The 41,922-nt window shown below is 54.7% G+C and carries 33 protein-coding genes and 1 tRNA gene (1 of these 34 cut by a window edge); 16 read left to right on the plus strand and 18 right to left on the minus strand.

The features are described from left to right. From RDV48_11700 to RDV48_11720, 5 genes are all read left to right on the plus strand, one after another. On the plus strand, positions 1–293 hold the 3' portion of the coding sequence (locus RDV48_11700; GenBank protein ID MDQ7823452.1) for a hypothetical protein. 190 nt of this gene lie to the left of the window's left edge; only the last 293 of its 483 coding nucleotides appear in the window; its start codon lies off the left edge, out of view; its stop codon occupies positions 291–293. Positions 294–395: 102 nt separating this feature from the next. Then, positions 396–1,214, plus strand: coding sequence for a nuclear transport factor 2 family protein (locus RDV48_11705; protein ID MDQ7823453.1), 819 nt, complete (start codon positions 396–398; stop codon positions 1,212–1,214). A gap of 278 nt (positions 1,215–1,492) precedes the next feature. Continuing rightward, on the plus strand, positions 1,493–2,554 hold the full coding sequence (locus RDV48_11710) for a hypothetical protein (GenBank protein ID MDQ7823454.1): 1,062 nt from the start codon (positions 1,493–1,495) through the stop codon (positions 2,552–2,554). 401 nt (positions 2,555–2,955) lie between these two features. Then, entirely contained in the window at positions 2,956–3,630 is a 675-nt protein-coding gene (locus tag RDV48_11715) for a hypothetical protein (GenBank protein ID MDQ7823455.1), read from the plus strand. 79 nt (positions 3,631–3,709) lie between these two features. Next, positions 3,710–5,344, plus strand: coding sequence for a hypothetical protein (locus RDV48_11720; protein MDQ7823456.1), 1,635 nt, complete (start codon positions 3,710–3,712; stop codon positions 5,342–5,344). A 405-nt stretch (positions 5,345–5,749) separates the two neighbouring features. On the opposite strand, the gene RDV48_11725 is transcribed toward RDV48_11720, so the two are convergent. Then, positions 5,750–6,049 (minus strand): CopG family antitoxin, encoded by a 300-nt coding sequence (locus RDV48_11725; protein MDQ7823457.1) that lies wholly within the window; start codon positions 6,047–6,049, stop codon positions 5,750–5,752. 2 nt (positions 6,050–6,051) lie between these two features. Continuing rightward, a complete protein-coding gene (locus RDV48_11730) occupies positions 6,052–6,333 on the minus strand; it encodes a BrnT family toxin (protein ID MDQ7823458.1) in 282 nt (93 codons plus the stop codon). 480 nt (positions 6,334–6,813) lie between these two features. Here RDV48_11730 and RDV48_11735 point away from each other — a divergent pair, with 480 nt between their 5' ends. From RDV48_11735 to RDV48_11745, 3 genes are all read left to right on the plus strand, one after another. Then, the gene (locus tag RDV48_11735; protein MDQ7823459.1) at positions 6,814–7,413 is read left to right on the plus strand and encodes a hypothetical protein; all 600 of its coding nucleotides are present in this window, start codon (positions 6,814–6,816) and stop codon (positions 7,411–7,413) included. 174 nt (positions 7,414–7,587) lie between these two features. Beyond that, positions 7,588–8,871: a transcription termination factor Rho gene (gene rho, locus RDV48_11740; protein MDQ7823460.1), complete on the plus strand. Its 1,284-nt coding sequence runs from the start codon at positions 7,588–7,590 to the stop codon at positions 8,869–8,871. Between the two features lie 2 nt (positions 8,872–8,873). Further along, entirely contained in the window at positions 8,874–10,136 is a 1,263-nt protein-coding gene (locus tag RDV48_11745) for a radical SAM protein (GenBank protein MDQ7823461.1), read from the plus strand. Here RDV48_11745 and RDV48_11750 read toward each other — a convergent pair. The 8 genes from RDV48_11750 to RDV48_11785 all read right to left on the minus strand — a co-directional run bounded on the left by RDV48_11750 (position 10,114) and on the right by RDV48_11785 (position 22,292). Continuing rightward, positions 10,114–12,264: a cyclic nucleotide-binding domain-containing protein gene (locus RDV48_11750; GenBank protein ID MDQ7823462.1), complete on the minus strand. Its 2,151-nt coding sequence runs from the start codon at positions 12,262–12,264 to the stop codon at positions 10,114–10,116. The genes RDV48_11745 and RDV48_11750 overlap by 23 nt on opposite strands. Before the next feature lie 51 nt (positions 12,265–12,315). Then, positions 12,316–13,560, minus strand: coding sequence for a PLP-dependent aminotransferase family protein (locus RDV48_11755; GenBank protein MDQ7823463.1), 1,245 nt, complete (start codon positions 13,558–13,560; stop codon positions 12,316–12,318). Between the two features lie 140 nt (positions 13,561–13,700). After that, a complete protein-coding gene (gene pelG / locus RDV48_11760; protein ID MDQ7823464.1) occupies positions 13,701–15,122 on the minus strand; it encodes an exopolysaccharide Pel transporter PelG in 1,422 nt (473 codons plus the stop codon). A 29-nt stretch (positions 15,123–15,151) separates the two neighbouring features. Beyond that, the gene (pelF, locus tag RDV48_11765) at positions 15,152–17,560 is read right to left on the minus strand and encodes a GT4 family glycosyltransferase PelF (GenBank protein MDQ7823465.1); all 2,409 of its coding nucleotides are present in this window, start codon (positions 17,558–17,560) and stop codon (positions 15,152–15,154) included. Then, on the minus strand, positions 17,550–18,590 hold the full coding sequence (locus tag RDV48_11770; protein ID MDQ7823466.1) for a tetratricopeptide repeat protein: 1,041 nt from the start codon (positions 18,588–18,590) through the stop codon (positions 17,550–17,552). The genes pelF and RDV48_11770 overlap by 11 nt, the downstream gene beginning before the upstream one ends. Positions 18,591–18,608: 18 nt before the next feature. Beyond that, on the minus strand, positions 18,609–20,012 hold the full coding sequence (locus tag RDV48_11775) for a GAF domain-containing protein (protein ID MDQ7823467.1): 1,404 nt from the start codon (positions 20,010–20,012) through the stop codon (positions 18,609–18,611). A gap of 6 nt (positions 20,013–20,018) precedes the next feature. Beyond that, positions 20,019–20,402 (minus strand): response regulator, encoded by a 384-nt coding sequence (locus RDV48_11780; protein MDQ7823468.1) that lies wholly within the window; start codon positions 20,400–20,402, stop codon positions 20,019–20,021. Positions 20,403–20,522: 120 nt separating this feature from the next. Continuing rightward, positions 20,523–22,292, minus strand: a complete 1,770-nt coding sequence (locus tag RDV48_11785) for an acetyl-CoA carboxylase carboxyltransferase subunit alpha (GenBank protein MDQ7823469.1) — start codon at positions 22,290–22,292, stop codon at positions 20,523–20,525. Between the two features lie 244 nt (positions 22,293–22,536). Between RDV48_11785 and RDV48_11790 the strand changes: the two genes are divergently transcribed. Continuing rightward, positions 22,537–23,799, plus strand: coding sequence for a VWA domain-containing protein (locus tag RDV48_11790; protein ID MDQ7823470.1), 1,263 nt, complete (start codon positions 22,537–22,539; stop codon positions 23,797–23,799). An 85-nt stretch (positions 23,800–23,884) separates the two neighbouring features. Here the strand turns inward: RDV48_11790 and selA are convergent, their stop codons facing one another. Further along, positions 23,885–25,324, minus strand: a complete 1,440-nt coding sequence (gene selA / locus RDV48_11795; protein ID MDQ7823471.1) for an L-seryl-tRNA(Sec) selenium transferase — start codon at positions 25,322–25,324, stop codon at positions 23,885–23,887. Positions 25,325–25,336: 12 nt separating this feature from the next. Further along, positions 25,337–25,627, minus strand: coding sequence for a hypothetical protein (locus RDV48_11800; GenBank protein MDQ7823472.1), 291 nt, complete (start codon positions 25,625–25,627; stop codon positions 25,337–25,339). Positions 25,628–25,887: 260 nt separating this feature from the next. Between RDV48_11800 and RDV48_11805 the strand changes: the two genes are divergently transcribed. Further along, positions 25,888–26,451: a hypothetical protein gene (locus RDV48_11805; protein MDQ7823473.1), complete on the plus strand. Its 564-nt coding sequence runs from the start codon at positions 25,888–25,890 to the stop codon at positions 26,449–26,451. Between the two features lie 3 nt (positions 26,452–26,454). On the opposite strand, the gene RDV48_11810 is transcribed toward RDV48_11805, so the two are convergent. Further along, complete coding sequence (locus tag RDV48_11810; GenBank protein MDQ7823474.1) at positions 26,455–26,772, minus strand: FHA domain-containing protein; 318 nt, start codon at positions 26,770–26,772, stop codon at positions 26,455–26,457. 19 nt (positions 26,773–26,791) lie between these two features. Further along, positions 26,792–30,211: a Clp protease N-terminal domain-containing protein gene (locus RDV48_11815; GenBank protein ID MDQ7823475.1), complete on the minus strand. Its 3,420-nt coding sequence runs from the start codon at positions 30,209–30,211 to the stop codon at positions 26,792–26,794. Between the two features lie 350 nt (positions 30,212–30,561). Between RDV48_11815 and RDV48_11820 the strand changes: the two genes are divergently transcribed. Next, a complete protein-coding gene (locus RDV48_11820) occupies positions 30,562–31,767 on the plus strand; it encodes a Fic family protein (GenBank protein MDQ7823476.1) in 1,206 nt (401 codons plus the stop codon). Between the two features lie 29 nt (positions 31,768–31,796). Here the strand turns inward: RDV48_11820 and RDV48_11825 are convergent, their stop codons facing one another. Both RDV48_11825 and metG read right to left on the minus strand, forming a co-directional pair. Continuing rightward, entirely contained in the window at positions 31,797–32,687 is an 891-nt protein-coding gene (locus tag RDV48_11825; GenBank protein ID MDQ7823477.1) for a metallophosphoesterase, read from the minus strand. Between the two features lie 119 nt (positions 32,688–32,806). Further along, on the minus strand, positions 32,807–34,831 hold the full coding sequence (gene metG, locus RDV48_11830) for a methionine--tRNA ligase (protein ID MDQ7823478.1): 2,025 nt from the start codon (positions 34,829–34,831) through the stop codon (positions 32,807–32,809). Between the two features lie 155 nt (positions 34,832–34,986). Between metG and RDV48_11835 the strand changes: the two genes are divergently transcribed. From RDV48_11835 to RDV48_11855, 5 genes are all read left to right on the plus strand, one after another. Continuing rightward, positions 34,987–35,139: a hypothetical protein gene (locus RDV48_11835; protein ID MDQ7823479.1), complete on the plus strand. Its 153-nt coding sequence runs from the start codon at positions 34,987–34,989 to the stop codon at positions 35,137–35,139. 3 nt (positions 35,140–35,142) lie between these two features. After that, the gene (locus RDV48_11840; protein MDQ7823480.1) at positions 35,143–36,180 is read left to right on the plus strand and encodes a lysylphosphatidylglycerol synthase transmembrane domain-containing protein; all 1,038 of its coding nucleotides are present in this window, start codon (positions 35,143–35,145) and stop codon (positions 36,178–36,180) included. Then, positions 36,146–37,372: a glycosyltransferase family 4 protein gene (locus tag RDV48_11845; protein ID MDQ7823481.1), complete on the plus strand. Its 1,227-nt coding sequence runs from the start codon at positions 36,146–36,148 to the stop codon at positions 37,370–37,372. Before RDV48_11840 ends, RDV48_11845 begins: the two co-directional genes overlap by 35 nt. Before the next feature lie 23 nt (positions 37,373–37,395). Then, on the plus strand, positions 37,396–38,346 hold the full coding sequence (locus RDV48_11850; protein MDQ7823482.1) for a DMT family transporter: 951 nt from the start codon (positions 37,396–37,398) through the stop codon (positions 38,344–38,346). A gap of 259 nt (positions 38,347–38,605) precedes the next feature. After that, the gene (locus tag RDV48_11855; GenBank protein MDQ7823483.1) at positions 38,606–39,892 is read left to right on the plus strand and encodes a double-cubane-cluster-containing anaerobic reductase; all 1,287 of its coding nucleotides are present in this window, start codon (positions 38,606–38,608) and stop codon (positions 39,890–39,892) included. Between the two features lie 61 nt (positions 39,893–39,953). On the opposite strand, the gene RDV48_11860 is transcribed toward RDV48_11855, so the two are convergent. Together RDV48_11860 and RDV48_11865 are read right to left on the minus strand one after the other, a co-directional pair. Next, positions 39,954–41,303, minus strand: a complete 1,350-nt coding sequence (locus tag RDV48_11860) for an MFS transporter (GenBank protein ID MDQ7823484.1) — start codon at positions 41,301–41,303, stop codon at positions 39,954–39,956. 173 nt (positions 41,304–41,476) lie between these two features. After that, positions 41,477–41,550: transfer RNA gene (locus RDV48_11865), tRNA-Met, on the minus strand. Between the last annotated feature and the right edge of the window lie 372 nt (positions 41,551–41,922).

Raw genomic sequence — 41,922 nt, forward strand, 5'->3', positions numbered from 1 at the left:
TTCACAGGAGCATGCTGACAGAAGACGGCAAGGACCTTGACAGGGACACCAAAGACTTCTCATATAAGAAAGCCTGTCAAAATGTCGGATTTTACCGATACCCCGCCGATATCAAAGAGGTCCACAAGGGAAATGTATATACCATCGGCTGGAAGGAGACCGCTGAAAAGGGAAGGACAGACAGATATTTCATCAGGAAAAAGCCGGGAGCGAGCGGCGTCCCCGCCCCTCTTTCAGTATTTCTCCCTGAAAACGGCGGTCCTCCAAAGATAGTTGATATGGGAAGCCTTTAGATCGCGCCTGGTTTCTTTCCTTCTGCCATATTCTGGAGCATCAATAAGCGGTCACGCGGAAAACAGGTACGCGGCATGAAAAGGTGAAAGGAGTATTTCGGCATGAGCAAGCGGACAGGCCTGTCTCTCTCAGTAGTTTTTGTGTGTATCCTCATTGGTTTCAGTCCGGTCAGGGGAGCTGAAATCATTGGCAGGGGAACACAGATCCGGGGCAGCGCGGGCAGCAATGCCCGTCTTGAAGGTAAAAGCTTTACCCTTCCCATGCAGTTGAGCATATTTTCTGCATCCTCCAGCGGGAAAGGTTTCTGGATAAGGGACGCTTCCAGCGGGTCGGTGGTGAAGAGCTTCTGGAGGGCGGAAGACGCAAAGGGAGTAATCATACCCGCGGGAACCTATCAAGTGTTTCCGAATCTGCAGGAGGGGCAGTTAAGAGCCGAAGTCACCGTGGTCTTCAGGTACGGCGGCCCATCTCCCGCACCATCTCCCTCAGCCGGGCCCGGCAAAGCCCCCTATTCGGTAACTTTCAGGAAGAATCAGAAGGTTCCCCCGGGCATTCAGCAGCTCTTTGAGCAGTACGGCAAAGCCTATGTGACCGGCGATGCAGGTATTGTCAGGGAGATTTTTTCTCCCGATGCGGCAGTAGAGATTATTGATACAAAAAACAAGGTGACCAGAAAAAATTATCTGCAGTATATGAACAGCTTTGACTATGCTTTCAGAACCTATGTCTATACCTCTGCCGAGTTTTATGACATGGAGGTGGCCCCTGGAGGTACTGCGGCCCGTATCGAAACGATGATGAGGCAGATATTCTCCACGGGCCGGGTTTATAACAGCCAATGCAGTTTTCTGCTGAAAAACGAGGGAGGAACATGGAAAATTTCCGAGGCCCGCTTTAAGGTGCTCCCGGAGGGAAGGTAGGCCGGGCTCAGCAGGGCGCGCTCCGGAAAAGAGGCGGCGGTCCCGTGGTGAATTCTCCTTTTGACAGGGTTAAAATAATAGTCTATAATATAGGAACTTTCATCAGACGGGCTTTTTTCTCAACAGTCCCGTCAAAATTCCAGCATTCCACCGGCTCTGGCGGATTGCCGGCCTTTCAATGAGCCTCAGAAACATGCGAAGATCGCTGATAAGGACCAAAGAATCCGGGAAGAGGGGGCTGGAAAAGGGCGAAATAATATGAAAGGACCTTCCTCAAGGTGAGAAAATTCTTTGCACGGTTTTCACAGGCATGCTTTTATCTCTGTGCGCTGCTCTTGAGCGGCACCATGCCCCTGCAGGCTCAGGGGTATCATCCTCCCTGGACTGCGGTGCTCAACCCCGCAGACGGCAGAGCCGTAGAAAGCTTCCGATTCGAGGAGCCCGGCGAAAAAAGCTCCCCTCTGGATCTGCCCTATGCTGATTGCACAAAATGGGAGATCCTGCCGGAGGAGAGAAGGCCTGATTCAAAGGCCATGAAGCTTCCTGCTGTGTACAAAGGAAAAAGCATCCATGCGGAACCCTGGCACATCGCTTCTGAGAACCGGGTCCTGGTGTTCCTCAGTGAAAAGCCCTTTTACGTGGAGTCGGTCCCTGGAAATGTCGATGGAGACTGGGTCGTGGTGGATCCGGCCACAGGGAGCATCGTATTCGATCTCAAGTTTCATGCGAGGAGTCTCACCGCGGGAAGAAGCCTGTCGTTCGAGCCGGGGATTTCTGCCTGGGGCCGTTACGCTGCTCTTGATATCGCGCAGAAAACCACGGAAATATACGACATCGCCGCAGGAAAAAAGCTCGCCTCTCTGCCGGTCCCGTTCAGGCCCTATGAATGCCACGGAATCTGGGCTGCCGGCGGATTCATCTATGTTCAGACGGGCCGGGGGCTCTCGAAAGCTGACCCTTCCACCGGCAGAATCCTCTGGTCCTATCCCCACGTAGGCAGAATCAGGGGAGTCCGCCTTCATTCCGACGGCCGCCTCTATGTCGCTTTTGATGAAGATCCGCACACGCTTCAGGAGTCCCTGAAGCGTGCCGCGTCGCAGCGCTTTCATGGCAAAGATTTTTACGCGGGCATCGTCCCCTATAAAAACAGCTACTTCGGCTCCACGCGCACAGGCGGCGGGGACAGCAGAAAAATCGCCGTATGGGAGCTGCTCCATGGAAAGTGGTCCTTTATCTTCGAGTATCAGGAAGATATGGCGGAATCGGAAAAAGACAGGCTATACGCAAAGAGCCGCTTCTCCTCAAAAATGCGCAGGCGGCTGGAATGGCAGGCTCCATAGATGACGAGCATCTCTCGTCAGGCGGTGCGTTCCGCTTACCCCGCATCGCTGAGATTCCCGCACAGGGGCATTTCCCATCTTATGCATGCGCGTGTATGAAAAGAAGATGCGATTCTTGCACCGGAAGGCCGGCGATTCAGATGAGTGAGAATTCTCCTGATTGCCGGAAAGCAGGTTAAGGCTGCACGGTAACAGAATTACTGGCAGGGGGCTTTCAAAGCCTGCAGAGGCTCCTTCGGGAGCTCATCAGCCTTTTGCAATAAATAGGAGAGTGCCATCATGAATTTTTTCTCCGCAGTCACCACCTGGGAGCGGTATGTGCGCTGATTTTTCTTCTAGGCCTGCCTCTTGAGGCATCGGCCCGGAACAGCGATGAGGACTTCAAGGGCATCTATGGGGAAGTGCTCAACAGGGAATACAGGGACACGCCAGAGGGAAGGCAGCAGCTTGTAAACGCCATAAAGGCGATAACGCTGGAGCGGGGGCTTCTGAAGTATTTCCCGGAGTTTGGAATAAGTGTCTCCACCCTGCAGGAGTTTACGGCCATCTCTGAGCGCTACCCGGCATTTGAGGCTTTAAGCGGCAGGGTGGATAAATTCGGCATATTCATGTCCGGCGCCGGGCTGCTCTTTGACCTTGCATCAGGCACGCGGAAAGACGTCGTGGTCATCAAAAGCTCTCTTCTGGTCATGGCCAACCTTCTCGGGAAAGCGGGAATGGGGGGGATAGGAGTCGCCCTCACGGCCGGGCAGCTTTTCATTGAGAGGGCCGGCAACGCGATGTATGACGCCTATGAGCAATGCTGGTATCAGTTTTATCGGTACTATTTTACTGAGGGGGAGGGGAAGCTGAAATACACCGAGTGGGCTGACAGGCTTGAGCAGAATGCTTATGGAGCCAATATGAACCAGTTCTGGGACCAGGATAACCTCATGGCCCTGTTCAGGGATTACCACGGCAAGGATACCAAGGGATTCGTCGGCGATGCGCTCGCGTTCTCCGACAAGACATACCGGGAAAAATTCATGGCGCGCTTTTTCTCCGAAGAGCTCAAAGGCCCGGTGTGCAATATATAGGGTCAGGACAGAAAAAAGGGCCCAGAGAGACCTGGAGGAAATCAGGGCGGAGCTCGAGCGCATCTCCAGGAGCGCCACATTGAGGGTGACCGTGGCGGAGTCCGGGACCGGCACGCCTGTCGAAGGCGCCTCCGTCAAGGCGGTTCTGGGTGACCCCGCCAGGGGGGCTCCTGCCGTCGAGCGGACTGCCGTCACTGGCAGCAAGGGGATAGCGGACCTTCAGATCCCCCCGGTGGCGTATATAACCCTCCAAGTGGCCCACAAAGACTACCACTCCTTTGTGACCGACCTGGGCAGGCTTGAAGTATCCCTGGACAGCGGGGGCAGGCCGGTTCCGACGACCGGAAGCGCCTTTCTCAGCAGGGACAGGGTCGCCCTTGATCTTCATGTGAAGAATGCCAGAGACGGGTCTGCGGTGAAGGGAGCGGCCGTCACCGTAAAGGCCGGCGGCTCCTCTGAGAGCGGGGTGACATCAGGCAGCGGGCGGGCTTCCCTCAAGGTGCTTCCCGGGAACGTGGAGGTCTCCGTCTCGATGGCCGACTACAAATCACAGAAGCTCTCAATGAATGTGCCGGCTTCAGGAGGGAGCAGGACCGTGGACCTTGAGCCCGGCCTTTCCGGTGGCAGGCTCACCGTGACCGTGAGGCACAAGGTCACGAAAGCGACTCTTGAAGGCGTCGCCGTGACGGCCGCCGCCGGGGGAGAGACTGCATCCGGTGTCACCAGGGGCGGCAAGGCCGAGCTCTCCTTCAGGGGGGTCGGCAAGGGAAGCGCCGCCCGCATCACTGCTTCCAAAGAGGGCTTCAGGTCCCTCACCGTTTCTGGAACATTCGAAGGGGCGGAAACTGCCTCGCAGCTCAGCGCCGCCGCCGCGCTTGAAATGGAGCCCGATCAGGCACGGCTCGAAGTCTTCGTGAAGGACAGGGACACCGACGCCCCCCTCGCCGGCGTCAAGGTCGCCGTGGCGGGAGTGGCTGACTGCGTCCTGACGGGCGTGGACGGCAAGGCAGCCATGGCGGTGCCCAATAAGGAAAAGGTTTCCGTGACCCTCTCAAAAGATGGTTATGCAGGCAGATCCGGGGAGCGGGAAGTCAGGGACGGGGTGGCAAAGGCGGCGATATATCTCCAGAAAAGCGGAGCAATTCTGGAGGTAAAGGTGGGAGATAAATCAAGCAAACGGCCCCTTGGCGGGGTGAAGGTAAAGGCTTCTGTCAATGGAGCTGAAACAACGGGAACAACCTCTACCGATGGAATTGCCGTTCTACAGATTCCCGCAGGTAAATCGGTTACTATTGCTCTTTCAAAACAGGGCTACGAATATGTACAAGTAACAAAGCCCATTATTGAAGTGGAAGCCTCTGCCAGCGGCGCTCTCTTACCGGTTGCAGAGCTGGCGATAACCATAAGGAACAAGGACACTCAGAAACCGGTGCGCGGAGCCCTGGTGAAAGCAGGCACGGCATCGGGCACGACCAATGCAGGCGGCGTGTGCGTGCTCAAAGTGCCCCCTGGAACCGAGGTGGAGGTGAAGGCCTCGGCAGAAGGGTACCTGCCGCGCCAGGCGCCCGGTTCAGAGAAAAGGGGGAAAGTGCGTCTGGTGCGGCGCCCCCGGGGGGAGGCACCAGACCAGCGTCTTCAGCCTCAAAGACTATGCACAAAATCCCGGAGAATGCCAGGCGATCAACCCTGCAGGCGCCGCCCGGGTAAGGCTTAGTGTACACGGCTGACGAGCCTGCCCCCGGCAGAGCACCGGGAGCTCAAGAGGAAAGGGGACGGGCGAGGAGGCCGCCCACAGAGACACGTAAAAGCGTTGCTGTCGCCCTGGTGGCGGCACTGTCACAAGGGGAGGGAGCGCAGGGTGTGATCCGGGAGAGTGGATCATTAGGGTGATCATGAAGGACGATTTTGGAGCATGGCAGGGAGTCTGGAGAGATTTTTCAAGGCAAGGGCGACCTTCTACCTTCTCCCCGGGACAGGGGAAAATCGGGCGAAATTTGAAGGGGCTTCGAAAATCCCTTGGCTATGGGCACCGATGGGGCGATGAGGGGGCTCGCCAAAAATGAAATTTGAGAAATTCTAAATTCCATTTCATTCTGTCGCAGCTATGTTCCTGTTGCCCTTATGATACCTTTTTTCTTTTTTGTGAATTTAAGCTGGGGATTTCTTGATCCGCCTTTTCTTTGATCCACATTTGGATTAAAGTCTGATAGCCTATCCCCTTTTTCTTCGCGACTGCTTTCACTAATTCTCTTAATTTGGGATCTATTCTTAACGAAATGAGTTCTTTTCTCGGCCGCGCATCTACTATTGGCTCTTCTACTTCCTTTGCTACATCCCATGCTTCAGCCGTACTATGTGTAAGCCAGTATTCTCTCTCTTCTTCTTCAGTTTTGAATTTTGGAATCTTTGCTTTGCCCATATTTATTTCCCTCCCCCTTTTTTTGCTTTCTTAAAGCGATGTTTTTCACTATCGTCCATCTCTCTTGCCATAATTACTCTTACTTTGCCTCCTGGTTTGCAAATAAAGACAATCGCAAGATGTTTGCCCGCGTCTGTGATGCCATATAAAATATATCGTTGGCCAATTTTCCTATAACTATTGGCATTGAAAAAGGCCTCTTCGGCTTCTGCGCTGGTAACGCCGTGTTTAGAATAATTCTTGAGTTCATTTCCTTCGTCCCATTCAAAATCTCTTATCTGCATCTCGGATTCCTTTTTATATATATACAATGCATATACATTATATATCTTTTCCTCCAATTTTGCAATAGGATTCTTTTCAGGGGCTTGAAATGGATGGCCATTCTCAAAACCGGGAGGGTTCTCGCAAACGAGAGTTTTTGAAACAAATTATTCCAGTTTGTTGGGCTTTAACCAGTTATAGTTTTTTTACGATGCTTTCTGCTATTTTCAGCGTATAGTTCTTACCTAAATTATGAGGGTTTACCTCTATCCTTACCAAAGCTTTTCCCTTCATGCACAATCGGTTAAGGAGAAAAAGCTGAGTTGAAAATTATTTTAAGAAACTTTATGTATGCGAGCAAAAAGGAGGATAAAACCATTTTACACAGAACTATATCTCCGTCGCCTCGATGAAAGGCGCACCGCCAGAAGTCACTGCTTATTGACATTCAGAAGATCGATAGGGTAAAATAAAGGAAAATCCCTCAAAGGAAGATAGCCTTGGTCATACTCACCTTCATCAGAAGGCTCTGCATGCTCGTCTGTATCATATTGTTCTTCGTCTTCTGCGTCATGTGGCTCCTCGCTGACGGCAAAAACTCGATGAACCATGATGATGACCTGGAGCTTGGCGCCCTCAAGATTTATACGAAATCAGACGACGAGAGCGGAAAGCTTCTGGAAACACTGAAGGGGACCGGTTACAAGACACAGGTCAAGAGTGAGGACGGCTCCAAGAACAAGCAGAAGGGCTATGTGGTCGTAGGAAGCTTCAAGACCGAGCTTGCAAAGTCTGTCGCCGAGTACCTGAAGGCAAACAACTACAAGTCAACCATCAAGCCTGCCGAGGAGCAGGATTACTCCCTGATCCAGATAGGGAATGAATATACCAGCAAGGCCCAGGCCGAGGTGGTAGTGAAAAAGCTCCAGAACGAGCTTTCAGTGAAGTTCAAGACGGAGCCAGTCTATGAAAAGGTAAAAACCCGTCTCCACTATCTTCTTATAGAAGAAGTTGACGAGAAAAAAGCCGAGGAGCTCAAGACTCAATTCAAGGCGAAACCTGAAGATATCAAATGGGAGGCTTACGCTGACAAGAAGTGAGCCCGCCACTCATTCATGATTCTCAGGCTGAAGCCCCTGCAAGCGAGTTCCTCATATTCTGAACACCGGGATGCCATCAAAGCAGCGTGCCGAGATACAATCATGTTTACTCGCCATGACTCGTCATGAAAGCAAAATAACGCCTGCACGGTGAATAGACGAAAGGAGCCCTCAATGGAAAACGTGGTGGAAAGCATAGCCGATCTTGACAACCTCACGAAGGTCGAACTTTCTGAAGTGGCAAAGGAGCTCGGGGTCACGGGCTACCAGCGGCTGAAAAAGCAGGAGCTTGTCTATAAGATCCTGGAGGTGAAGGCAGAAAAACAGGGTCTTCTTTTTGCCACGGGTATCCTGGAGATACTCCCGGAAGGGTACGGGTTCCTGCGCGGGAGGAGCTACCTGCCGGGAAATAACGATATCTACGTCTCCATGTCGCAGATAAAGAGGTTTGACCTGCGTATGGGCGACACTGTGTCGGGGCAGGTGAGGCCACCTAAAAACGGCGAAAAATATTACGGGCTCCTCAAGGTGCAGGCAGTGAACAACATGGATCCGGAGCTTGCAAGAAAACGTCCCCATTTCGGCGATCTCACCCCCATCTTCCCCAACGAGCGCTTTAACCTCGAAACCAAGCAGGATGATATTGCCACGCGCATCATTGATATCCTTTCTCCGATAGGGAAAGGGCAGCGCGGCCTCATCGTGGCCCCGCCCAAGGCAGGAAAAACGATCCTGCTCAAGCAGATCGCAAACGGCATCACCACCAACTTCCCCGATGTAGTCCTCATCGCTCTCCTCGTCGATGAGCGCCCCGAGGAAGTCACAGACATGGAGCGCTCAATTGAAGGCGAGGTGGTGAGCTCCACCTTCGATGAGCCGCCGGAGCAGCATGCCCACGTCACCGAGCTGGTGCTGGAAAAAGCCAAGCGTATCGTGGAGATGGGGAAAGACCTGGTGATTCTGCTGGACAGTATCACCCGCCTTGCCCGTGCCTATAACCTCATCACGCCTCCCACGGGAAGGACCCTCTCGGGCGGCCTTGACACGGCGGCGCTGAAAATGCCCAAGCGCTTTCTCGGCGCGGCGCGGAACCTCGAAAACGCGGGAAGCCTCACTATCATCGCCACAGCTCTCATAGAGACAGGGAGCAAGATGGACGATGTCATTTTTGAAGAATTCAAGGCCACCGGCAACATGGAGCTCGACCTCACCAGGAGGCTCGCCGAGCGCAGGATATTCCCCGCCATTGACATCAAGAAATCCGGAACGCGCCACGAGGAGCTGCTCATCCCCGAGGACGACCTCAAGAAATGCTGGGTTCTCAGGAGAGCCCTTGACATGTTCGGCACCGAGGAGATGACTGAAATCCTCATCGAGAGGATGAGGAAAACGAAAACCAACAGGGATTTCCTTGCCACCATCACCAAGGAAGCGCTCTCCTTCACGAAAGACATATAGCAGTGCCATTGAAGCAGCAGGAAGTTCTCTGGGCGCTTCAGGCAGATCGCCAGGGGGAGATCTGCGAAAGCACTTCATTCCGCGCAGTAGGCCGCTCAGGCACCGTTGTGCGGGAGCCCCTCGCTGGTGAAGTATCACCCGCACCATACGGGACGCTCTTCTTTTTCCTCCCCGGAAGGTTTCCTCTCGGCATCTGCCAGGGAAAAACCGCCCCCCTCTCCACGAAAAAAGGTGCGGTGACGGCAGTGAGCCTCATACCGCCGCCGGGCTATACAAGGACCCTTCTGCCCGCGTGGAACAAGTATTCCAAGGAAGCGCTCCCTTTCTATGCCTATTCAATGGGTGCCCTTCAAGAAGGGGAGTTCCGTATCGCCGCCATTGCCACCGAGAACTCCCACCGCTGGGATCCCACGCAGTACAACAGCCCCGACCTCAAGACAAAGATAAAGAAGAAACTGAAAGCATTCCCGCGCAACAGGCTCCTGTCCCACCTCTCCCACTGCGCCACTGAATACGGCTGTTACAATGCCCAGAATATCTTTTATGACCGGTGGGAGGGAGGGATTCCTGTCGCACCTTCCTGCAATGCCGACTGCGCAGGGTGCATCTCCAAGAAGAGGGCCAAGGCGCCGCCCTCGCCGCAGCAAAGGATAGCCTTTGTGCCCACCGCAGAGGAGATAACGGAGGTTGCCGTGGCGCACCTGAAGAACAGCCAGGCCATCGTGAGCTTCGGCCAGGGGTGCGAAGGCGAGCCCACGACTCAGGCGGGGCTCCTCATAAGGGCCATAACGCTCATAAGGGAGAGAACCTCAAGGGGAACCATCAATATCAATACCAATGGCTCCAAGCCCGAGGCATTGCGGGAGATGGCGAAAGCAGGGCTTGACAGCATAAGGGTGAGCCTTAACTCGGCACTGGAGAGCCGCTACGAGAGCTTTTTCAGGCCTTCCGGCTTTTCGTTCGCCACCGTCAGGGAGACTCTTGCCATGGCGAGGGGCGAGGGGCTTTTCATTTCTCTCAACCTCTTCATCATGCCGGGAGTCACTGACAACGAAGAGGAGGTCGAAGCCCTCTTCAGGCTCCTCAGGGAGCATCCCCCCCACAAGATACAGCTCAGAAACCTGAATATGGACCCCGATCTCTACTTTTCCACCATGCCGGCGCCCCGGGGCAGGGCCCTCACCATACCGGGCATGCTTGAGCTCATCAGGAAGGAGTTCCCCACGCTCACGCTGGGAAATTTCACTCCCTCTCTGAGAGAGTGACAAAATGCTTTCTGCGGCGCTCATCCGCGATGATTGTCAGGTTATAGAACACCGAGGGGACCTCGGTAATTATCCTGGAAAAATATTCCCGTGATATGATCACTACTTCGGTGGGCTCCCTGGCCGTCACCGTGGCGCTCCGTATCTTGCTCTCCGAAAGGAGGGCCATCTCTCCGAAAATATCGTCCTTCTCCAGTGTCCCCACGAGGATCTCCCTGTCGTGGCCTTTTTTCGTGACCGTGCACGATCCGCGCAGGATAAGGTATAGATGATCACCGATATCGCCTTCCCTTATGATCACCTCTCCTTTGTCAAAGAAACGCTGTCTGCTGTGGATGATAATCTCCTGGAGAAAGTTGTCGGGAGTATCGTTAAAGACCGTGGTATGGAAAAAATTCGGCCTCACCTGCATGATCCTGAGAAGGCTCCTCTTCACGTTCTCATCCTGGATGAAGCATCGGAAGACCTCCTGGGGGATGGCCAGGATCTTCACGCATGACTCGGAGATAATCGTGGCCGTCCTCTTGTGTGAGCCCAGAAAAATCATCTCGCCAAAATAGTCGCCTGAATAAATCCTCGCGACAAACTCCCCTGCCCGGATCACCTTGAGAGTGCCCTGGAGAAGGAAATAGAAGCACTCATCGCCGGTCGACTCGTCAATTATCACCTCGTGGGCTTTTCTCTCTATCACCTTTCCCTCGCTGCAGAACACCCTGAGCCAGTCATGGGGCGCTCCCCTCATCAGCGTTGACTCCGAGAGGGCCAGCACATCTTCAAAGTCCAGTTGCTCACGGGTTGCCTCCAGCGAAAAAATCTGCCCCGCCATCCCGAGGTTGACCCGGGAGCACAGAGCAGGCGGCAGCTCCGCCACGTGGGTGAGATACATCCTGCGGCGCACCTCGTCGGGAAGCTCAGCGAGCTCTTCAGGCTCAGGGTGGATTGGCCCGCCGCCGCCGTCGAAGAGAATGAGCTCCAGGCCTTCCCTGAAGGGCAGATTCATCAGAAAATCCCGGTACGACGGCTCAATGATCCCCTTCTCCACAAGGCCGTCAAGAGGCCTGCCCCAGAGCGTGTCACCCGAGATAAGAATCTTGCCGTTGATGATGACACCGATGGTGGGGATGGGATGAATGGTGTAGAAACAGGAGATCGTGTTGGAGTACCAGCTGTTTTTCTCGCCGGGACGGAGCTCGATAAAGTGAACGAGCTTCTCCACATCTTCCATGGGGATGCTCAGAATGCTCGAGGCCTTGACGAGAAAAGAGCGATAGATCAGATTTGTCGTCGCAATGCTCGAGCGGTAGCCGTTAATCATCATGTTGAAGATATTGGAGTGATCGTCATGGAGGTGGGTGACCACGAAAAGGCCGATTGAGCCGGGGTTGATGCCGTAAAGGTTGAGGCGCTCCCCCATCCATGGGGAGCCGTCAATGGAGATGCCCAGGTGCTTCGCGTAGATAATCACATTGGAGGTGTCGCCCCTGGGATCAAAGCCCGTTGAAGTGCCCAGCACGACGGCACCAAGCTTCATGGGCTTGATGAGCTCCACGGGAGCCTGATAAAGAGTGGGAGGAGAGATGACATGGGTGTGGGCGATGTCCACCTCGAGGGTTTCACTGCCTGAGGAGACACAGAAGCGATCTGCGCCGGTCCTTTTTATCCTGAGCCCTTCAATCTCCACTGAGCCGTCAGGCCCGAAGGGTACAAAGCTCACGATCTCGCCGAGCCTGGTAAAATCCTGCCTGAAATAGGAGCGCACCTTCCTGACAAAATCAGCCTCGCCGCAGGTGCTCCAGGTGAGGGCCTGCTCATCTGTCGGGCCCAGCACGGTCTGCTGCAGAATCGCCGATATCTGGCCGACCTGGCGCGCCATGCCGACTATGGTGAACTTTTCGCCGCGCTCCTTCGGGCCCTGGCTGAAAATATACTTGTAGAGAGGGAACTCGACGGACTGGGTCATCCCCCTCTCATAGAGCCTGTCGGGAAGCACGATGATATGGCCGAACTGCTTTTTCTGGAGGGCAAAGTACTTGACCACGTCAGCAGGAACGCCAAATACCACGACTCTTTCACCAAAAGTGACTACCTTGCATCCGGGAACGACCTCTTCTATCGATAAATGCTGCATTGATGGCCTTTCCTGCCCGCTATGGCCCCATGGCGACGTTTTACAAGGTCTCTAAGGCTGTGAAGAATTGACGGCGAAAGATTCCTTCTTGAGGCGGCCCTTGATTACCTCGGCAAGCCTCTTGATGCCCTCGTCAATCTCCTCTTCCGAGGGGAAAGAGAAATTCAGCCTGAAGGTGTTCTTTCCGCTCCCATCATGATGGAACGCCGAGCCTATCACATAGGCCACCTTCTTTTCAATGGCCTCATAGAACATCTGGTCGGCATCAATATATTCAGGGAGGCTCACCCAGAGGAAAAGGCCGCCCTGGGGTTTTGTCCATCTGAGGCCCTGCACCTGGGGCATGTATGACTCCAGTGCCTTGAGCATGACATCTCTCTTCTGACGGTACATGACTTTGATTTTTTCAATATGCGGCGCAAGAAGCCCCCTGCGCATGAACTCGGCGGCAATGGCCTGCGTGAAGTTGGGAGTGCACAGATCGACGGACTGCTTGGCCACGGCGATTTTCCTGATAATGTCCTCATGAGCCACGACCCACCCGATTCTCAGGCCGGGCACCAGTATCTTGGAAAAGGTGTGGAGCGATATTACATTGCCCGATCTGTCGAGGTTGTAAAGAGAAGGATGCTCTTCACCCTCGAAGCGGAGCTCCCTGTAAGGGGTATCTTCTATGACGATGACCTGATAGTCCTGGGCGATCTCAACAAGCCTTCTGCGGCGCTCCAGGCTGAGCGTGACGCCCGAGGGATTCTGAAAATCCGGGACTACATATATGAGCTTGTAATGCTCCCCCTCTCCCTTGAGGTCCAGGAGCTTCTTCTCAAGGATATCGATCCTGATTCCGTCATCATCGATGGGAACCCCGATCATATTGGCGCCATAGGAGGTGAGGGACTGGAGGCCTCCTACATAGCTCGGCATTTCAACTATCACAGGATCACTGGGATCGACAAATAATTTCATCGTGAGATCGAGGCCCTGCTGAGAAGCCACGGTGACAAGAAGGTTGGCCTCAGTTATCTCTAGGCCTTCCCTCTTCATCCATTCCACAAGCTGCTTGCGGAGCTTGGGATAGCCTTCAGTCTCACCATACTGGAGCGCCTTTTCAGGCTCCTCGTTCAGCACGGAAAGTGTGATATCCTTAAGCTCCTCAACAGGGAAGCCTGCCGCAGTGGGAAGCCCTCCTGCAAAAGAGATTATTCCGGGCTTGTTGGTAAGGGCCAGAAGCTCCCTGATTACGCTCTTCTTCATGCGCCGCCCAAGAGTTGAATAATTTTTCACCAGGTCTATCATAACAGGCTCCTTTCAAATGGCTTTCTCTGTTCTCTATCTGTCTCTCTCCCCACTACTTCTACAAGAGCTTCACCGATCCCTATCAAATCATGGAATTCTCGCTGCGGCAGGCATTTTGTCCCGCGCCTCGACAGACCTCATCAGAACTTGGGCATCTCACGCTGCGCTTCATGGAGGGGTTTCTGCATGAAGGTGAGGTAATTGAGGCTTCCGAGCCTCTTCCTCAGGACAAGGAACGTCACCGCCACACCGATGACGGCGGCGGCAAGATACCCTGTGCCGAGCGGGACTGTATGGGCGGCATAAGAGGGCACAAGGACGATATTGAACACGAGGTTGGCAAGGAAAAAGACCATGATGCAGACAAAAGACTCTTTGAGGAGCTCAAGATACCAGAGGAGCACCACCAGGGCCAGGAGCATGACCTGGAAAAAAGCCCCTATGAGAAGCAGGATGTAAGTCTTGAGGAGCACCTCCCTGAGATACCCGATGGATTCGAGAAAATTCGGGGCAATAAGGACCATGATGAGCGTGACGAGAAACTGAACCTTGAATACATCGGAAAGCTCGGTCCTGAGCACATTCATCATCTGCCTCCTCTGGCGCTCTATATCGATCAAGGTCCCCTTGTTGAGGATTACCTGGATGTAATGGCGGAGCCCCGCGTAAAAATTCGTCTCCACATGGAGAAAGAAAATGGAGAGTGCGGGAATGATGGTGAGGGTCGCGAGAAATGCCGCCGAGTCGTAGGGATACTGCCCCCGGAAGAAGGGCTCACTGTTACTGGGGATATTAAAGCCGAGGCGGGAGTACCAGATGATGATCTTGTCCACCCAGAATCCCAGGTTATAGAAGAATGCCGCCCACACGAGAGTGGGATAGTTTTTGAAATAGAGGGTGAACTCGAAAATACCGTTTTTCCCGAAGGGGAACTCACTGACAATGCGCTCCACAAGCAGGAGCAGCACGGCCATCTGGCCTATCGTGAAACCAAGAAGGTACCCGGTGACTTTCAGCGATGCCCCCAGAAGGACCGCCAGCACGAAGCTCATGACAAAGCCGGCCAGAAAAATGACCGTTATCCTCACGAAATCCCTCACCGTGCCCAGGAAGGCCATCACGATCCACTGGTAGCCCACGGTGCAGAAAAGCACCACCGAGAGGACCTTCAGGCCGAATTCCATCGGGAGGAAGGCCACATAGGACCACGAGACAAAGAAGTTCACCACGCCGCAGAGGAGCATCACTCCCGCAAAATTCGGCAGAAGGGAGCCGTACTCTCTCTGAAAAAGCTTGTCTGATATGAAACGGGTGATGGTAAGCTGAAAGAGGCTTGTGGTGACGAGGGAAAAGGCAAAGACATAGACCACGATGGCTCTGAAAAAAAGGATGTCCCTGGAGGACATATCACGGGAAGCAATGAGGTTGAGTGCCGCAATGCAAATGACTGCAAAAATCCAGGGGCCTGAAGAGAGCATGAGGGCGTACAGGTTCGCCTTGAAATCGCTGGTGTAGCGGTCCTCCTTCAGAAGGTTCTTAAGCTGGAATCCTATGCCGGCCATAGCGTGTCTTTCCGCCCTTTACGGGCTTCTCAGGTAATATCGGAACGTTTTTTCCAGGGCGCCATGGAAATGAGAGAGTCAAACTGCGCCCCGTAAAGCTTGTACACGTCGCGGCGCTCATAGAAGCGCCTTATCCTCTCCTTGCCCGCCGCGCCCATCTTCCTGCCGAGCTGCGGATCCCTGACAATCTTCAAAATCTGCAGGGCCGTGTCATAGGGGGAATGAACGCCCGTGATGGCGCCTGCATGGCCTATTTTCCTGTCCTCGTCGTTTCTGCCATAAAGCAGCTCCCGCGAAGCACCCACGTTTGTCGCCACACATGGAATGCCCGAGGCCATGGCCTCCATGAGGGAGAGGGGCTGCCCCTCGCTTATGCTGGTGAGGACCATCACATCGACGTTCCTGAGATGCTCCCGAAGGTCCACGTTCCCCGTAAAGCTGAAGACCTCGCCCAGGCCCAGCATCTCCACAAGGGCGAAGCACTCATCGGCGTACTCCTTTTCTTCGTCATAGGGACCCATGATCTTGAATTTCACAAGGGAGCCCAGCTCCTCGCGGACAATCCTGCAGGCCCTGATAAAGGTCTTGATATCCTTGATGGCCACGACCCTCCCCACGAGGGCCACAGTGGAATATTCCTCCCTGTCCTGGCCGTCCTTAACGGCGCTGAATACCTGGGACTCAATTCCATTGGGAATTATGGAGATCTTCATGGGATTGGCCCCCGCCTCCATCTGCATAAGCCTGTTGTCGCCGTAAAGGGTGGTGATCCTGTCGGCAAAGCGGTAGGCGATGCTGCTCATGGTATAATACATGTCTATCCACACCTTCTTCAGGCCTGTGGAGATGTCACGGGCGATATAGCCGTCCTCTTCCCTCTCGTATATCCACCCCGACCTGTTTATCTCCAGCATCCGCTCCCTGTGATAGATTCCATGCTCGGTAAGCATCATGGGCCGCCCGAACTCGATCTTCGCAAGGACGCATGCCAAGCCCGCGTAGCCCGTGAGGGCGCTGTAAAAGAGGCGTGCGGGGGGAAGGGCTGATCTCGCCAGGTTAAAAAGGGGCAGGATAATTGAGCGGTATGACCAGCTGAATTCAAGAAAGGGGAGATCGGGAGTGTACTTGTCATAGAGCATGACGAGGAATTCCCAGGCCTCATGGGAAAACAAGAGCTCCTGGAGGCCCACGTCAAGGTGGTGGGGAATTCCAAGCCCCTTTATCAGTTTTTCAAAGCCCTGGATATCAGCCTGCCTGACGGTGGAGAGAAACTCATAAATCAAGGTGAGCTTCTCCTTCAGCTCCTTTGATGCAAGGCTCCTTCCACGGCGCTCAGGCACCTCGTAAAGATAGATTTCATTGAAATAACGGACATTCGGTGGGAATGCGTATCGAAACTCCCTTATCTCTGAGCTTGCCGTCGATATATGAACCACCGAAAAGGAGCGGTCGTGGAAGGAGGTCATCAAATCGTGGACCCAGGAGGAGACGCCGCCGGCCACATAGGGATAGCTCCCCTCGACGACAAGGCAGATGTCAGCCTCCTCCCTCTTTTTCTCCTTGAAGAGAAAGGAGAAATACCAATCTGAGATGCATTTGATATTTTCCCCGTCGCCAGGTTCACAGACAGGCTCCCCCTGGAGACTCGCCAGCAGCTCCAGAAGCCCCTTCTTGTAAAGGACCCTGAAGAGCTCGTTCCTCACATTAATGTTCCTCTCATGCCTCATCGCGCTGGTGAAGCTCTCTATGCAGTGCGTTCCGGGGATCTGCCCCATGGCCCAGATTGCGGCGAGCCTCACCCTGTCGTTCACGTCATCCGCAAGGCTTATCAGGCGGGAGCAGGATTGAGGAAGCTTCCGGCTCCCGCAGTAGAAGGCTGCGGCATACCTCACATTGGGCTCCCTGTGGGCGAGGCAGGCCAGGACCGGCTCGTCAGAGCGGGGATCGCCAATGAGCCGAAGGGCATCGATGGCATTGAAGACTGTGTCGCTGTGCTCCGCCTCCAGCTTCTCGATGAGGGGGATGACGGCACAGACCTGTTCCCCCTTTCCCATCGCCTCGATGGCATAGAGGGAGACTGCCGGGTTTGAGGCGTCAATGAGGGGGAGGAGGCATTCATACTTATAATCAGACTCTATTCCCGCCAGGGCATTCCGGGCCTCGCTCACTATCAGGTCATTTTCGTCAAAAAGGAAGAGCACCATGTCCCTTATGGCCGATTCATATTCGAAGCCCGCCAGATGACGCAGCACCAGGTAGCGCATTTTGAAATTGCCCTTCAAGGCGCGCTCTGCAAGAAGATGGAGCTCTTCTTCTCCGGTAAGCGTCGCGAGGAGACCCTCTTCTTCCATCGATGCCGTGGGATCGAGGACATCAATGGAGCTGAGGACCTTGTCAATCCTCTCCTCCCTATTTTCCTGCACTGCCTTAGCTGCCATGACCTTCCTTCCAGCTTGCGATGAACTCCTCCATATCGGGCTTATCATCACCCTTATAACCGGCAATATGGGCTTCAATCGTCTTTACCGAATCATTGAGAGAGAGGAAATCCCTCTTCTCCCAGAAGCACTCTGCGAGGACCGTGAGGGCCGCAATATCTCCGGGCTTCAAAACAATTGCCTTCCTGAGGTGGGGAACTGCGTCGTCTATATCGCCTCTGAAGAGGAGAAGCCTCCCCATCATGAAGTGGGCTTCATACTGTTCATCCTTGAGCTCAATGGAGCGCCCGAGCGCCTCGGCGGCCCTTTCAAGCTCGGAGCGCTTCATGGCACCTTCAAAGAGGCCTGAAAGGGCGTGGCGCAGGTGAAGACTCCCCAGTTCCGCAAAAACGCGGGCGTCACGGGGGTTCCGGGATGCCTCGCTCTTCATCTCGCCTATGATGATGCTGTAGAATTCTGCGATCTTGGCAATCTCCTCGCCGGCAAAATACCGGACATCCATGTGGGGATCGTCTATGAGAGACTTGAGGGACCTTACGGTCTCGGGGCCGGAAATCTTCCCGAGGCTCTTGATGATATTGAGCTTTGTCCTTGGATCTGCATCCACGAGCGTCGTGGAAAGGGGCTCAAGCTCATAGCCTTCCTTAAGGTACGAGAGCGCTTTCCTCACCTTCTTGCGGTGCACCGGATCCCTTGTCATCCCCGCTTCCACGTGGCGGCGGTACTCGATGAAAAGGCCGGAGACCTCGCTGGAGCCCCCGTAGAGCATCTGTATGAGCGCCACATAGCCTGCCAGCGGAACGGTAAAGAGAAAAACAAAGGCAAAGAGGGCAAGGCGCCTTTTTTCAGGGCTGTGAAAGAAGGTTGCTATCGCGGCGCAGAGAGCTGCCGCACCGTGGGCCAGAATCACCGGCGGTGCTGAACCGGCGGCACCGTGTTCATAACATGCCATGAACAGAAAGAGGGCCGAGCTCTCGGCACCTATGCTCAGGAGCAGAAATAGTCCATGCATTGGAGACAGATGTTTCAAGGGCATATCTCCCGGATTTTACAGAAAGGGAATAAGGGCCTTCTGGGAAGTCTCACCCTTAAGGCTTTCGAGGACCGCCTCAGGCGAGTCCATAGCCGCTATCTCACTCAGAAAGCGGAGCTCAAGCGCGAGACTTCTCTCGTCTTCATAAGGCTTCAGGCCGAAGGACTTGATTTCCACGCTCATTGCTTTCAGGAGGTCGAAGAACTCCTCCTCGGGGATCTGCACCATCATAAGGCAAAACTGTTGCTCTTCTTCAAAATAGGAGAGAATATCAAATTCCCTCATGGTCTGCATAAGAACCCTGGCAAGAAACTTGAGCGTTGGCTTCCTGTGCTTCTCCAGAACCTTGTCCCAGTCAAGTATGCCTAAAGTGGCGACGGTACAGGTGATGTTTGACCTGCGGGACTGAAGGATGGCCTCCTCAAGCCTGAGCATGAAATAATGGGGACGGAAAACGCCGAGATCGGGGTCCACAATTCTCCGCCCCTCGCTTGTCTTGTAGGAAAGAGCATTTTCTATGGCCCTTGCGGCCCAGTTGGCCACGAGGGAGAAGCTTTTCTTTGTGACGCCGGTGAAGCGGAGCATGCTGAGAGAATCAATTGTGATGACTCCTAAGACAGTCTCGTTGCTTCTCTTGAGAGGGGCGGTATAGATGGGCGTCCTGGAGAGGATGGCCTCCCTGAGCTGATCGTCCCTTATGCTCACAAGCTTCCCCCGCTCGCATGCCATCTGGTAGGGCGCCTGGGAGACCTCAATGGTTTCAGGGGGCTTCTCCTCGAAATCCATGTAACCAAGGGCATGCTTCAGGCGGAGCGTCGTGCCTTCGAGGAGGTAAATCCTGCATTTCTGCACCTCGAGATACTTCCTGAGCACCTCCAGTATCTCCCTGTAAAGGACATCCATGTCCAGGTTCTGCATCTTTTCCGCATCCATATAGATATCGGAAAGGGTCGTGGCGCGGGTGAGTATTTTTTTCTCGTAGTTCTCCTTTAAAAAGGATATGATCTGGAACTGCTCGTTGAGCTCCTGGTATCTGCCGCGGCTTTCCTCCATCTCGAGCTCCTGCTCCCGCTGCCTCTGGGCAAAGCGGTCATGGATATGGCCGAATATGAGGATCATCAGAAAGAATACCGCTACGACGGGCAGATGAGAGAAGACCTCGGCGGGCTTCACCGGGGGAGTGAGAATATAAAAGAGGGAGCACAGGGCGGCGCTGTAGTTTCCCCAGGCCGTGCCGTAGCGGACCGCCGAGAGCAGGACTATCAGCAGATAGGGGTTTATGAAGTAAGCCTGCAGAAGATGATAGCCTGGATCGGCGGGCAGAAGCGTGATATTGAGCCCGAATGCAAGAAGCGAGATTATGGTAATCTCTTTAAAGACCGGGCTTCTGAGAGCATTGAGCAATCTTTCTGATGCCACTCTGACTTAAAGATTCCTTTCCTTTGGTTTTTCCACGATATCGATGGCTTTGAGGAGCTTGGCGCGGTCAAAGGGCTTCACAAGGTAATGATCGGCGCCGTAGTCATAACTGGTGAGTACCGAGTCTGAATCCGAGAGGGCCGTGAGCATAATCACCGGGATGTCCTTCGTCTTCGGGTTGTTCTTGATCATGAGGGTCGCCTGGATACCGTCCAGCACCGGCATCATGATATCCATAAGCACAATTTCCGGCATCTTTTCAACAGCGGCCTTCACGGCCTCTTCTCCATCGGTGGCCTCGATGATTTCATAGTCCGCCGCGAGCATGGCCCTTACCAGCATCCTTATCTCCATCGCATCATCGGCAATAAGCAGTCTCTTCTTGTCCATTGGCGTCAATCCATTTCTTATCTGAAAATATTGAAAAATGAAGGGCTCTCCCCCTGGCAAAAGAGTATTCTGCCTCAATGACCTTTTTCCTCTCAGGGGACTCCCGCTGCGGAAGGTCCGTCATTCCCCCTTGTCTTCGGTACTTACCATGAAGCGCTCTTTGTGCCATATGGAGCTCCATCCCTTTGAAATCTTATCGATGCCGATCTGGAGCTCACGCTTTATCAGCTCCTGCCAGTACACCCCCGTCTCTCCCATGCTGCGGTATTTCTCAAAACGCTCCCTGACGAGCTTTTTTGGCGTCTGGCGGCTCAGATCAAAAAGATGGAAGAGAATCCGCTCTTTCACCAGTCTTGCCGCCTCATCGGGCGCCTGGTGAGCCCCCTCACCCGGTTCAGGGATCACCTCGTCTATCACCTCAAGCTCTTTCAACTCGTGAGCGGTGAGCTTCAGGTATGGTGCAAGCTCCTGGGCCTTCGTGGCGTCACCCCAGAGGATCGCCGAGGCTCCCTCCGGGGATATGACCGAATAGATGGCATTGGCCTGCATGAGGACCCTGTTGGCCAGGGCAAGGGCCAGGGCGCCACCGCTTCCCCCCTCGCCAATGACCACGCTTATGACAGGCACCGGGAGTGACGACATGGTGAAAAGGCTCTCTGCAAGAGCTTTCGCAATACCCCTCATCTCGGCTTCGAAGCCCGGGTATGCGCCCGGGGTATCGATGAAAGTGATGAGGGGCACATGGAATTTCGCTGCAAGATTCATAAGCCGCGCTGCTTTCCTGTACCCTTCAGGGTAGGCCATCCCCTGGCGCCGGAATACCTTCTCTTCCTCTGTCCTCCCCTTTTCCTGGGCAATCACCATGCAGGGATTCCCTTCGATCTCGCCCACTCCGCCTACAATGGCGTGGTCATCGCCAAAATAGCAGTCTCCATGAAGCTCCACGAAATTTTCTATCATTCTGTGGATGTAAAAGAGCGATGATGGGCGGTCGCGATGGCGGGCGAGCTTCACCAGATTCCAGGCATCAGCCATTTCACGGCTTGCCGCGGGATGCGGGAACTTTCCATGGATGTGGACCGCAGGAAGGTGGGTAAGGTGGCTTATGAGATGGGAGACTGTCCTCTTCAGGTCATGGCGGGGCACGATGAGATCGATCATTCCGCGGGACATGAGGAACTCGGCGGAATGTGATTCGGGGGGGAGCTTTTCCCCGAGGGTCTGCTCAATCACCCGCGGGCCTACAAAACCTATCAGGGCGCCAGGCTCAGCGATTATGATATCGCCAAGGGAGGAGAAGGAGGCGGAGATGCCGCCCGTCGTGGGATGGGTCTGCACCGAGATATAAAGAAGCCCTTCACGGTGATGCTGCGCCACCGCCGCCGAAGTCTTGGCCATCTGCATCAGGGAGAGCATCCCTTCCTGCATGCGGGCACCGCCGCTCGACACGATGCTTACGACGGGGAGGCGAAGCTCCAGAGCCTTTAAAAAAGCCCTCATAATCTTCTCTCCCACAACGGATCCCATCGTGCCGCCCATGAACTCAAAGTCCAGGAAACAGAACACGGCCGGTTTTCCGGCGATCTTTCCCCGCCCCACTATGACAGCCTCCTTGAGGCCTGTCTTTCTATACGCGTCAAGAAGCCTCTCCTTGTAAGAGACACGGTCAACGAAATGGAGGGGATCGACGCTTGTCATCTCCCTGAACCACTCCTTGAAGGTCCCTCCATCCACCATGTGCTCGATGCGGTCCTTGGCAGAGATATGAAAATGCTTGTGGCAGGACGGGCACACCATAAGGGCCGCAATGAACTCATCTTCCTCCATCTCATGGGCGCAGGCCTTGCAGGTGATTTTCTTCGGGAGGGAGGCGGGCTTGGTTTTTTTCATGGCGATTCCCTTTCCTGTCTCTTGAGCAAGGCTTCACATTTCACCCAGACTGCCTGCTCCTGGATACTCGATGCTGCTTATCATTTTAATGGAAATGAGGGGCGAAATCAAGATCTCCGCCGGGCGCCCTTGAAAGTGGGAGATCCAGAGGATAAATCCACCTCCTGAAGAAATTTCCAAGGGGACGGAATAAAACGCTCTGACCTGCTACTATCTCAAACAGGCATATTCAAGGAGGTGCACAATGAAAAGAAGATTCACGGGAGCATTTGTGGGAGGGCTCATTGCACTCTGTCTGCTGGTCACCGGGTGCCCCGCCCCGCAGCAGCCGGTCCCGCCTGCCTCGCCGCAGGTCACCGCTTCAGCAGTCCAGACAACCACTGAGGCCACGCCAAGCGCGGCGCCTACCCCTGCCAAGACTCCCCCGCAGGGAAAAGTGAAATCCACCCCGTCTCAGCAGGGCCAGAAGGGCGGGAAATGCGTCGATCTCGTCATCTGCCTCGACACTTCGAACAGCATGGACGCCCTTATCAACTCGGCCAAGCAGAAGCTCTGGGATATCGTGAACGAGGTGGCGGAACTCAAGCCGACTCCGAAGCTCCGCGTTGCCCTTATCAGCTATGGAAATGACGGGTATGACACGCAGAAAGGCTGGATCCGCATAGATTCCGACTTCAGCACCAACCTTGACACAATAAACGAGAAGCTTTTCGCCCTTCACACCAACGGCGGAACCGAGTACGTGACAGGCGCCGTGTCGGCTGCCCTCAAAAAGCTCTCCTGGACCGACGACAAGGGGAGCCTGCGCATGGTCTTCGTGGCAGGGAATGAGCCAGCCACCCAGGACCCCAAGATCACCATAGGCAATGTCACCAGCGAGGCGCTCCAGAGGGACGTGGTGGTGAACGCCATTTACTGCGGAGCCCCTGAAAGCGGTGAAGCCCAGGGATGGCGCGACGTGGCGGTAAAGGGCGGCGGCTCCTTCTTTGCCATTAACCAGGAAGCGGGAACAGTGGTAGTCAACACACCTTACGACCAGCAGCTTTCCCAGCTCAGCGGCGATCTCAACTCGACGTACGTGGCCTACGGTCCCCAGGGAGGGGCGGCGATAATGAACCAGGCCGCACAGGATTCCAACTCGCAGAAAATGAGCGGCTATGCCGGCGCGAGCAGAGCCAAGGCCAAGGTCTCGGAAGTTTACAACAACAAGGAATGGGATCTGGTGGACGCGAGCAAGGAAGGCAGCTTCAAGCTTGAAGCGGTGAAGAAACAGGACCTTCCCGCGCCGATGCAGCAGATGAACAATGAAGAGCAGAAGAAATACATTGAAAAGATGGCGGCAAAGAGAAAGGATCTCCAGCAGCAGATCAAGGATCTCTCTGCAAAGCGCGACGAATACATCAAGGGCCAGAAGAAAACCAGCAAGACCGGCGACAGCTTTGATGCCGCCGTGAAGCAGTCCATCCAGGACGAGGCCGTCAAGAAAGGCTTCTCCACGGCACCATAAGCTTTCAAGAGCACTCAGAGCATAAAAAGAGCCCCTCACCAGGGCTTTTTTTATGCATGCCGGTTTGAAAGGGCCCATGGGTAAATCAAGGAGAGGACCATGTGCGGTCTATCTCCTGAAAAGCCCTGGCGATAAGCTCGTCCTCACCTTCCAGCAGAGTACGCATGTCAAGGAGGATCTGTTGCTCACTTATTCTTGTGAAGACCGGGACTTCGCTCTCCCTGAGGGCCTGGGCAAGCTTCTCGCAGTCTCCCCCCGGGGGCGTCACGGCAACAACCTTGGTCTTGATATCCTCCATGGGCAGGCTCCCGCTTCCCATGAAGGAAATGTCATCAAGAACCTCACAGGTGAACCGGGGGGCGCATTCCCTGAGCCTGCCGGCAAGCGCCTGGGCCCGGCTTTCAAGGGCGCCTATATCCCTGGCAAGAAGGGTATAGAGAGGATTCTCCCTTATGAGGAGATCGCGGTCGAAGTGAAGGGTGAGCGTCGCTTCAAGGGCGCAGAGCGTGAGCTTGCACACCCTGAGGACCCTTGAGAGAGGGTTCTTCCTTATTTTCTGGATAAGAGCCTTTTTCCCCACGATGATGCCGGCCTGGGGGCCTCCTAGAAGCTTGTCGCCGCTGAAAAGGACAAGGTCAGCGCCGTCTTTTATGCTTTTCTGCACAAGAGGCTCATCGGAAAAGCCGAAATGGGAGAGCTCCATGAAGGCGCCGGCACCCAGGTCATCAACGACGGCCACATTGTGCTTTTTCGCAAGAACCACCAGATCCTTGAGCTCCGGCTGGTGCGTGAATCCCTGAATGCGGTAATTGGAGGGATGGGCCCTGAAGATAAGGGCCGTCGAGGGCGTGATGGCCTGCTCATAATCCTTGAGATGAGTCCTGTTGGTGGTGCCCACCTCTTTCATAATCACGCCGCTTGTCTGCATGACCTCGGGAAGGCGGAAGGAGCCGCCGATTTCAATGAGTTGCCCGCGGGATACGATGGCCTCTTTCCCCTCTCCAAGGGCATTGAGGGCGAGCATCGTGGCGGCGGCATTGTTGTTGACCACCGTGGCGGCCTCTGCCCCCGTAAGCTCGCAGAGCATGGTCTCCACGAAGTAATCGCGCTGGGAGCGCTTCCCCGTGCGGAGGTCCACCTGCACGTTTACATAACCTTCCATGATCTTGAGAGCTTCCACGGCGGCCTTGGGCAGCACCGCCCTTCCCATTCCCGTGTGAAGAATAATGCCCGCGGCATTGATCACCCTTCTCAGCCCGGGCCTGGTGATCTTCTTTACCCTGGCCTGCACCCGCGCCACGATCTCCTCTTCGCCCGGGGTTCCGGCGCCTCCCTGCTGCGCAGAACCTGCCCTGAGCTCGCGCCTCACCTCTTCGAGGACCTCCCTTATGCCTTTCAGGACAAAATAGCGGGGGTGGCGTTGAAGAAGGCCTTCTATCTCCTCGCGCCTCAGGAGCAGATCGACAGAAGGCACCTGGGCCAGTATGGAGTGGTTGTTCATTTCCTGGGGCGCTTTAACTGACATAAGACACCTTCCCTATTCCTGTTCCTTGGTTTCTTCGTTCTCCAGCCATTCGGCTATCTCCTTGATAGACTCGTCCACTTCTGAAAGGCACCGGTGTGAAGCGCTCACTGCAGAATAAAAAGAAAAAAGGGTGTCATTGAGGCTGTCAAAATCTTCGGAAGTCTTGGTGTCCTCCACGAGGCACCTCAGATGCTGCAGGAGCAGGTACAAATTGGTATGAATATTCTCAAAGGCGTTCAGGCACACCACAAGGCCGTCATTCACGACGGCTCTCAGGGTCTTGTCAAAATCAGGTCTCTCCAACAATCTCCACCTTCCTCACTTTCTCCGCGCCATGGGCGGGAGGAAACCCTCCACGGTCTCGTTGAGTATTCAACACAAGTCATAAATTCCTTCTTTTGTCCGCCGTCACAGTACTTCTCTGCCGGAAAGGCAAATTTTCCATGAAATATCTCCATGCGGAAGGGATCATGAATTTTTTGGAGAACTTTTCATGGACTTCGGACAGGAAAAGCATAGAAACTTTACTGCTGCAATGAATCAGAAGGAAAGCGGGTAGATTTGTGCCGTCAGCCAAAGAATCTTTCAACAGAAACAAGCTTGCGATTGACTATGTGATAAATCTTTTCGGGACAAACTGTGAGCGGGTAAAGCAGGAAGCGGGCTTCAACCTCATCACCCCCGAGGGATACAAGGTGAGAGTCTGCTCAGTGTACCCCAGGGTGAGAAAAAACTCCAAGACCATCCGCTTCACCCTCACAGAAAAAACCATGATTGAGTCAAACTACCTGGCCTTTGTGGAGATGGATCGAGAAGACAAGCCGATTGACTGCAAGATAGCCTCGATAAGCGACGTGAGGGCGGCCTGTAAATACACTCCCCTTCCCGACGGCAAATCCTTCTCGATGAGCATTGAGTATGACAAGATGAAGCTTATGGAGAGTGTCATCCACTTCAGGACAAAAGGCCAGAAAGTGATCTACATCAACGAGGCCGGATTTGACCATACTCACGCCTATATCCAGGTGCCGGGCCAGGATATTGAGAAGGTCTCGCGATGGACTGTCGGGGAGTTCCGCTGCCTTATCTGCAGCAAGACAAGGAAGCTCGCCATCGGGATGGTATAAACACTATCCCACGGTAATACACTTTATCAGAGTATCACCGATCTTGATAATGTCCCCCGCCCTCAACACTGCCTGATCCTTCACAAAATTCTCATTGACAAAGGTGCCGTTGGTGCTGTTCTGATCTAAGATGAAATAGGTGTTTTTCACTTCGCCCGATATTATTCTCGCATGGGCACGGGAGGCGGCAGTATCGAAGGGGATGGCGATATTGTTCTCCGAAGCTCTCCCGATTGTCACCGGGAGCACGGTGAACCTGTGCCGCGTGCCGTCATAGACTCCATTGAGCATTTCTGTCTCAAGGACATATTTCTCCGCCATGAGCCCCTCCCGCCTTATATCAGGACATGTCAGACACGACCAGGATAAAGTCCTTCCTGGTAATCACTTCAAATTCCTCGAGCCCCAGGTCCAGGAACTCCTCCTTCTTGAAGTCGTGGACCTTGCTGAAGGCATCTACCACTGCATCGGGGTATATGCTTTCAGGGAGGTATTTCTCCACAAGCTCGGCGGCGTGGTCAACAAGCTGCCCTTCGATCTTGATCTTGAGATCATTCTCTATGACCTCGCCTGAAGCTTTGAGAAAAGCCGTCGCCTGGGCGACGGACACCTCTTTTATCTCCAATAAGGCAAATTCGGCATGGAGTACTCCCGCCACCTCCTGATAGTCCGCCTGGCTTCCCCAGACAAGGCATCTCATCCCGGAGGCCAGCAGTGCAGAGAAAAATCCGGCCATGAACTGAGGATTCGCCTGCCTCACCGCGGCGAGAGAGAGGGTGAGCAGCGCCGGTCCTCCATTCCCCGCGGCAAAATCCTTCAGAAGCGCCATCTTCTTTTCTGCTTCGCCTGTGGCATCCAGGAAAGCCTGGTCATCCAGAACAAAATGAGCTGCCTCATTGCCTCTTGGCGATATCTCCTGCACATGCGAAAGAAACTCGTCTGCCTTGAGAGCCGAGCGGCACAGCACTGCGCAGTGCTTCCCCGGCGATGCAAGCGCTGCTGAAATCTCTTCCAGTTCCTGTGGCTCCCAGAGGGTGCCCGGGTAGTGCCTGCCTCCTTCAAGGCTGTCGGCTCTTCTGAGAAATTCCTTTACCGATTCATAGGAAGCAGTGCTTTCTGCAGGGCTCTTTTCCTGAGGCTCCACCGGGCGGGATTCAGCAACTGCCCTGCCGGCATAAGAGCCATCATCACGCGATTTTTCCTGAAAAACGGAAGCTTCGCCCTCGATGAGCACTTCTGCTCCTTCACCTTCTTCATCGGCCTGGACGGCTGCTCCATACTCTTTCTCTGCAAGGGCAAAAAACTCTTTGAGAGTGACGCGCTTTTTCACGCCAGAGAGCCATTCAGGGATGACATGCTTCGCCGGAGGGCCAGGAGGTGGCACCTGCTCGGCCATAATCAGGTCCGGCTTCACTTCAACAGGCGAAGGCTCCGGTCCCATATAAGGCAGCTCTTCTTCAGCAACCCTCCCGTAGTCTTCCTGAGAAGGGCCTGCCTCTTCCTGCACCGCCATGGGCTGAGGTTCCTCTGCCATGAGGTGAGGAATCTCTATGGCCTGCTCGCCTTCAAGAGGGAGAATCTCTATGACCGGCTCATGGTCAAATGGAGGAGCAGGATGGCTTTCAGCGGCAGAATCACTCACCGCCGGCGTCACGGCGGCCTCCACTTCCTCCAGGGGAGGCTGAGGCTCAAAGGGTGAAGGAACGATGCTTTCGGCACTGTCAAGGTAACGGAGGGAAGAAGGCCCTTCCGGAGGTGTGTTGTTCACGGGTTCCTGCGGGGGAGCCTGTGGCTCAAAGGGTGACGGAACAGGGCTTTCAGCATCGCCAAGGTAACGGAGGGAAGAAGGCCCTTCCATCACAAGAGGCGGAAGCTCATCAGAGAGAGAGCTTTCTGCCCAGGGAGGCGCGGGGACCTGGGAGGGCATCGAATCGGAAGGCTCCGTCACGCTCCAGGGAAGGGCCGGCTGAAAGGGTTCCACCGCTTGAGGCTGAAAGTCCGCGATCTGTGGGGGTTCGGCCGGAACAGGCTCTGCCGCTGCTGCAGGGAAAGGTGCAGGGGTATCGACAGCATCGGGAAAAGGAGACCCTATGGGAGGCCACCCCTCGTCGCCGGCAGAGAAGGGGGAAAACTGCCCGGATGCCCCCTCATCCATAATCAATGTCCGTGAGAGGGAATCGGGGCTTTCTGGCCTGCCGCCGAAGGGACTCACCGCAGGGAAGCCCTCCTGGGCCGCGGGAGATTCCGGGGCCGGCATGGGGCCGGTATCGGCACTTTCACCGATTATTCCAAAGGGATCAGACTGCTTCAGGAACGGGAAGGCATCATCCTGTGCAGGCGGTGCCGCAGACTCTCTCAGGGTCTTCATCGCAAATTCCCTGAGTTCCGCCCCGATCTCCTGAGTTTTGAAATCAGCCGGGTCCGCCTCCCTGGTCTCTGCCTCCTCAATCTTCTTCCCCGGCCATTTGAAGTCATTTCCGAAATCGGCGTCAAGCATGTCATGAGTGATGTCTATTGCCGGATCTTCGCCCTGAAGCATTTTCCTGAGCTCAAGATCCGCTCCTTGAGATCCCATCCGGGAACTGACAGGAGGAGGAGCAGCAGGCGCAGGCTCCTGGCTCATCAACTGGCTTATCTGCACAGGCTTTTTCTGAGTGGTGAGGAAGCCCCCGGGAGGGGCCGGGGCCGCCGGGCCGCTCTTGACAAAGATATCGCTGCCGTCAAGAGATACATCGACAGGCCTGCCCACCGTGCCAAAGAGCAAATCTCCCCCCGTGGGTCCCGGGGGAACACCCAGCTCATCCTTTGCTATCTCAAGCACTTCCATGAAGGCCTCGTCGTCAAGGTGCATTTCCACGAGCTCGTCAAAAGGCACTTCCCGGGGGCCAATCTTCAGCACGCTGGGGAATTTTCCATAGCGCTTGCATACGGTGTTGATCTCCCCTATTATCTTGTCGCTGAGGTTCTTATCCTTCAGCTCCTTGATGCTCATCTGGCGATCGCCTATCTGCAGCATCTCCTGCCTCTGTGAAGGCGGGTCATGCTGCACTTTCCACGGCGCGGCAGGCTTGACGGTAAGCTCCTGTGTGGTCTCCGGGGAGGCGGGAGGCTTCTCTTCGCTGCCAATCTTGAAAATGTCGCTTATCGATATCGGCTTGGAGGTGAGCGGTGCAGGCTTTTCGGGGGCTGCCCTCACTTCCGCCTTCAGCTCAGCGGGCTCAGGGGCCTTCTTCTTTGCCTCATCATCCTTTTTATCGTCCTTCTCTGCAGGGACGCCGCCGTCGGAGCCAAGCTCCTGCTTCACGGCGTTGAGAATGTCATCAATTGCGTAATCCTCGCTGATAAGCCACCGGTAAGCAAATCCCTCCTTGTCCTGGAGCGTGACCCAGAGAATATGGGCTTCCTTTACATCGACGGAGTCCTTGAACCGGGTCCTCTCGACGGCCTCTTCCCATATTCTCTGCACCCTGGGCGTCACGAGGTAGCCTTCCCAGATCTGCTGCTTCTTGGCGGGATTGTAGGCCCGAATCAGCAGATCCTGGATCTTTTTCTTCCAGTTGACCTTGCCGCCTCCTATGACTCTCCTGATAAGGGAGCCCTGCTCCGAGAGGAAGGCCGCGAGAAAATGCTCGACTCCCACATAAAAATGCTTCTGAGACTTGGAAAACCTCTGCGCGATAATGAGGTAATTCTGCATCTCAGGGGATATGTTCTTGAACACATCCCTTGAATCTCTCGGATTATTGGTAGTATCTTCCATCGCTTATTGCCTGCCCGCTTTCTGGGTGCCACCCATGATCTTCTCCGGAATACGGGGTAACTTCCTCCTCTTCATCATTTCCTCCTATATTTTATACCAGAAACTCTGCCATGTAAACCAGTGCAGCTCCTCCCGGGACAAAAATCTCCCGGGGGCCCCGCCTCCCAAGAAGGAAAAAAGCTCTCTGCAGGTGAAAAGATAAAAGATATCGTTGAGAATTTATGCTCCAGAGCATACCAGACGACATCATGGTAAATTCTGAAATGCTCATCGGTTCTGGATTCGGCTCTGGATGTCATGGAATTTACCAAGTGCGTCAGCATATCTTTTAAGTAATGCGAGGAAAGAATATGGCAGTAACAAAGCATGATCTTTTTCTTGCCATCGCGGCAAGCGGTTCAATTGACGAAGCTGATTTGAAACAGATGCTCTTCGTGACCGATGAGCGGCAGTTCATGCAGGACCTCCAGTTTCTCGCGGGGGACAAGCTCATCGACAAGCAGGGCACCAAGCTGAGCTACGTGAAAAATCCCAGCTCCGAGGTGCTCTTTGACCTCCTTACCTTTGCAGTGACCTACGATATCAACTACAACAATTACTTTTCAAGCCCCATGCTCATTCTCCTTGAACAGACCTATCTTCAGAAATATTTCGGCCTCCATGAGGTGCAGCAGGTTGACCAGATGAAGCGGATCAACATCTCCATCCTCAGAAAGGACGGCTTCATCATCGTCGTACAACCCAGGCCGTTCCTGGGAAAGATCATCCAGAACAGCTTCTTTGACTATCTTCTCAAGGTCAACAAGCGCAATCCCACGCCCATGGACAAAAAGAAGAAAGACATCCCCGTGGAGACTTTACTCGTGGAAAAGCTGATGAAAAAACAGCTTCAGGCGAAGATGAAGTCTTCAGACCCTTCCTCAATGCCTGAGATACAGTACCTCGAGGATGATGACCCGTCAAACAGCGTATTCATCAATCCCACCAAGGAGCAGCGGGCCATCAAAGCCCGCATCAGCCTGAGAAACAGGGAGACCTTCAACGTGACCTTCAAGGAGAACCTGAAGAGGGCCGAGCAGAAGATGCTCTCCAATGTGAACAGCCGCGTGCGCCTCTCCAAGGCGGTCGTCATGGACTACCACAAGATCCTGATGAACGATCCCGCCATAGGGGGGCTCTTCAGAAAAGAAAACGTGCAGGTTGCCGGGAACCCTTACTTCAAGACAGCCCACTTCAACAAGGTGGAGCATTTCCTGGACAAGCTCCTTGAGCGCTACAATAAAACCACCTTCAAGAACATGCCTGAGGTAGTGAAATTCGGCGCCTTCCTCCATAACGAGCTCCAGTTCACCCATCCCTTCATTGACGGCAACAGCAGGCTTACAAGGCTCGTGATGGACCATTTCTTCAGGGAGAACAACGCTCCCATCTATGAAATACCCGTTTCCTACATCTCGCGGTACTCGGCAATCACCAAGGGGTCCAAAAGAAGAGACGACAACCAGCTTTTTGAGCTTCTGAAGGAGATTTTCCTCTACATCATATGCAAGAGCTAGAGCCTCTTCTTTGAGCGCGCCGGCCGGGCTCAGACTTCCACAAGAACCGGGTTGGTGGGCGCCTGGGGATCGAAGCTTACGTTCACGCACCTGATTACTCCCTTTGAGAAGGACTGCCTGTGGTGAATATGGCCCCATAAGGCGGCAGCGACCTTCGGGTGCCGGTAGAGCACATCGCCCAGCCCTTTTGAGCCGGCAAATGCATTGGTAAAACAGACGTTAGGCCTGGCGTTGTCCCTGATAAGGCCCTCCTTGAAGGGCAGGCAGTGAAAGGCGGCAACTACCTTGTCAGCCTTCTTGCTCACCTTCCTGAGGTCATCCTCCAGTTTCTGCTGCAGCATCTGGGAAAATTCCTTGTCCTCCCAGAAATCCTTGATATAATCCTTGTCGTTGCAGCCGGTGCCCTGGATAAGGCCCAGGAAGCCCCGGTAGTATATTTCCTTCTTCTTCCAGTCTTCTTCCGAGAGCTCCTCCCATTTCACCACCTGGGGCATGGAAAGCTTCTTGGAGTTCTTGTACCTGATATACTGCGTGTTGGGAGGAGGGGCATAGACCCGTGAGAAAGTGTAGTCATACCACCCGATGTTCCCCACGAAGCCGACGCCGCGGTATATGATGGGCTCCTTGTCAAGGGGGTGAAACTTGTGCTTCTCCACTATGGCCGGGACTGTTTTCTCATAGCGCTCCCTGGAGCTTCCGTCAACGGTCCAGATGTCATGGTTTCCCGTCACAAAAAGCTTGGGGCCGGTAAAATAGGAAAAATTGCAGAGAAACTCGTCAAAGGCCTCGTCATTTACCGGCGCAATGTCGCCCAGCAACAGAAGCACATCGGCGGCGTCCGTGGAAAGGCGCCTTGCAAGCGAAGACATCTTCGCCTGGTACTTGGGGATATGCACGTCAGAAGTCGCGATGATCTTCATAATACCAGAAGTTTCACATACCTCAAAAGAAAAAAAACTCACACTTTTTCATTTTATAGATTAGCAAAAATCAGGTGCTCTGTCAATGAGTGCCATTCCTTTTTCACTGGAGCTTCCCATCAATGGATCCTCTGACCTGGAAGGGCCCCGCTGTCGGGCTTCAGAAGAAATATCTCGCTTCCCCCCTTGCCGGAGGCCAGTACCATTCCTTCACTGGTGCCGAATCTCATTTTCCTGGGCTTGAGATTGGCTACCGCTATCACCAGTCTGCCTTCAAGTTCCTCGGGTTTATAGGCGCTTTTTATCCCTGCGAAAACGGTTCTTTCAATGCCCCCTATGTCGAGGACAAGGCGCAGAAGAGTATCGGCACCCTCGACATGTTCTGCCTTGAGCACTTTTGCCACGCGGAGATCCACCTTGGAAAAGTCCTCAATGGTGCATTCCGGGGCCATGGGCTCATCGAGGGCCGGAGCCTGCGCCTTCACTTCTTTGGATGTACCGTGCTCATTCAGAGATTCTTCAACCACTTTGTCTATATGCTCCTTTTCAATTTTCTGCGCCAGGTGATCAAACTTTTCGATGAGGGAGTTTTCCACGGAGCGCCCCACGTCGTTCCACACAAGGGGCGGAACAGAGAGATAGCGCTCCACCTGCTCCGCAAAACGTGGAAGGACAGGCTTTATATAGAGGGTAATAAGCCTGAAGGCCTCCAGGGCCGCCGTGAGGGTGGAACGGGTAAGCTCATGATCGCTCTTCACCGTGGTCCATGGTGCCTTATCCTCGAGAAACTTGTTGGCACAGTCGGCGAGCCGGCATATCTCCTTCATGGCCCGCTGGTATTCAAGCCTCTCATAGTGAGAGGCGATTGCCTCCGAAGAAGCGGCAATAGAGGCGACAAACTCGCGGTCTTCGGGGGAAATGACGCCGCAGCGTCCCTCAAGGTTTCTCCCGAGCATTGAGCCCACGCGGAAGCCGAGGTTGGCAATTTTCCCCAGGATATCGGAATTCACGCGGGCGACAAAATCAGTCATGTTGAGATCGATATCCCCCACGCCGGACCCCATCTTGCAGGCATAATAATAGCGCAGGTACTCGGGCGGGATGTGTTTTGCAAAAGTCTCTGCCTTGATGAAAGTGCCGCGGGACTTGGACATCTTTTCGCCGTCAACGGTGAGAAACCCGTGGATAAATACTTTGGTGGGGCATGAGAATCCGGCGCACATGAGCATGGCAGGCCAGAAGAGGCAGTGGAAATACATGATGTCCTTGCCGATGAAATGATAGATCTCCGTATCGGGCGAGCGCCAGTAAGAGTCAAAATCCTTTCCGTTCTTTGTGCTCCAGTTCTTTGTGGAGGCCATATACCCCACGGGAGCATCAAGCCAGACATAAAAGTACTTGTCCTGGGAGCCGGGGATCCTGAAACCGAAATAGGGGGCGTCGCGGGAGATGTCCCAGTCCCTGAGGCCCTGCTCAAACCACTCGTTGAGCTTGTTGCGCACCTCGGGCTGCAGATGCTCGCCGCTTGTCCAGACTTTGAGCTTCTCGGTAAAATCGCCGAGCCTGAAGAAATAATGGACCGTCTTCTTCCTCACCGGGGTGTGTTTGCACTCTGCGCAGACAGGATCGGAAAGCTCGGTGGGATCGTAGGTGGAACTGCACGCCTCGCAGGTGTCGCCGTATTGATCAAGGGCGCCGCATCGCGGGCACGTGCCCCTGATGAACCTGTCGGGAAGAAACATCCCGTCGTGCTCGCAGAAGAACTGCTCAATCTCCCGCTCCGCGATATGGCCGTGCTCCCTCATCTTCCCATAGATGAATTCCGAAAGCTCCCTGTTTTCCGGGGAGTTTGTCGTATAATAGTTGTCAAAGTGCACGAAAAACTTCTGAAAATCCTCCTGGTGCTCGCGGTTCATGGTCTCGATAAGCTTCTCAGGGGTGATGCCTGCCTTTTTTGCGCTTATCATGACAGGCGTTCCATGGGTATCGTCGGCACAGACATAAATGCAGTCGCGGCCGCGGAGCTTCTGGAAGCGTACCCAGATGTCCGTCTGGATGTATTCCACAAGGTGGCCGATATGAATAGGCCCGTTTGCATAAGGAAGTGCTGACGTGACCAGCATTCTCTCAGGAGCGTCTCCCATGGCGTGACTCCTTACATTTACTTTCTCTCTATTCACCATGCCATGGCAATATCCTTTTATAGCCAGGAGCATACCGCACGCCACGGGAAATAAGAGGAAAAGATGGCATCGCTGTGCTATTATTGAGGAAACATATGTTTTTCCAAGGAGGGCCCATGGAAGCACTCACGGAAATGCTTTTCGATTACCACCTCGAGGAGCTGAGATCGGGAGGCATTGAGCCCTCCGGGGAAGTCCGGGAGCTCATGACCCTGGATGTGAGCCTCAATGCCCAGGGCATCCTCCATTACCTGAGAAAACCGAGGTAGACAGTGTTTTCAAGAAAAAACTGGCTGAAACTTTCAATCGGCTTCCTGATAAGTGCTGTCTGCCTCTTTTTTGCCCTTTCCGGAATCGACTGGGCCGCCCTTTCAAGAATCTTCCTCACGGTGAAAATACCCTTCGTGCTCCTTTTCCTCCTCATTCTCTGTCTTACCGTGGCGCTGCGCTCCCTCATATATTACCGTTTCCTCGGCAGGCAATGCAGGGTGAGCCTCCCTGCCATCTTTGAAGGGCTCATGATCGGCTACATGGTAAACAGCCTCTTTCCCTTAAGGGCTGGTGATGTCGCCAAGGCTTTCCTGATAGGCACAATGAACCGCACAAGCAGGACTTACACGTTCACCATAGTGGTCATAGAAAGGCTCTTTGATATGATCACCCTTCTCATCTTTTTCCTTGTCCTGCTGCTCCAGATAGGCCCCGGGAAGCACTTCACCCATGCGGCGGCAGCCGTCGCTGTCGCAGTGGCTCTTGTGCTTGCCTTTATAGCTGCAGTTCTTGGATACACCAGGCTTGTCCTGACAACCCTGGACAGGCTGAAGCCTCTCTTCGGAGAGGCGCCCGTAGAGAAGATAAAATGCAGGATTGCCACGGTGAAGGAGGGCTTTACCGTGCTCACGAGCTGGCGCGACGTGCTCTTCATCCAGGGGATCTTTCTGCTGATATGGGGAGGTTACCTTGCGGTGAACTACGTGACGGGCCTGGCCATCGGAGTAAATCTGGGCTTCGCCCAGACCCTTTCCCTCATCATAGCCATTGCCCTTGGCTCTGTCATCGCATCGACGCCGGGACAGCTGGGGGTGCACCAGTATGCCTGCGTGCTGGTCTTCACCACCTTCGGCTTCACCCGCGAAGAGGGGCTCTCCTTCTCCCTCATCCAGAACTCGCTGAGCTTTGCCATGCCTATTCTGCTCGGCTGGCTTTTCCTTCTCCACGCCAATATCTCGCTTGCCCAGATTTCACAGGAAAAAGGACTGCCCAAGGAGAGTGCCGATGAGAGTGCTCCATCTCCTCTCACAGAAACCTGAGGCCACGGGGAGTGGTCTTACCGTGCAGGCTGTCATGCGGGAAGGGGCCCTGAGGGGCCATATCAATTACCTCCTCGCGGGCGTTTCCGTGGGGGAAAGGCCCCTTCTTCACTCCCAGGGGGAACTGTGCTGCACCTATGTCGAATTCGAAAGCCCCGGCCTCCCTTTCAAAGTAGCGGGGATGAGCGATGTGATGCCCTACCCCAGCACGCGGTTCTGCGATCTCACAGGGGAACAGATGACCCTGTACGAGGAATGTTTCAGGGATAAGCTCAACAGCGCCGTAAGCGAGTTTCAGCCCGACCTCATCCATGCAAACCACCTCTGGATTATCACAAGCCTTGCCAGGAGAGCCTTGCCTGATATCCCTGTAGTGGCCACAAGCCATGGTACCGACGTGCGCCAGTTTCACCTCTGCCCCCAGCACCGCGAGAGGGTGCTCTCAGGATGCAAAGGTCTCGAGGCCGTCATGGTGCTTCATAACAGCCAGCGCGAAGAAGTGCAGGCCCTCTATGGAATAGCCCGTGAGAGGCTCCACGTGACAGGCACCGGCTACGATGAAAGGCTCTTTTCCCCGGGGAAAAAGGAATCCGGCGAGGTCCAGGTGGTCTATGGGGGGAAGCTCAGCAGGGCCAAGGGAGTCATGCCCCTTCTGGAGGCTGCCGCGCTACTTACCGATCTTCCCTGGCACCTCCACCTCGCAGGGGGCGGCGCCGGACCTGAGAAAGATGAGATAGTCGAAAGAGCCATGGTGATGGGAGGGAGAGTCACCCTCCATGGGCCCCTTCCCCAGCATGAGCTCGCTCAGCTCATGGCGCGCTCCCACATTTTTGTGCTCCCCTCATTCTACGAGGGATTCCCCCTGGTCCTCATCGAAGCCCTCGCCTCAGGCTGCTCCCTTGTCTCTACTGACCTTCCCGCCCTGAAAGAGCTCTTCCCGGGAGATGCCCCCCCCTCACTGGAAGCAATCGCTCTCCCGCCCATGAAGGGAGGGCCCGACACTCCCGATGAAGGAGCGCTCCCGGCCTTTGTCGAAGCACTGTCGCAGGCGCTCAGAAAGCAGATAACCCGGCGAATCAAAGAAACGGAGCTCCCCGCGGAGCATTTCAGGCCTTTTGTGAAAGGCTTTACATGGAAGCAGGTCTTTGAGAGGATAGAACGAGTTTACTTTTTGGCACTGAAGAAAGGATAGAACCCTTCAGAGCACCAATGGCAATGAATTCATCACAGGACCCGTCACCGAAGCCCTCCAGGTCGAAAATCGCCGCCATAGTGATACTCTGCCTTGTATCATCGTCAATAGAGCCCATCATCGCGAAGTATGCCTATCTCCACGGCGCCACGCCGTGGCAGATCCTCGTCATCAAGTTCATCGTCGGCGGCGTGGCCGTTCTTCTGCTGCTGAAAGGCTCCCGGTGGCCCGGGGTAAGAAATGTGCTGCGCATCTTTTTCATGGGGATGCTCCTCATTGCCACCAGCGCCCTCATTCTTTATTCCCTCAAGTTCCTGCCCGCCAGCATCCTGATTACCATCATCACCACCACGCCTGCGGTAGTGGCGCTCGTGAACCAGATGCTGGGGAAGGAGAGGCTTGCAAAGACCTTCTGGCCGGGCTTCCTCCTCTGCTTCACCGGCATCCTCCTCACCATAGAGATCCACAGGATTCTCACCGGAGAGGTCTCCTTCAGCTCCATAGGCCTCCTGTGCGCCTTCTCCAGCATAGTGCTCTCAACGGTGTACCGCACGAGGATGGATGACATCACGGCAGAGTTCCCTCCCGTGATAGTCTCGTCTTACATGTTCATCATCACTGGCCTCATCTCTTGCGCATTTATTCCCTTCATCCTGCCGGTGGCGAAGCCGTCGCTTTCCGTGGGAGCTATCGTCGGCATTGCCGCCGTCGTGGCGAACGTCACCTTCGTCGAGGCCATCCATCTGCTCGGCTCCACAAGGATGTCAATGCTGGGGCTCCTGCAGCGCCCCATTGTCATAGCCTTTGCAGCCCTTTTCCTGAAGGAGCCCCTTTCCATTTTGCAGATCACAGGCATCATAATGGTTCTCGGGGGTATTCAGCTCGCCAGGGTGGAAAAGCGGAACAGGCATGGCGAGGCCTCTGAAGGAGAAGAAGAGGGCGGGGAGAATATTTCCTCAAAGAGAACCGCCTGATAAAGCACAGGAGTGCCAAAGGAGGTGAGTGCCGTGTCCCTGTCAATGAAAAATTGATCTCCCGTGAGATCATCACCTGCGTGCAGGTGCCATTTTATCAGTTTTTTCCGGGAGCAGGGACCTGGCATTGATGAAGCCTCTTACCTGTCTCCCCGGTAAGTCCTCATTTTCACGGTAACGGATCTTCCCTTCTCTTCACCGCAGCGGCCGTTCAGTGATGAGGCTTATCCCATGCCAGAATAAACGAAAGGAGACTGTTATGACCACTGCCACTGAATCTTACGTTCCCATGTGGAAGGAGCTTGGCCTTGACCTCGAAGCCCACGACAGCCTTCTCAAGGTGCTTGGAAGCTATTACGTCGATGTCTATTTTTCCCAGAAGGACCGCCCCGAGGGGATGAAATATCTGGACTTCGTGATGAGCGAGGTCCATGGCCTCCGTATCAAGGAGCTCCAGCAGGACAAAAAGACCGGAAAGAAAATTATCGGCACCTATTGCGTCTTTGTGCCCGAGGAGATGATCCTGGCCCTGGACGGCGTCTCCATAGGGCTCTGCGCCGGCGCCGAGGTGGGATTCGCCGAGGCGGAGCGGTACCTTCCCCGATCCACCTGCAGCCTTATCAAGGCATTCTTCGGCTTTACCCTTGCCCGTGTATGCCCTTACGTGGAATCAGCGGACCTCATCATAGGCGAGACTACCTGTGACGGGAAGAAAAAGGCATATGACATCTTCAGGGAGATCAAGAGCCTCTACGTGATGGAGATACCTCATCTGAAGAACTCCATTGACAGGGATCTCTGGATCGCCGAGCTCCACAGGCTGAGAGAGCAGCTTGAAAAAACCACGGGGAAAAAGATGGAGCCCGGGAAGCTCAGGGAGAGCATTGAACTTGTGAACCGCAAGCGCGATGCCCTCAACCGCATAGCGCGCCTGCGCGCCCACAGCCCTGCCCCCATTTCCGGGAAGGACGCTCTTCTCATCAGCCAGGTCTCTTTTTACGATGACATCACCCGCTTCACCAGGCAGATCAACGCCATTGCCGACGAGCTGGAAGAGCGGGTGAAAAAGGGCGAGGGCGTCTTTCCAAAAGAGACCCCGCGCCTGCTGATCTCAGGGTGCCCCATGGCCGTTCCCAACTGGAAGCTCCCCCACCTTGTGGAGACCTCAGGCGCCGTTATCGTCGGCGAGGAGTCCTGCGTGGGGATGCGCAACATCCGCAATAACGTCAAAGCTGAAGGCGACACCGTCGAGGCCCTCATAGAGCGTATCGCCGACCGCTACCTTCAGATAGACTGCGCCTGCTTCACGCCCAATGATGAGCGCCTTGACCACATAGTGGAGATGGCGAAAGAGCTCAAGGCCGACGGCGTGATCCATTATGCCCTCTCGTTCTGCACCCCCTACATGGTGGAGAGCTACCGCGTGGAGCAGGCTCTGAAAAAAGCCGCCGTACCCCTTCTCAGGATCGAGACGGACTACAGCCAGCAGGATGCCGGGCAGCTCAAGACACGAATCCAGGCTTTCATTGAAATGATCACCAGGTAAAAGCGCCCCCGGGAGCGCTGCCTCCCGGGGGCTTTTTTTCAGGCGGAGGCGCTCCTCGCCTTCATTCAGGGCGGGAAGTGAGGCCGGGCGCGATGTACCTGTGGTAGAGGGCAAGAAGAAATGCCGTGACCAGGGCGATGGCGCCATAGACTGACCACATCATCATCGGCGTGATCCTGTGCGCCTCAAGAAGGCTGTACATGGTGCCTCCGAGGGTGTTCGCCACGAAGCTTCCTATGCCTATGGGAAGAAAGCCGTAACCGAGAAAAAGGGCCACCTGCTCAGGGGGTGCAATCTTTCCCACGTATTCAAGAAACTTGGGGCTTGCCGCCATCTCGCCCAGGGCCAGGACAAATATGGAGAGAAGCACGATCCATACCACCTGCGTGCTTCCTGCGATAAACATGGCGCATCCTGCAACAGCAATACCGCCTATCATCGCAGGAAGGGGCCTGAAGCATGAGGTGATGCGGCTCACGACAAGCTGAAAAAGGATAATGGCGCCGGCGTCAAGATTGGTGAGAAGCTCGGGAGGCACTGCCTCGCCTGCCCTGATTGTCCCTGCAGCCACAAGGCTTATGCGGTGCTCCAGAGCTGCGGTCCATGGGGCATGGAGGGCCGAGGAGAGGTTTTTCACCGCCTCCAGCAGGGGAAGGGTGTTCACGTAATCCCGGAGATAGAGGCTCATGGTGAGAAAAAGCTGGAAAAAAACTATCCAGAACCCGGAAAATATGACAAGAAGGGTCATGAAGCGCCAGTTCGCGATGACCAGCATTGAATCGGCAATGACATGCCCGAAGCCGTGGCGCTCCTTTTCCTTCGCATCCCTCTCTCCCGGCTCGCGGTAAAGAAACACGGCGGGAATGAGCATAAGGCCCACCCAGATCGATGAGGCAAGAAAGACATAGCTCCAGTTGTGGACCCTCAGGGTGCTCGCCACGAGGGGGCCGAGGAACCCGCCGATGTTCACGATCATATAATAGATGCCGAAACCGAGGGAGCTTGTCTTCTCGTCGGTGGTCTTGCTTATGGTGCCCGTGAGGGTGGGCTTGAAGACGGCCCCTCCCATCGATACGAGCATAAGGGCCGCAAAGATTGCGTAATAAGACTTCGTATAAGCCATGGTAAAATAGGCTATGGAAAGGGAAGAGAGGGCAAAGACAAAGGCCTTTTTGTAGCCGTAACGGTCCGCCATGGCCCCGCCGAAGATGGGGATCATATAAAGAAAAAAGGTATAGATTCCCATCATCAGCCCTGTTGACTGCTTGGAGAACCCGAGGCATCCTTCCCCTATCTGCCCGGTAAGGTAGAGGGCAAGCACGTTATACATGCCGTAATAGGCCATGCGCTCGAAAAGCTCCATGAAGTTGCTCACCCAGAAGCTCCGGGGGAATTGCCTGAAGAAGTTCACGGGGCATGTGCTCCTTTATCAGCGATGGAAAGAAACATTCTCCCCTCCCCTCGGGTCTTCCTCCACTGCCTTCACGGCAAAGCCTTCCCCGGGAGGCGGGGGCACCTCGCCGCTGAAAAGGAAAGGCGCAAACGAAATAGAAAAACGCCCTTCAGGGGCGTTTCCATATAAAGTTGCGGGGGTTGGATTTGAACCAACGACCTCCGGGTTATGAGCCCGACGAGCTTCCTGACTGCTCCACCCCGCGGTGTGATGACAATTTAGTATTATAGCATATTCCTGGAATATGTCAAGCGTGAGAGAAAAAAAGCGGCTACCGCGACAATGGCCGCAGAGACTCTTTCACCGCGGCCCTGCAAGGCCAGTATCGAGAGGCCATGGGAAAATCTCCGGGCCAGCAGGTTCTGCCTGTGTGTGGATGCAGCTGGAGGGACAGACCCAAGCGCTGTCCTGATAGGAGAATTTCCCCTGTCCTCCTGCACTATGGGCTTTCGGCTCAAAGCCGCTTTCTTGAGCCGTTCCTATAAACCAGGAAAGGTTCACCGATTTCAGGGGCGCCAAAGAAGAAGGTGAGATTGTGGGGAGCCCGGCCCCTTATGGTGAGGGTCCGGAGGCCGTG

It is taken from the genome of Candidatus Eremiobacterota bacterium (assembly GCA_031082125.1).
Lineage (GTDB): Bacteria > Vulcanimicrobiota > CADAWZ01 > CADAWZ01 > Ess09-12 > Ess09-12.

Bases quoted from the DNA above. Each gene is read 5' to 3' on its own strand.
- RDV48_11725 (MDQ7823457.1), bottom strand. From the start codon at position 6,049: ATGGGCAAAGCAAAGATTCCAAAATTCAAAACTGAAGAAGAAGAGAGA.
- RDV48_11730 (MDQ7823458.1), bottom strand. From the start codon at position 6,333: ATGCAGATAAGAGATTTTGAATGGGACGAAGGAAATGAACTCAAGAAT.
- RDV48_11850 (MDQ7823482.1), top strand. From the start codon at position 37,396: ATGAATTCATCACAGGACCCGTCACCGAAGCCCTCCAGGTCGAAAATC.
- RDV48_11750 (MDQ7823462.1), bottom strand. From the start codon at position 12,264: ATGCAGCATTTATCGATAGAAGAGGTCGTTCCCGGATGCAAGGTAGTC.
- RDV48_11835 (MDQ7823479.1), top strand. From the start codon at position 34,987: ATGGAAGCACTCACGGAAATGCTTTTCGATTACCACCTCGAGGAGCTG.
- RDV48_11790 (MDQ7823470.1), top strand. From the start codon at position 22,537: ATGAAAAGAAGATTCACGGGAGCATTTGTGGGAGGGCTCATTGCACTC.
- RDV48_11825 (MDQ7823477.1), bottom strand. From the start codon at position 32,687: ATGAAGATCATCGCGACTTCTGACGTGCATATCCCCAAGTACCAGGCG.
- selA (MDQ7823471.1), bottom strand. From the start codon at position 25,324: ATGTCAGTTAAAGCGCCCCAGGAAATGAACAACCACTCCATACTGGCC.
- RDV48_11815 (MDQ7823475.1), bottom strand. From the start codon at position 30,211: ATGGAAGATACTACCAATAATCCGAGAGATTCAAGGGATGTGTTCAAG.
- RDV48_11845 (MDQ7823481.1), top strand. From the start codon at position 36,146: ATGAGAGTGCTCCATCTCCTCTCACAGAAACCTGAGGCCACGGGGAGT.
- rho (MDQ7823460.1), top strand. From the start codon at position 7,588: ATGGAAAACGTGGTGGAAAGCATAGCCGATCTTGACAACCTCACGAAG.
- RDV48_11755 (MDQ7823463.1), bottom strand. From the start codon at position 13,560: ATGATAGACCTGGTGAAAAATTATTCAACTCTTGGGCGGCGCATGAAG.
- metG (MDQ7823478.1), bottom strand. From the start codon at position 34,831: ATGGGAGACGCTCCTGAGAGAATGCTGGTCACGTCAGCACTTCCTTAT.
- RDV48_11810 (MDQ7823474.1), bottom strand. From the start codon at position 26,772: ATGGCGGAGAAATATGTCCTTGAGACAGAAATGCTCAATGGAGTCTAT.
- pelF (MDQ7823465.1), bottom strand. From the start codon at position 17,560: ATGGCAGCTAAGGCAGTGCAGGAAAATAGGGAGGAGAGGATTGACAAG.
- RDV48_11855 (MDQ7823483.1), top strand. From the start codon at position 38,606: ATGACCACTGCCACTGAATCTTACGTTCCCATGTGGAAGGAGCTTGGC.
- pelG (MDQ7823464.1), bottom strand. From the start codon at position 15,122: ATGGCCGGCATAGGATTCCAGCTTAAGAACCTTCTGAAGGAGGACCGC.
- RDV48_11780 (MDQ7823468.1), bottom strand. From the start codon at position 20,402: ATGGACAAGAAGAGACTGCTTATTGCCGATGATGCGATGGAGATAAGG.
- RDV48_11820 (MDQ7823476.1), top strand. From the start codon at position 30,562: ATGGCAGTAACAAAGCATGATCTTTTTCTTGCCATCGCGGCAAGCGGT.
- RDV48_11705 (MDQ7823453.1), top strand. From the start codon at position 396: ATGAGCAAGCGGACAGGCCTGTCTCTCTCAGTAGTTTTTGTGTGTATC.
- RDV48_11785 (MDQ7823469.1), bottom strand. From the start codon at position 22,292: ATGAAAAAAACCAAGCCCGCCTCCCTCCCGAAGAAAATCACCTGCAAG.